The sequence below is a fragment of the Nocardioides sp. TRM66260-LWL genome (genome assembly GCF_020075545.1).
Classification (GTDB): Bacteria; Actinomycetota; Actinomycetes; order Propionibacteriales; family Nocardioidaceae; genus Nocardioides.
On sequence record NZ_JAIQZK010000011.1, the window covers coordinates 1 to 55,641 of the forward strand.

General features: G+C 74.0%; 57 protein-coding genes, 2 tRNA genes, 1 other RNA gene and 1 pseudogene (1 of these 61 only partly in view). 37 read left to right on the top strand and 24 right to left on the bottom strand.

The genetic code is table 11. The features are described from left to right. The 6 genes and pseudogenes from K8Z61_RS17535 to K8Z61_RS19500 form a co-directional block, all read left to right on the top strand. The coding region (locus K8Z61_RS17535) for a replication-relaxation family protein (RefSeq protein ID WP_224131463.1) at positions 1-825 on the top strand (825 nt) is incomplete at its 5' end. Next, entirely contained in the window at positions 822-1,856 is a 1,035-nt protein-coding gene (locus K8Z61_RS17540) for a site-specific DNA-methyltransferase (protein ID WP_224131465.1), read from the top strand. The genes K8Z61_RS17535 and K8Z61_RS17540, both read left to right, overlap by 4 nt. Further along, on the top strand, positions 1,853-2,563 hold the full coding sequence (locus tag K8Z61_RS17545) for an antirestriction protein ArdA (RefSeq protein ID WP_224131467.1): 711 nt from the start codon (positions 1,853-1,855) through the stop codon (positions 2,561-2,563). The genes K8Z61_RS17540 and K8Z61_RS17545 overlap by 4 nt, the downstream gene beginning before the upstream one ends. 154 nt (positions 2,564-2,717) lie before the next feature. Then, positions 2,718-3,011 carry a hypothetical protein gene (locus K8Z61_RS17550; protein ID WP_224131469.1) on the top strand — a complete coding sequence of 98 codons (294 nt, stop codon included), beginning with the start codon at positions 2,718-2,720 and terminating at the stop codon, positions 3,009-3,011. Between the two features lie 154 nt (positions 3,012-3,165). Next, on the top strand, positions 3,166-3,621 hold the full coding sequence (locus K8Z61_RS17555) for a helix-turn-helix domain-containing protein (RefSeq protein WP_224131471.1): 456 nt from the start codon (positions 3,166-3,168) through the stop codon (positions 3,619-3,621). A gap of 25 nt (positions 3,622-3,646) precedes the next feature. Beyond that, a pseudogene (locus tag K8Z61_RS19500) lies at positions 3,647-4,702 on the top strand (recombinase family protein); the annotation flags it as partial. 336 nt (positions 4,703-5,038) lie between these two features. Here the strand turns inward: K8Z61_RS19500 and K8Z61_RS17565 are convergent. Together K8Z61_RS17565 and K8Z61_RS17570 are read right to left on the bottom strand one after the other, a co-directional pair. Continuing rightward, complete coding sequence (locus K8Z61_RS17565) at positions 5,039-5,224, bottom strand: hypothetical protein (protein ID WP_224131475.1); 186 nt, start codon at positions 5,222-5,224, stop codon at positions 5,039-5,041. A gap of 157 nt (positions 5,225-5,381) precedes the next feature. Beyond that, positions 5,382-5,470: transfer RNA gene (locus K8Z61_RS17570), tRNA-Ser, on the bottom strand. A 114-nt stretch (positions 5,471-5,584) separates the two neighbouring features. Here K8Z61_RS17570 and ffs point away from each other — a divergent pair. The 7 genes from ffs (at position 5,585) to K8Z61_RS17605 (ending at position 12,329) form a co-directional block, all read left to right on the top strand. Next, positions 5,585-5,675: signal recognition particle sRNA small type (ffs, locus tag K8Z61_RS17575), an RNA gene on the top strand. Positions 5,676-5,754: 79 nt separating this feature from the next. Beyond that, positions 5,755-8,172, top strand: a complete 2,418-nt coding sequence (locus K8Z61_RS17580; RefSeq protein ID WP_224131476.1) for a DNA polymerase III subunit gamma and tau — start codon at positions 5,755-5,757, stop codon at positions 8,170-8,172. 70 nt (positions 8,173-8,242) lie between these two features. Continuing rightward, the gene (locus tag K8Z61_RS17585) at positions 8,243-8,680 is read left to right on the top strand and encodes a YbaB/EbfC family nucleoid-associated protein (RefSeq protein WP_224131477.1); all 438 of its coding nucleotides are present in this window, start codon (positions 8,243-8,245) and stop codon (positions 8,678-8,680) included. 9 nt (positions 8,681-8,689) lie between these two features. After that, positions 8,690-9,286 carry a recombination mediator RecR gene (recR, locus tag K8Z61_RS17590; protein ID WP_224131479.1) on the top strand — a complete coding sequence of 199 codons (597 nt, stop codon included), beginning with the start codon at positions 8,690-8,692 and terminating at the stop codon, positions 9,284-9,286. Then, positions 9,283-9,906: a DUF5063 domain-containing protein gene (locus K8Z61_RS17595; protein ID WP_224131481.1), complete on the top strand. Its 624-nt coding sequence runs from the start codon at positions 9,283-9,285 to the stop codon at positions 9,904-9,906. The genes recR and K8Z61_RS17595 overlap by 4 nt, the downstream gene beginning before the upstream one ends. Positions 9,907-10,006: 100 nt before the next feature. Continuing rightward, positions 10,007-11,284 carry an aspartate kinase gene (locus K8Z61_RS17600; protein ID WP_224131483.1) on the top strand — a complete coding sequence of 426 codons (1,278 nt, stop codon included), beginning with the start codon at positions 10,007-10,009 and terminating at the stop codon, positions 11,282-11,284. A 52-nt stretch (positions 11,285-11,336) separates the two neighbouring features. After that, positions 11,337-12,329 carry an aspartate-semialdehyde dehydrogenase gene (locus tag K8Z61_RS17605; RefSeq protein WP_374227995.1) on the top strand — a complete coding sequence of 331 codons (993 nt, stop codon included), beginning with the start codon at positions 11,337-11,339 and terminating at the stop codon, positions 12,327-12,329. 69 nt (positions 12,330-12,398) lie between these two features. On the opposite strand, the gene K8Z61_RS17610 is transcribed toward K8Z61_RS17605, so the two are convergent. Then, positions 12,399-13,292, bottom strand: coding sequence for a hypothetical protein (locus K8Z61_RS17610; RefSeq protein ID WP_224131485.1), 894 nt, complete (start codon positions 13,290-13,292; stop codon positions 12,399-12,401). 169 nt (positions 13,293-13,461) lie between these two features. Here K8Z61_RS17610 and K8Z61_RS17615 point away from each other — a divergent pair, with 169 nt between their 5' ends. Both K8Z61_RS17615 and K8Z61_RS17620 read left to right on the top strand, forming a co-directional pair. Beyond that, a complete protein-coding gene (locus K8Z61_RS17615; RefSeq protein ID WP_224131488.1) occupies positions 13,462-13,716 on the top strand; it encodes a hypothetical protein in 255 nt (84 codons plus the stop codon). A gap of 4 nt (positions 13,717-13,720) precedes the next feature. After that, positions 13,721-15,469 carry a DUF4012 domain-containing protein gene (locus tag K8Z61_RS17620; protein WP_224131490.1) on the top strand — a complete coding sequence of 583 codons (1,749 nt, stop codon included), beginning with the start codon at positions 13,721-13,723 and terminating at the stop codon, positions 15,467-15,469. An 82-nt stretch (positions 15,470-15,551) separates the two neighbouring features. Here the strand turns inward: K8Z61_RS17620 and K8Z61_RS17625 are convergent. Both K8Z61_RS17625 and K8Z61_RS17630 read right to left on the bottom strand, forming a co-directional pair. Then, positions 15,552-15,625: transfer RNA gene (locus tag K8Z61_RS17625), tRNA-Pro, on the bottom strand. A 51-nt stretch (positions 15,626-15,676) separates the two neighbouring features. Continuing rightward, the gene (locus K8Z61_RS17630) at positions 15,677-16,636 is read right to left on the bottom strand and encodes a metallophosphoesterase (protein WP_224131492.1); all 960 of its coding nucleotides are present in this window, start codon (positions 16,634-16,636) and stop codon (positions 15,677-15,679) included. 26 nt (positions 16,637-16,662) lie between these two features. On the opposite strand from K8Z61_RS17630, the gene K8Z61_RS17635 reads away from it, so the two are divergent. Further along, entirely contained in the window at positions 16,663-17,121 is a 459-nt protein-coding gene (locus K8Z61_RS17635; RefSeq protein ID WP_224131494.1) for a GatB/YqeY domain-containing protein, read from the top strand. 17 nt (positions 17,122-17,138) lie between these two features. Here K8Z61_RS17635 and K8Z61_RS17640 read toward each other — a convergent pair whose 3' ends face one another. Beyond that, entirely contained in the window at positions 17,139-19,574 is a 2,436-nt protein-coding gene (locus K8Z61_RS17640) for a penicillin-binding protein (protein ID WP_224131496.1), read from the bottom strand. Between the two features lie 256 nt (positions 19,575-19,830). On the opposite strand from K8Z61_RS17640, the gene K8Z61_RS17645 reads away from it, so the two are divergent. Continuing rightward, a complete protein-coding gene (locus tag K8Z61_RS17645; protein ID WP_224131498.1) occupies positions 19,831-20,133 on the top strand; it encodes a WhiB family transcriptional regulator in 303 nt (100 codons plus the stop codon). Between the two features lie 100 nt (positions 20,134-20,233). On the opposite strand, the gene K8Z61_RS17650 is transcribed toward K8Z61_RS17645, so the two are convergent. Together K8Z61_RS17650 and K8Z61_RS17655 are read right to left on the bottom strand one after the other, a co-directional pair. Further along, positions 20,234-21,469: an ArsA-related P-loop ATPase gene (locus K8Z61_RS17650; protein WP_224131500.1), complete on the bottom strand. Its 1,236-nt coding sequence runs from the start codon at positions 21,467-21,469 to the stop codon at positions 20,234-20,236. Positions 21,470-21,479: 10 nt separating this feature from the next. Further along, positions 21,480-22,529, bottom strand: a complete 1,050-nt coding sequence (locus K8Z61_RS17655) for an ArsA-related P-loop ATPase (RefSeq protein WP_224131502.1) — start codon at positions 22,527-22,529, stop codon at positions 21,480-21,482. Positions 22,530-22,605: 76 nt separating this feature from the next. Between K8Z61_RS17655 and K8Z61_RS17660 the strand changes: the two genes are divergently transcribed. The 5 genes from K8Z61_RS17660 to K8Z61_RS17680 are packed head-to-tail and all read left to right on the top strand — an operon-like array spanning position 22,606 to position 25,813. Further along, positions 22,606-23,469 carry a hypothetical protein gene (locus K8Z61_RS17660; RefSeq protein WP_224131504.1) on the top strand — a complete coding sequence of 288 codons (864 nt, stop codon included), beginning with the start codon at positions 22,606-22,608 and terminating at the stop codon, positions 23,467-23,469. Positions 23,470-23,479: 10 nt separating this feature from the next. Then, complete coding sequence (locus tag K8Z61_RS17665; protein WP_224131505.1) at positions 23,480-23,638, top strand: DUF4177 domain-containing protein; 159 nt, start codon at positions 23,480-23,482, stop codon at positions 23,636-23,638. Between the two features lie 3 nt (positions 23,639-23,641). Then, complete coding sequence (locus K8Z61_RS17670; RefSeq protein ID WP_224131507.1) at positions 23,642-24,106, top strand: RidA family protein; 465 nt, start codon at positions 23,642-23,644, stop codon at positions 24,104-24,106. A 1-nt stretch (position 24,107) separates the two neighbouring features. Then, entirely contained in the window at positions 24,108-24,998 is an 891-nt protein-coding gene (locus K8Z61_RS17675; RefSeq protein ID WP_224131509.1) for an NUDIX hydrolase, read from the top strand. Next, positions 24,995-25,813: an MBL fold metallo-hydrolase gene (locus tag K8Z61_RS17680; RefSeq protein WP_224131511.1), complete on the top strand. Its 819-nt coding sequence runs from the start codon at positions 24,995-24,997 to the stop codon at positions 25,811-25,813. Before K8Z61_RS17675 ends, K8Z61_RS17680 begins: the two co-directional genes overlap by 4 nt. A gap of 106 nt (positions 25,814-25,919) precedes the next feature. Here the strand turns inward: K8Z61_RS17680 and K8Z61_RS17685 are convergent, their stop codons facing one another. The 3 genes from K8Z61_RS17685 to K8Z61_RS17695 all read right to left on the bottom strand — a co-directional run bounded on the left by K8Z61_RS17685 (position 25,920) and on the right by K8Z61_RS17695 (position 28,677). Beyond that, entirely contained in the window at positions 25,920-27,323 is a 1,404-nt protein-coding gene (locus tag K8Z61_RS17685; protein ID WP_224131513.1) for a hypothetical protein, read from the bottom strand. Further along, a complete protein-coding gene (locus K8Z61_RS17690) occupies positions 27,320-27,856 on the bottom strand; it encodes a SigE family RNA polymerase sigma factor (protein WP_224131515.1) in 537 nt (178 codons plus the stop codon). The genes K8Z61_RS17685 and K8Z61_RS17690 overlap by 4 nt, the downstream gene beginning before the upstream one ends. Positions 27,857-27,999: 143 nt before the next feature. Further along, positions 28,000-28,677, bottom strand: coding sequence for a Crp/Fnr family transcriptional regulator (locus K8Z61_RS17695; protein ID WP_224131517.1), 678 nt, complete (start codon positions 28,675-28,677; stop codon positions 28,000-28,002). A gap of 267 nt (positions 28,678-28,944) precedes the next feature. Here K8Z61_RS17695 and nth point away from each other — a divergent pair, with 267 nt between their 5' ends. The 4 genes from nth (at position 28,945) to K8Z61_RS17715 (ending at position 32,235) form a co-directional block, all read left to right on the top strand. Then, a complete protein-coding gene (gene nth / locus K8Z61_RS17700; RefSeq protein WP_224131571.1) occupies positions 28,945-29,601 on the top strand; it encodes an endonuclease III in 657 nt (218 codons plus the stop codon). Further along, positions 29,598-30,254 (top strand): TlpA disulfide reductase family protein, encoded by a 657-nt coding sequence (locus K8Z61_RS19455; protein WP_224131519.1) that lies wholly within the window; start codon positions 29,598-29,600, stop codon positions 30,252-30,254. Before nth ends, K8Z61_RS19455 begins: the two co-directional genes overlap by 4 nt. Beyond that, a complete protein-coding gene (locus tag K8Z61_RS17710) occupies positions 30,251-30,973 on the top strand; it encodes a CoA pyrophosphatase (protein ID WP_224131521.1) in 723 nt (240 codons plus the stop codon). Before K8Z61_RS19455 ends, K8Z61_RS17710 begins: the two co-directional genes overlap by 4 nt. An 86-nt stretch (positions 30,974-31,059) precedes the next feature. Then, complete coding sequence (locus K8Z61_RS17715) at positions 31,060-32,235, top strand: MarP family serine protease (RefSeq protein ID WP_224131523.1); 1,176 nt, start codon at positions 31,060-31,062, stop codon at positions 32,233-32,235. Between the two features lie 78 nt (positions 32,236-32,313). On the opposite strand, the gene K8Z61_RS17720 is transcribed toward K8Z61_RS17715, so the two are convergent. From K8Z61_RS17720 to K8Z61_RS17770, 11 genes are all read right to left on the bottom strand, one after another. After that, positions 32,314-32,823, bottom strand: a complete 510-nt coding sequence (locus tag K8Z61_RS17720; RefSeq protein ID WP_224131525.1) for a phage holin family protein — start codon at positions 32,821-32,823, stop codon at positions 32,314-32,316. Positions 32,824-32,897: 74 nt separating this feature from the next. Further along, a complete protein-coding gene (gene nhaA / locus K8Z61_RS17725) occupies positions 32,898-34,265 on the bottom strand; it encodes a Na+/H+ antiporter NhaA (protein ID WP_308116797.1) in 1,368 nt (455 codons plus the stop codon). A gap of 70 nt (positions 34,266-34,335) precedes the next feature. Beyond that, entirely contained in the window at positions 34,336-34,632 is a 297-nt protein-coding gene (locus K8Z61_RS17730) for a DUF1905 domain-containing protein (RefSeq protein WP_224131527.1), read from the bottom strand. A gap of 117 nt (positions 34,633-34,749) precedes the next feature. Continuing rightward, positions 34,750-36,750 carry an acetate--CoA ligase gene (gene acs, locus K8Z61_RS17735; protein WP_224131530.1) on the bottom strand — a complete coding sequence of 667 codons (2,001 nt, stop codon included), beginning with the start codon at positions 36,748-36,750 and terminating at the stop codon, positions 34,750-34,752. Positions 36,751-36,941: 191 nt separating this feature from the next. Continuing rightward, complete coding sequence (locus tag K8Z61_RS17740) at positions 36,942-38,567, bottom strand: cation acetate symporter (protein WP_224131532.1); 1,626 nt, start codon at positions 38,565-38,567, stop codon at positions 36,942-36,944. After that, complete coding sequence (locus K8Z61_RS17745; protein WP_224131533.1) at positions 38,564-38,989, bottom strand: DUF485 domain-containing protein; 426 nt, start codon at positions 38,987-38,989, stop codon at positions 38,564-38,566. The genes K8Z61_RS17740 and K8Z61_RS17745 overlap by 4 nt, the downstream gene beginning before the upstream one ends. A 162-nt stretch (positions 38,990-39,151) precedes the next feature. Continuing rightward, positions 39,152-40,681, bottom strand: a complete 1,530-nt coding sequence (locus K8Z61_RS17750; protein ID WP_224131535.1) for a cation acetate symporter — start codon at positions 40,679-40,681, stop codon at positions 39,152-39,154. After that, positions 40,678-41,058 (bottom strand): hypothetical protein, encoded by a 381-nt coding sequence (locus tag K8Z61_RS17755; protein WP_224131537.1) that lies wholly within the window; start codon positions 41,056-41,058, stop codon positions 40,678-40,680. Before K8Z61_RS17755 ends, K8Z61_RS17750 begins: the two co-directional genes overlap by 4 nt. Before the next feature lie 7 nt (positions 41,059-41,065). Then, on the bottom strand, positions 41,066-41,869 hold the full coding sequence (locus K8Z61_RS17760) for a LytTR family DNA-binding domain-containing protein (protein ID WP_224131539.1): 804 nt from the start codon (positions 41,867-41,869) through the stop codon (positions 41,066-41,068). Next, on the bottom strand, positions 41,866-43,005 hold the full coding sequence (locus tag K8Z61_RS17765) for a histidine kinase (protein ID WP_224131541.1): 1,140 nt from the start codon (positions 43,003-43,005) through the stop codon (positions 41,866-41,868). Before K8Z61_RS17765 ends, K8Z61_RS17760 begins: the two co-directional genes overlap by 4 nt. Positions 43,006-43,084: 79 nt before the next feature. Further along, on the bottom strand, positions 43,085-44,032 hold the full coding sequence (locus K8Z61_RS17770; protein ID WP_224131543.1) for a class I SAM-dependent methyltransferase: 948 nt from the start codon (positions 44,030-44,032) through the stop codon (positions 43,085-43,087). 96 nt (positions 44,033-44,128) lie between these two features. Between K8Z61_RS17770 and K8Z61_RS17775 the strand changes: the two genes are divergently transcribed. Next, complete coding sequence (locus tag K8Z61_RS17775) at positions 44,129-44,845, top strand: oxidoreductase (RefSeq protein ID WP_224131545.1); 717 nt, start codon at positions 44,129-44,131, stop codon at positions 44,843-44,845. A 395-nt stretch (positions 44,846-45,240) separates the two neighbouring features. Here K8Z61_RS17775 and K8Z61_RS17780 read toward each other — a convergent pair whose 3' ends face one another. After that, positions 45,241-46,029, bottom strand: a complete 789-nt coding sequence (locus K8Z61_RS17780) for an HAD family phosphatase (RefSeq protein ID WP_224131546.1) — start codon at positions 46,027-46,029, stop codon at positions 45,241-45,243. 124 nt (positions 46,030-46,153) lie between these two features. On the opposite strand from K8Z61_RS17780, the gene ssd reads away from it, so the two are divergent. From ssd to K8Z61_RS17820, 8 genes are all read left to right on the top strand, one after another. Next, entirely contained in the window at positions 46,154-47,257 is a 1,104-nt protein-coding gene (gene ssd / locus K8Z61_RS17785) for a septum site-determining protein Ssd (RefSeq protein ID WP_224131548.1), read from the top strand. After that, positions 47,254-48,546 carry a TadA family conjugal transfer-associated ATPase gene (locus K8Z61_RS17790; RefSeq protein ID WP_224131550.1) on the top strand — a complete coding sequence of 431 codons (1,293 nt, stop codon included), beginning with the start codon at positions 47,254-47,256 and terminating at the stop codon, positions 48,544-48,546. Before ssd ends, K8Z61_RS17790 begins: the two co-directional genes overlap by 4 nt. After that, the gene (locus tag K8Z61_RS17795) at positions 48,543-49,379 is read left to right on the top strand and encodes a type II secretion system F family protein (protein WP_224131552.1); all 837 of its coding nucleotides are present in this window, start codon (positions 48,543-48,545) and stop codon (positions 49,377-49,379) included. The genes K8Z61_RS17790 and K8Z61_RS17795 overlap by 4 nt, the downstream gene beginning before the upstream one ends. Before the next feature lie 161 nt (positions 49,380-49,540). Then, on the top strand, positions 49,541-50,119 hold the full coding sequence (locus K8Z61_RS17800) for a type II secretion system F family protein (protein WP_224131554.1): 579 nt from the start codon (positions 49,541-49,543) through the stop codon (positions 50,117-50,119). Between the two features lie 111 nt (positions 50,120-50,230). Then, positions 50,231-50,437 carry a DUF4244 domain-containing protein gene (locus K8Z61_RS17805; protein ID WP_224131556.1) on the top strand — a complete coding sequence of 69 codons (207 nt, stop codon included), beginning with the start codon at positions 50,231-50,233 and terminating at the stop codon, positions 50,435-50,437. Positions 50,438-50,487: 50 nt separating this feature from the next. Further along, on the top strand, positions 50,488-50,832 hold the full coding sequence (locus K8Z61_RS17810; RefSeq protein ID WP_308116798.1) for a TadE family type IV pilus minor pilin: 345 nt from the start codon (positions 50,488-50,490) through the stop codon (positions 50,830-50,832). Continuing rightward, on the top strand, positions 50,819-51,148 hold the full coding sequence (locus K8Z61_RS17815; RefSeq protein ID WP_224131560.1) for an Rv3654c family TadE-like protein: 330 nt from the start codon (positions 50,819-50,821) through the stop codon (positions 51,146-51,148). The genes K8Z61_RS17810 and K8Z61_RS17815 overlap by 14 nt, the downstream gene beginning before the upstream one ends. 12 nt (positions 51,149-51,160) lie before the next feature. Next, the gene (locus K8Z61_RS17820) at positions 51,161-51,820 is read left to right on the top strand and encodes a hypothetical protein (protein WP_224131561.1); all 660 of its coding nucleotides are present in this window, start codon (positions 51,161-51,163) and stop codon (positions 51,818-51,820) included. Positions 51,821-51,823: 3 nt separating this feature from the next. On the opposite strand, the gene K8Z61_RS17825 is transcribed toward K8Z61_RS17820, so the two are convergent. Next, the gene (locus K8Z61_RS17825) at positions 51,824-54,157 is read right to left on the bottom strand and encodes a DEAD/DEAH box helicase (RefSeq protein ID WP_308116799.1); all 2,334 of its coding nucleotides are present in this window, start codon (positions 54,155-54,157) and stop codon (positions 51,824-51,826) included. 207 nt (positions 54,158-54,364) lie between these two features. On the opposite strand from K8Z61_RS17825, the gene K8Z61_RS17830 reads away from it, so the two are divergent. Together K8Z61_RS17830 and K8Z61_RS17835 are read left to right on the top strand one after the other, a co-directional pair. Further along, positions 54,365-54,700, top strand: coding sequence for an STAS domain-containing protein (locus tag K8Z61_RS17830; protein WP_224131564.1), 336 nt, complete (start codon positions 54,365-54,367; stop codon positions 54,698-54,700). 201 nt (positions 54,701-54,901) lie between these two features. Continuing rightward, positions 54,902-55,641, top strand: the start of a protein-coding gene (locus tag K8Z61_RS17835) for a sodium-translocating pyrophosphatase (RefSeq protein WP_224131565.1). The gene runs 1,525 nt beyond the window's last position; 740 of the gene's 2,265 nt are visible here — the first part of the coding sequence; the start codon lies at positions 54,902-54,904; its stop codon lies beyond the right edge, outside the window.

The window sequence follows — 55,641 nt, forward strand, 5'->3', positions numbered from 1 at the left end:
CCTATTACCGTCAGATCAACCCCGGTCAGCAGCAGCTGTCGGGAGAACTCGCCAGTCACTGAACCGGGGACGGTTCAGTCCGAGCGCGACTTCGAGGTGCTGCGGCTGGTCGCCGAGCACCGGTTCCTGACCACCCACCAGATCCAGCACTTCTGCTTCATCGACCACCAGAGCGCCGCCTCCGCCTCCCGAACCACCCGGCGTGTCCTGGCCCGGCTGCAGCGCGACGGACTGCTGCGCGCCCTCGATCGCCGGGTCGGTGGCGTTCGGGCCGGGAGCGAGGCCACCATCTGGCAGCTCGCCCCGGCAGGCCTGCGGCTCGTCCACGGCGACGGCAAGCGCCGACGCCCAGAACAGCTGTCCGATCGGTTCCTGACCCATCAGCTGGCAGTGGCGGATGTCCACGTACTGCTACAGCAACACGAACGAATCGAGCCCATCGAGGAGATCGCCGTCGAGGTCGAGCCTGCGTCGTGGCGCAAGTACCAAGGCCCCGGTGGTGAGCTGCGCTGGCTTCAGCCGGACTTGTACGCCGAGATCTCCACCGCCGACTTCACCGATCTGTACTTCATCGAGGTAGACCTCGGTACGGAGTCCATCCCGACGCTGGTGAAGAAGTGCCAGCAGTACGAGGAGTACCGCCGCGCAGGCGTGGAACAGAACAAGCGGGGCACCTTCCCGCTGGTGCTGTGGCTGTTCGTCGACCAAGGGCGCGTCGCGAAACTCCGGGCCTCCATCGAGCGCAGCCGCAGCCTGACCGCGGCGATGTACCGCTTCGCGACCCCGGAGACCCTCACACAAGTCCTGGCCGGAGGCGTCTCATGACCCGGGCGCCTCGAAACGAGATCCTGCTCGGCGATGCCCTCCAACGTCTGAAGTCGCTGCCGGGCGCCTCGGTCGACTCCATCGTTACCAGCCCGCCGTACTTCCGGCTGCGCAACTACGGCACCGAGGGACAGATCGGGCTGGAGGGTCACGTCGATGAGTGGGTCGATGGGCTTCGCGAACTCCTACGCGAGGCAGCCCGGGTGCTGATGCCGACCGGCACGGTGTGGCTGAACCTCGGAGACAGCTACAGCACCCACCAACGCGAAGGCGCACCGCGTAAGGGCCTGCTGTTCGGGCCGGAGCGGTTGGCCATGAGGTTGGTCGAGGACGGCTGGATCATCCGGAACAAGATCGTCTGGGCCAAGACCAACACCATCCCGAGCAGCGTGCGGGATCGGCTGGCGACCAAGCATGAGGTCATCTATCTGCTGGCCCGGTCGCCGAAGTACTTCTTCGACCTCGACGCCATCCGGGTGCCGCATGTCAGCAAGCCGACCAAGCCCCGGGCTATCCCGAAGCGTGAGGGGCGGCCGGAGTGGCTCGGCCCCAACAGTGACAGTGATCGGGGCCTCGATGCCCTGCACGCCGCCGGTGTCCAAGGGCACCCGCTCGGCAAGAACCCGGCCGACGTCTGGCAATTGGCCGTCAGCAGCTACCGAGGCGCGCACTTCGCCACCTACCCGGTCAAGCTCGCCGAGCGCATGGTCATGGCCGGGACACCGGAAGCCCGCTGCGTGCGGTGCCGGACGGCCTGGGAGCGACCGGTTCGCCGGCTCGGGGCCGTGGCGACCCGGCTGGCACTCCAAGCGATGTGCGAGTGCGACGCACCGAGTGAGCCGGGACTGGTCCTCGACCCATTCATGGGCTCGGGGACGACGGCTATCGCGGCGGAGAACCTCGGCCGCGACTGGCTCGGCATCGAGCTGAACCCCGACTACATCGCCCTGGCAGAAGAACGCATCCAATCCGAGCGCCACCGTCGACCCCGGCGCTCATCCGAATCAAGTGAACGAAAGGAGGTGGCATGAGTGAGAAGCACCCAAACCAACCACAACAACCAGAAGAACCCGAGCTGCGGCGAGACCTGCCCGGGACAGACAACCCGCACGAGCCCTGGGCCCGTCAGGAGGAAGTCGGCGACATCTACAGCGCTGAGATCACCGACGAGGGACGGATCGAGCGTGCCGACAAGCTCACGCTCCGGCCGATGGTCTGGATCGGGTGCCTGGCGGCGTACAACAACGGCGAACTGCACGGCGACTGGGTCGATGCGGCCGTCGAGGGCGAAGACCTCGTCCGGAGTGCGCAGGAGATCCTCTCCCGCAGCCCCGAGCCGGACGCCGAGGAATGGGCCATCTTCGACGACGACGAGTTCGGCAGCTACCGGGTCGAGCAGTACGACTCGCTGGAGCACGTCGCCCGGGTGGCACGCGGCATCCGTGAGCACGGGCACGCCTTCGCAGCCTGGGCCGAACTCCACGACGGCGACGAGGCCATGCTGGACGGCTTCGAGGACGCCTACCTGGGTGAGTACGAGTCGCAGGAGGCCTGGGGACGGGAGGTGCTCGATGACCTCAACCTGGACGGATTCCTGCAGATGGGTGCCATCCCGGAAGCCATCCGGCCCTACCTACACATCGACTACGAAGGCTGGGCGCGCGACGCCGAACTCAGCGGCGACGTCTACACCGAGCAGGCACCAGGAGGAGGCATCTACGTGTTCTCCACGCTCTGACCACCGACCCAAGCGAGGCCTTCGTCGGGGGCCTGCGACCGCACACGTGAAGGCATCCCGCTTTCGCCGGTCGCACCACCCCGAGGAAGTGGCCGAACGGCTCCCCGAGTGGGAGCGGTTCGGGAGAACCCCCTCAGGAAGGAGAAGGCAGGTCATGAAGACACTCGCCGTCCGATTGGACGACGAACTGCACGCCCGCATCGGCATGCTGTCGAAGCTCAGCGGCTCGACGGTCACGGACACCATCCGCACCGCCATCGAGAAGCACCTCGAGGTTCTGGCCAGTGATCCCGCGATCACGGCCAAGGCCCAGGAACTGACCGCAGAGATCGACCGCGAGGCCGAGGCCCAGCGTGAGGCCCTCAAGGCCCTGTTCGGTTCGTCCAACAAGGAAGCGCCCAAGACCGCTACCACAACCCGTGGCAGCAGTCGCAGCGCAAAGGGGTGAGGCACTCGCGCGAGTGCTGATCCTCCCGGTGGGGACCGGCTCGAGACGTCGTCTCGCCGGTCCCCACCAATTCAACAGACAAAGAAGTCGAAAACCGATTCCCGCATTCCCAATTATGAGAATAGGTCTTCACAATCGTGAAATTGTCCGTATAATGGAATATGGAAAGAGGAAGAAATGCAATATGACTTCACAAAGCAAACACCGACCAAATGAAATGACACTCGGCGCGGTTCTCAAACAGGCTCGCATCGAGCGGGGTCTGACCATCGCGAAGCTCAGCCAGGAGGCGGGCATCGCGGTCGGTCAGGTCCACAAGCTGGAGAACGACCAGGTCAAGAAGGTCAACCCGGCGCACCTCGTGGCCCTCACTGGCCCGCTCGGAATGCCGATGTACCGGCTCTTCCGACTGGCGGGATATCCCGCCGAACAGGTGCCGCTCCTGGAGCCCGAACTCGTCCGCAGACTAGCCGAGCTATCACCACATTCGCTCAACCAGATCACGATGATGCTGGACGAGTGGCTTGCCGAGCACGGCCAAGACCTTGTGCCGAAGGTGCTGGAACCCGTACCAGTCGAAGAATCTGACGAATCGGCCACCACGGCATAGCTGACACGAAAGGAGGAATGAAACCATGAACACGCAACCTGCCGCGACCACGCGACCACCATCTGCCACCTCGGCGACACCCGGCACCCGGGTCGTGCTCTACCTGCGCGTCTCGTCCAAGAGCCAGGTCGAGACCGACTACGACCCCGAAGGACTCTCGGTACCGGCGCAGCGGTCGATCTGTGAGAGCAAGGCTGCCCGCGAGGGTCTGACCATCGTGGACGAGTACGTCGAACTCGGTAAGTCGGGCACCAACGTGCAGGGACGTCCCGCCTTCCAGGACATGATGAAGCGGATTAGCAGTCAGCGCGATGTCGACTACGTGATGGTCTACCAACTGAGCCGGCTGAACCGGAACCGCATCGACGACGCCCTCGTGATGCTGCAGATGGACGCCGCTGGCGTGCAGCTGATCTCCGCCACTGAGAACATCGATGACTCCCCGGCCGGACAGATGACCCGGGGCATCCTGGCTGCAATCAACCAGTACCGCTCTGCATCCGAGGGACAAGATATCGCCCGCAAACTGGCGCACAAGGCCAAGCTCGGCGGCACCATCGGCCGTGCGCCACTCGGCTACCTCAACACCAAGGAGGACTTCGAAGGTCGCATGGTCAGCGCCGTGACTCTCGACCCCGCCCGTGCTGACCTCATCCGGCAAGGCTTCGAGTTGTACGCCACCGGCGACTACTCACTGGAGAAGCTCGCCCAGACTATGACCGACCGCGGCTTGACGACCCGCTCGACGCGTCGGCACCCCGGTGCCCGCACCGTCTCGGTGAACAAGTGGCACACCATGCTAGCCGATCCGTACTACATGGGATTGGTGCGCTACAAGGCCGAGCTGTACCCCGGACGTCACGAGGCGATCGTCAGCCCAGAACTGTTTGCCGTCGTACAGGAGATCCTCAAGGAGCGCTCCGCGCCGACCCGACGCGACCGGACGCACTTCCACTACCTCAAGAAGCTGCTCTACTGCGAGCGTTGCGAGCAAGCCGGACGACGCAACCCGCTCGTCTTCACCATGGCGAACGCCAAGGGCAACGAGTACGCCTACTTCTTCTGCATGGGCCGCCGTGGCGGCGAGTGCGATCTGCCGTACCTGCCCGCCGAACTGGTCGAGGACTACGTCGTGCGGCACTACGGCACCCTGCACCTGCCCGAAGACTTCGTGACCTGCATCGTGGACAACGTCCACGCAGCCGTGGCGGACGAGCAGTCGACGCTGCGGGAACTCCATGCTGCGCTCAAGAAGAAGCTGGTAGACATCGAGAAGCGCGAGGAACGACTCATCGACCTCGCCGAAGAAGGCCTCCCGCAGCACAAGATCCGCGAGCGCCTGAACAAGATCAACGAGGACCGGGCTCGGCTCGAGGCCGACCTCAGCCAGAGCGACGCCGCCCTGGCTGTCGGCGCATCACTGCTTGAGGACGCGATCCGACTCGCCGCCGACGTGCGACTGCTCTACGCCGACGCCGAGGACACTGCACGCGCTGCCCTCAACGACGCCGTCTTCAAGCGGTTGTTCGTGGACGAGGGCGGTGTACGCGGCGCTGAGCTCCGCGACCCGTTCAAGGAGATCACCGAGGCGGCAGACCTCCACGGGAAGCCCGTAAGCGTCTTGGAGAAGGTCCTAACGAACAGCACCCCGGGTCGCGCTGGTCAGAAGACCACGCGCGCCCGGGGCGCTACTCATACCCTGAGCCACCTAGTCGCTTCCCTGGGTGTCAAGGACCTCCAGGTTTCGACTAAGCGTCTTATGGCGGAGGTAGGGGGATTCGAACCCCCGAGGGCTGTTAACCCAACCCGCTTTCCAAGCGAGCGCCATAGGCCACTAGGCGATACCTCCGCCGAGGAGGGTACCGGTGGGCTCGGACCCCACGAAATCCGCTGGACGGGGCCGTGGCCGGGGACGCCGCGCACCGGCTTGGTCGTCGCGTGCCGCGACGCCTAGACTCCCCGCAACCCCCCGCGTGGCGGCATCCCACCGAACTCCCCCAGGGCCGGAAGGCAGCAAGGGTAGGCAGGCTCTGTCGGGTACGCGGGGGGCCTCTGCGTCCAGGGGGCTCCGCCCGGGCGGGCCGTCGACCTCCTCCGGGCGGGAATGTCCCCGCGCGTCGTTAGGGTGCTGACGTGGAGTCACCGCTGGCGCTGTACCGCCGCTACCGTCCCGAGACCTTCCGCGAGGTCATCGGGCAGGAGCACGTGACCGACCCCCTGCGCGCGGCCCTCGCGAACAACCGGGTCAACCACGCCTACCTCTTCTCCGGCCCGCGCGGCTGCGGCAAGACCACCAGCGCGCGCATCCTCGCCCGCGCCCTCAACTGCGAGCGAGCGCCGATCGCCGACCCCTGCGGCGAGTGCGACTCCTGCCGCGACCTCGCCCGGGGCGGCCCGGGCTCGATCGACGTGATCGAGATCGACGCGGCGTCGCACGGCGGCGTCGACGACGCGCGCGACCTGCGCGAGAAGGCGTTCTTCGCGCCGGTGCGCAGCCGCTACAAGGTCTACATCATCGACGAGGCCCACATGGTCACGACGCAGGGCTTCAACGCCCTGCTCAAGCTGGTCGAGGAGCCTCCGCCGCACCTGCGGTTCATCTTCGCCACCACCGAGCCCGACAAGGTGCTGCCGACGATCCGCTCGCGCACCCACCACTACCCGTTCCGGCTGATCCCGCCGCGCCTGCTGTCGGCCTACCTCTCCGAGCTGTGCGAGCGCGAGGGCGTCCCGATCGAGCCGGCCGCCCTGCCGCTCGTCGTGCGGGCGGGCGCCGGCTCCGCGCGCGACACCCTGTCGGTGCTCGACCAGCTCCTGGGCGGCGCCGGGCCCGAGGGCGTCACGCACGCGCTGGCCACCGGGCTCCTCGGCTACACGCCCGACTCCCTGCTCGACGAGGTCGTCGACGCCTTCGCCGCCGGCGACGGGAGCGCGGTTTTCGGGGTGGTCGACAAGGTCATCGAGACCGGCCAGGACCCCCGGCGGTTCACCGAGGACCTCCTGCGCCGACTGCGCGACCTCGTGATCGTCGCGGCCGTCCCCGACGCGCCCGCGACCGGCCTGATCGACGTCTCCGAGGACCAGGGCGAGCGGCTGGTCGCGCAGACCGCGCGCTTCGGCGCCAGCGAGCTGACCCGCGCCGCCGACCTCGTCGCCGCCGGGCTCACCGAGATGCGGGGCGCGACCGCGCCGCGGCTGCTGCTCGAGCTGATCTGCGCCCGCATCCTGCTGCCCGGGGCCGACCACACCTCCGACGGCCTCATGGCGCGCCTCGACCGGCTCGAGAAGCGCCTGTCGGTCGTCGGCACGCCCTCGCCTGCCGTCCGCCCCACGGTCGCGTCCCCCTCGCCGGCTCCGGCGGTCCCGCCCGCCGCGCCCGAGACCACGCCCACCACCCCTCCGGTCCAGGACCGCGCCGAGCCGCGTCCCCCGGTCGCGGAGTCGCCGGCCTCGGCGCCGGGCGAGCCGCCCGCCGAGGCCACCCGGGTGCCCGAGCCGACGCCGGCTCGTCGTCCGCTCACCTCGACCCCGCCCACCGTGCTCACCTCGACCCCGCCCGAGCTGCAGGAGCCGACGGTCGGTGCCGACGAGCAGCGGCCCGAGCCGGAGCCGCCCGCCCCGGCGGGCCCCGACAGCCCCGCGAGCGCGGCGCCCGCGCCGGCGGCTCCGGCTGCCCCGGCGGCCCCGGCGGCCCCGGCTGCCCCGGCGGCCCCGGCGGCCCCGGCGGCCCCGGCGGCCCCGGCGGCCCCGGCGGCCGCCGAGCCTCCCGTGGCCACCACGCCGTCGGGCAGCGCGCTGAGCCTGGTCGAGGTGCGACGGCTCTGGCCGGACATCGTCGAGGTCACCAAGGCGCGTCGACGCATGACCTGGATCCACCTCACCCAGAACGCCCAGGTGGTCGCGGTCGACGCCACGACCCTGACCCTCGGCTTCGCCAACGCTGGCGCCCGCGAGTCCTTCGAGCGGGGCGGCAGCGTCGAGATCGTCCGGCAGGCGGCCATCGACGTCGTCGGGGTGGCCTGGCGGATCGAGACCATCGTCGACCCCGGCGCGACGCCCGACGGCCCGGTCGTCACCCGTCCGGCCGCTCCGGCTCCTGCCGCTGCGCCGCCGGCCGCACCGCCGGCTCCGGCCGCCCCGGCAGCGCCGGCCGGTCCTGCCTTCGGCGAGTCCCGCGCCCCCGGCCCCGAGGCACCCGGCCCGGCGTCCGGCCCGGCGTCCGGTCCGCCCGCCGATCGGCTCACCGACGCCCGGCCGCCGGCCTGGCTCGACGAGGAGCCCGACGACGCCCCGCCACCGCCGCCCGACCCCGGCGGACGCCCGGGCAACGCCGCCCTGGCCGCGGCTCGCGAGGCCATCGCGACCACCCGTCCGTCCGACGCCGGCACCGCCGCCCAGGCGGCCCAGGCGGCTCGCGCGGGCGACCTCGCCGCCGCCGACGCCGAGGCCCATCCGGACGATCCCGACGCCGACTCCGACGAGCTCGGCGGCGCGGCGCTGCTCGAGCGCGAGCTCGGCGCCCGGATCATCGAGGAGATCCCCCACCAGTGATCCGGCAGGCTGGTCCCGACCATCCGCGCGCCGTCCGCGTCCGCCGCCCGTCCCGACCCGAGGTGACCCCATGAGCCAGAACCCCTTCGACGCCCTCGGCGGCGGCCTCGACCTCGGCGGCCTGCTGCAGCAGGCGCAGGCGATGCAGGAGCAGCTCGCCGCCGCCCAGCAGCGGCTCGCGGACGCCGAGGTCAGCGGCCGCGCCGGCGGCGAGGCCGTCACGGTCACCGTCAACGGCGTCGGCGAGCTGCGCCGGGTCGTCGTCGCGCCCGGCACGGTCGACGGCGCGGACGCCGACTCCCTCGCCGAGTTCGGCGACCTGGTCGTCGCCGCCTACCGCGACGCCAAGGCGCAGGCCGACGCGCTCGCCGAGAGCTCCCTGGACCCCCTGGCCGGGGGCGCGCTCGACGCGCTGGGCGGACTCGGCGCACTGGGCGGGCTCGGCGGTCCCGGCGGCGGAGCCGGCTCGGACGAGGGCGGCACGCCGCCCCGCAAGCTCGGCTTCTGAGGCGCACGCGTGTACGAGGGCGTCGTCCAGGACCTCATCGACGAGCTCGGCCGACTGCCGGGCGTGGGGCCGAAGAGCGCGCAGCGGATCGCCTTCCACCTGCTGCAGGCCGACCCGGCCGACGTGCAGCGGCTGTCCGACGTGCTGGTCGAGGTCAAGCGCCGGGTGCGGTTCTGCACCATCTGCTTCAACGTCTCCGAGGACGACCAGTGCCGCATCTGCCGCGACCCGCGGCGCGACCCCACTGTGCTGTGCGTCGTCGAGGAGTACAAGGACGTCGTCGCGATCGAGCGCACCCGCGAGTACCGCGGTCGCTACCACGTGCTCGGCGGCGCGATCAGCCCGATCGACGGCATCGGGCCCGACCAGCTGCACATCCGCGAGCTGATGCCGCGGCTGGCCGACGGCACCGTCACCGAGGTCATCCTCGCCACCGACCCGAACCTCGAGGGTGAGGCCACCGCGACCTTCCTGACCCGCATGCTGAGGTCCATGGAGATCACCGTGTCCCGTCTCGCGAGCGGTCTGCCCGTGGGCGGAGACCTCGAGTACGCCGACGAGGTCACCCTCGGTCGTGCGTTCGCCGGCCGCAGGAGCGCAGAATGAGCAGCGTGACCACCCAGAGCACCGACGCCTCCGAGGGCGAGGTCGTCTCCGTCGTCGGCCCGCTCGACGCCGAGACCGAGGACTTCGCCCAGCAGATCGCCGACCAGGTGGAGTCGTTCCTGCTGGCCCTGCGCGCGATCTCCCAGGAGTCGGACGCCGGCAGCAGCATCTCCCTGCTGCTCCTCGAGATCAGCCAGGTGCTCCTGGCCGGGGCCCGGCTGGGCGCCCAGCGCGACTTCACCCCCGACACCCGCTACCAGCCGGACGTCGGCCCGGAGCCCGACCTCGACGCCATGCGACTGCGGCTGGCCGACCTGCTGGCGCCGATCGACTCCTACGTCTTCGTCTTCGACCCCTACCTGCCCGAGGTGGTCGGCAGCCGGCTCTCCGACGACCTCGCCAGCATCGCCACCGATCTCGACACCGGCCTGCGGCACTTCCGTCGCGGCGACGTCGAGGAGGCGCTGTGGTGGTGGCAGTTCTCCTACGTCTCCTCCTGGGGCAACCTCGCGGGCGCGGCGCTCAACGCGCTGATCTCCGTCGTGGCGCACGACCGGCTCGACGTCGAGACCTTCGACGCCGACCAGGTCGCGGTGGCCGAGGAGGTCCTGGCCGACTGAGATGCGCGCGGCCCGGCGGGCGCCGCGCGGATAGACTCCCCGGGTCATCCGCGGCGTCCGGTCTGGACCCGCGCGCCGGTCCGGAACGGGGGAGCCCACCGTGGGCATCGTGGTGCAGAAGTACGGCGGCTCGTCGCTGTCCGACGCCGCCGCCATCAAGCGGGTCGCACGCCGCATCGTCCAGGCCAGGAAGGCCGGGAACGACGTGGTGGTCGTGGTCTCCGCGATGGGCGACGCCACCGACGACCTCATCGACCTCGCGCAGCAGGTGAGCCCGCGGCCGCCCGCGCGCGAGATGGACATGCTGCTGACCGCCGGCGAGCGGATCTCGATGGCCGTGGTCTCCATGGCCATCAACGACCTCGGCTACTCCGCCCGCAGCTTCACCGGCTCGCAGGCGGGCGTCATCACCGACGCCGTGCACGGCAAGGCCAAGATCATCGACGTGACGCCCGGCCGCATCGTCGAGGCCATCGGCCAGGGCCACATCGTCATCGTGGCGGGCTTCCAGGGCGTCTCGGGCGACACCAAGGAGATCACCACGCTGGGACGGGGCGGCTCCGACACCACCGCGGTCGCGCTGGCCGCGGCCCTCCAAGCCGACGTCTGCGAGATCTACACCGACGTCGACGGCGTCTTCTCCGCCGATCCGCGCATCGTCAAGGCCGCCCGCAAGCTCGACCGCGTCTCCTACGAGGAGATGCTCGAGATGGCGGCGTCCGGCGCGAAGATCCTGCACCTGCGCTGCGTCGAGTACGCGCGCCGCTACGACATCCCGATCCACGTCCGCAGCTCGTTCAGCCAGCTCGAGGGCACCTGGGTCGCCGACCCGAGCCAGAACCCGGAGGAAGCCACCATGGAGAACGCGATCATCGCGGGCGTCGCGCACGACCGCTCGGAGGCCAAGATCACCGTCGTCGGGGTGCCCGACAAGGTCGGCGAGGCCGCGCGCATCTTCGAGACGCTCGCGGGCGTCGAGGTGAACATCGACATGGTCGTGCAGAACATCTCGGCCGCCGCCACCGGGCTCACCGACATCTCCTTCACGCTGCCCCGCACCGATGCGCAGGCCGCCATGGCGGCGCTCGCGCGGCTGCAGGAGGAGATCGGCTACGACAAGGTGCTCTACGACGACCAGGTCGGCAAGGTCTCGCTCATCGGCGCCGGTATGCGCTCGCACCCGGGCATCACGGCCACCTTCTTCTCCGCGCTCGCCGCGGCCGGCGTCAACATCGGCATGATCTCGACCTCCGAGATCCGCATCTCGGTGATCGTCGACGACAGCCAGGTGGAGGCCGCTGTCCAGGCCGCCCACACCGCGTTCGACCTCGACGCCGACGAGGTCGAGGCCGTCGTCTACGGCGGGACGGGTCGCTGACGTGGGCGTGAAGATCGGCATCGTCGGCGCCACAGGACAAGTGGGCGTCGCCATGCGGCAGATCCTCGAGCAGCGGGACTTCCCCGCCGACGAGATCCGCTTCCTCGCCTCGCCCCGGTCGGCGGGCACCACGCTGCGCTACGCCGGACGCGACGTCGTCGTCGAGGACGCGACCACCGCCGACCCGGCCGGGCTCGACATCGCCCTGTTCTCCGCCGGCGCCACGACGTCCCGGGCCCTCGTGCCGGCCTTCGCCGCCGCCGGCGTCGTGGTGGTCGACAACTCCTCGGCCTTCCGCAAGGACCCCGACATCCCGCTGGTGGTCTCCGAGGTCAACCCCGGCGACATCGAGCTGGCCTTCACGGGCGAGAAGCAGAACGTCATCGCCAACCCGAACTGCACCACGATGGCCGCGATGCCGGTGCTCAAGCCGCTCCACGACGAGGCCGGGCTGGTCCGGCTGATCGCCTCGACCTACCAGGCCGTCTCGGGCTCCGGCGTGGCCGGCGTCAGCGAGCTCTCCGGGCAGATCGCCGCCGCGGGCGACCAGGCGTCCGGGCTGGCCTACGACGGCGCGGCCGTCGCCTTCCCCGAGCCCGGCGTCTACCGCCGCACCATCGCCTACAACGTGCTGCCGTTCGCCGGCAGCCTGGTCGACGACGGCTCGGAGGAGACCGACGAGGAGCAGAAGCTGCGGAACGAGTCGCGCAAGATCCTCGGCCTGCCCGACCTCCGGGTCTCGGGCATCTGCGTGCGGGTGCCCGTCTACACCGGCCACTCGCTGGCGATCAACGCCGAGTTCTCCTCGGCGCTGACGGTCGCGCGGGCCAAGGAGCTGCTGGCCGACGCGCCGGGCGTCCAGCTCACCGACATCCCGACGCCGCTGCAGGCCGCCGGGCAGGACCCGTCCTACGTCGGCCGCATCCGGCAGGACCCCGGCGTCGACGGCGACCGCGGCCTCGCGCTGTTCGTCAGCAACGACAATCTGCGCAAGGGCGCCGCGCTCAACACCGTCCAGATCGCGGAGCTGCTCGCCGCCCGCTGAGCGACCCCACGACGGCGAGGGCCGGCGTCCCGCACGGGACGCCGGCCCTCGCCGCGTGCGGTCGCCTCGTCAGGATTCCTCGAAGGCGGTGGACGCGAGCTGGGCGCCGAGGAACGCGAGCGCTCCCAGGATCGGCTGGACGACGACCATCCACGGCGAGGTCAGCGATCCGGCGAGGAACAGCAGGCTGACGACGCACACCAGCGCGACGCCGAGCACCGCCGTGCCGCCGGGCTCGGGGGCGCGGAGCAGGTCGAGCGCGAGCCGGCCGAGGAGTGCGCCGACGACGACGATCAGCACGAGCAGCAGGGTGCCCGCGGCGCCCCCGCAGGTCTCGGTGCCACGGACCGCGCCGCAGCCGCGGAGCGCGCCGACGGTGAGCCCGGTGAGCAGGAGCCCGACCAGCGCGCCGACGGCGGCTGCGGCGGCGCGCGGCGGCACCGAGGCGATGGGCGCGGTGCGCGCGGCCCGGGCCGGGCGCGTCGGGCGGGGCTCTCGGGGTGCGCGGGGCGGCTTCGGCGCCTTGGCGGGCGCGGCCGAGCGGGTCGAGCGGGGCTCCCGCGGCGGCTTCGCCGCCTTGGTGGGCCTGGTGGCCCGCTGGCGACGGGGCGCGCGCTCGGCGGGCTCGGGGGCGGAGTAGAACCGGTCGAAGGGGTCGTCGGTCGGCGTCGGATCGCTCCACGACGAGACCTCGGGCGTCGTCTGCTCGGCCGCGGGGGCGTCGAGCACGTCGTCCCAGGTCTGCATCTCGACGGCGTCCGGCTGCGGCGCCCGCTCCGTCGGGACGACGGGCTCGATCGGCCGGGTCGGCTCGGGCTGCCCGGCCTGGTCGGGCTGGTCGGGCTGCCCGGCCTGGTCGGGCTGGTCGGGCTGCCCGGCCTGCTCGGGCCGGTCGGCGCGGCGCCGACGCCACGGCAGGGACGGAGGTGCGATCGATGGGGTCTCGCGCTCGTCGTCGGCCATGCCGCCAGTGTCTCAGAGACCCGCGTCACGCCCGACGACCGGCGTCACGCGCCGTTCACCGACCGGTCTATACCGATCCCGCGGATTCGTCCTCGGACGCGACAGCGCAGGTCAGCGGCCTTTACCGTAGGTCCGCGTCCCTCCCTGCCTCCGCTCCCAAGGAACGATCATGAAGAAGACCTTCGCCGTGGTGGGCGGCCTGATCGCCGTCGCCGCCGTCCTGCTGCTCGTCGGGCCCGCCAACGCCGCCGGCCCGGCCGACCCGTACAACACCGCGCTCGTGCAGACCCTGTCGAACCAGGTCAGCACGCTGCAGAACCAGGTCACGGGACTGAGCACCCAGATCACCAACCTGACGAACCAGATCGCGCAGCTGCAGACCGCGTTCGCGCAGCTGCTCGCGCTGCTGTCCGGTCGCCCCTGATCGCTTGACCTCACGCCTCCGCCCCGGCGGCCCTCGTGGCCGCCGGGGCGTCGTCCGTCGCGCCCTGCTCGGGGGCCTCGCGACGGTGCTCCTGGTCGTCGCCTGGACGGCGTGGACCGCATGGCACGCGCGCCACGAGCTGGCGCAGGCGCGCGCCGAGATCGCGTCCCTCGACGACCGCGACGGGCTCACCCCTGCGCGGGTCGACGAGGTGGCGCAGCGCGTCCAGCAGCACCTCGCGTCCGCGGACGGCGACCTCGGCCAGCCGCAGTGGGCGCTGATCGCCGCCCTGCCGGTGGTCGGCGACGACGTCGGCGTGCTGCGCGACGCGGTGTCGGCCGGTAGCGACCTCGCCACGGCGGCCGTCGACCGGCTCTCGATCGCACGCGCCGCCCTCGATCGCCTCCAGGTGCGCGGCGGCGGGCTCGACCTCGACGCCCTGGCACGGCTCCAGGAGGTCCTCGCGCGGGTCCAGCCGGACGTCCGCGCCGCCGCCGATCGGCTCGACGCCCTCGACACGACGGGCGTCTCGTCCCGCGTGGCCGAGCCGGTGGAGAGCCTGCGGACGCGGGTGGACGAGCTGCAGGGCTCCGTCGACGGCGGACGCACGGCGGTCGACGTGCTCGCCGACCTGCTGGCCGGACGCCGGTCCTACGCCCTGGTGTTCCAGAACAGCGCCGAGCTGCGCTCGACGGGCGGCCTCCCCGGCGCGTGGACGCAGCTGAGGGTCGACGACGGCCGCGTGCGGGTCGGCCGGCAGGGGGCGGGGCAGGACGTCGTCGCGACCGCTCCCGTCGCGCCGGTCGACGCGAGCTTCGAGCAGGCGTTCACCGACGGCGTCGCCCAGGACTTCCGCAACACCAACCTCGTCCCCGACTACCCGACCGCGGCGTCGCTCCAGCGGCGGCTGCTCGCGCGCGTGGCCCGCCTGGACGTCGACGGTGTGGTGGCGATCGATCCCGTCGCCGTCTCGCTGCTCATGCGCGCCACCGGGCCGATCACGGTCGACGGCCGGCGCCTCGACGCCGACACGGTGGTGCCCTTCCTGCTCAGCGAGGTCTACGCCCTCTACCCCGACCCCGACCGCCAGGACGAGGTGTTCGCCGAGGTCGTCCGGGTCGTGTTCGAGAAGGTCACCTCCGGCGGCCTCGACCCGCTGCAGCTGATGCGCCAGGCGCGGCAGGCGATCGACCAGCGCCGACTGCTGGTCTGGTCGGCGGACGAGCGGACGCAGCGCCTGATCGCCCCGACGCCGGTCTCCGGCGCGCTGCCCCGCGGTCAGGCGGTCGGCGTGTACCTCTCCGACGACACGCGGGCCAAGATGAGCTACTACCTCGACGTATCGACGCTCGCGCGCACCGACGGCTGCACGGCGGCCGGCGCGCAGCGCTACGACGTCACGCTCACCCTGCGGTCCACGGCGCCTGCCGACGCCGCCGCCACCCTCCCCGCCTATGTGCTCGGCACCCCGTACGGGCCGAAGGGATCGCAGGCGGTGCAGGTCGTGCTCGTCGGGCCGAGGGGCGGCCGGATCGACACCCCGACCCTGCTGGGACGTCCGCTGCCGTTCCGCCGGGCGCGGATGCTCGACCGGCCAGCGCTGATCCTGGGCCTGCCGCTGGGCCCGGGGGACGCGCTCCTCGTCGACGCCACGATGACCGGCCCCGCCGGTGGGCGGGGCCCGACGGACTACGCCGTGACCCCGACCGTGCGGTACGCCTCGACGCTGCACACGCTGCCACCGGCCTGCTGAGATCGGGCGACCCGGTCGGGAGATGCACGAGGCCCGGATCCGCTCAGCGGATCCGGGCCTCACGTCTGCCCAGGGGCAGGAGTCGGGCTGACAGGATTTGAACCTGCGGCCTCTTCGTCCCGAACGAAGCGCGCTACCAAGCTGCGCCACAGCCCGATGTGGGCCGGAGCCCACAAGACGGGGAGCATAGCGGAGGCGTGCGGGCCGTCACGAATCGCGGTGTGCGGCCCGGACGCGGGGGTCGCGGGCGGTGAACGTCAGCAGCGTGGCCTCGGGTCGGCATGCCACGCGCACCCGCACGTACGGGCTGGTGCCGAGGCCGGCTGAGACGTGCAGCCAGGACGAGCCGGGGTCGCCGGGCCGGGACGCGGCCGGGTGGCGGTGCAGGCCCTTGACCCGCGCGGGCTCGAGGTCGCAGTTGGTGGCGAGCGCGCGTCCGCCCGGCAGGCACACCTGTCCGCCGTGGGTGTGGCCGGCCAGGATCGCGTCGTAGCCGTCGCGGGCGAACGCGTCGAGCACCCGCAGGTAGGGCGCGTGGGTGACGCCGAGCCGGACGTCCGCGTCGGCGTCGGCCGGCCCGCCCAGCTCGTCGTAGCGGTCGTAGGAGAGGTGCGGGTCGTCGACGCCGCCGAAGGCCAGGCGCGACTCGCCGACGGCGAGGGCCCCGCGCCGGTTGGTGAGGTCGAGCCAGCCGCGTCCGCGCATCGACGCCGCCAGCTCGCGCCAGGGCAGCTGCGGGCTGTGGGTCTGCCGGCGGCCGTCGTCGGGCAGCAGGTAGCGGAACGGGTTGCGCATCGTGGGGGAGAAGTAGTCGTTGGAGCCGAGCACGAAGACGCCCGGCACGTCGAGCAGCGGGCCGAGCGCGTCGAGCAGCGCCGGCACGGCGTCGGGGTGCGCGAGGTTGTCGCCGGTGTCGACGACGAGGTCGGGCTCCAGCGCGGCGAGTCCGGCGATCCAGGCGCGCTTGCGCTGCTGCGTGGGCACGAGGTGCAGGTCGGAGACGTGCAGCACGCTCAGCGGCCGCTGCCCCGGCGGCAGCACCGGCAGGGCGACGCGGCGCAGCGTGTAGGCGCGGGCCTCGGCGAGCCCGTAGCCGAGCAGGCCCACCCCGCCGAGCGCCCCGGCTCCGACCAGGCGGGTGGCGAGGCGCAGCGGAGTGGGAGGCACCGGCCCAGGCTGCCACAATCGGCCCCATGAGCGACCTCAAGGACCGTCTGCGCGCCGACCTCACCACCGCCATGAAGGCCCGCGACGAGCTGCGCTCCTCCACGCTCCGGATGGTGCTCACCGCGCTCACCAACGCCGAGGTCTCCGGCAAGGAGGCCCGCGAGCTGAGCGACGACGAGGTCGTGGGCGTGCTCGCCTCGGAGGCCAAGAAGCGCCGCGAGGCCGCGACCGCCTTCGACGACGGCGGGCGTCCCGAGATGGCCGCCAAGGAGCGCGCCGAGGCCGACGTGCTGGCCGACTACCTGCCGGCCCCGCTCACCGAGGACGAGGTGCACGACCTGGTCGCCGCCGCCATCGCGCAGGTCGGCGCCGCCGGCGAGGGCATGAAGGCGATGGGACGGGTGATGGGCGTCGTCACGCCGCAGGTGAAGGGTCGGGCCGACGGCGCGTTCGTCGCCGCGGAGGTGCGCCGCCAGCTCGCCTGAGCCGCCGGCCCCTACCCCTACGGCTTCTTGGGTCCGCCGCCGGGCTTGCCCGGCTTGCTCGGCTTCCCACCGCCCGGGCCCTGGTTCGTGGCCTGGCCGCCGCCCTGCGTCGTCTGGCCGGCGCCGGCGCCGGCGTTGCCGCCCGAGCCGCCCGAGCCGCCGGACGGACGGGTCGGCTGCGGCCGCGGGCCGCTGGAGGAGAACAGCGTGATCGGCGCCGAGTTCGACACCGACGAGCCCGCGCCCGGGTAGGTGAACGCCGCGGTGCCGGCCGGGTAGCCGGTGTAGCGCGCGCCGCCGTCGGTGACGGTGAACCCGGCGTCCTCGAGCAGCCGGCGGGCCTCCTCGAGGCTCTTGCCGCCGACGGCCGGCACCCTCGCGACCACGCCCTTGACCTCGTTGGCCGACGGCACGGAGAAGTTCACGTCGGGCAGGCGGTCCTGGATGGCGCGCATGGCGTCGGCCCAGATCGGTCCGGCGACGGTGGAGCCGAACGCCGAGGCGATGCCCTTGCCGCCGATGATCTGGCCGTTCAGGGTGATCTGCGTGCCCTGGCGGTTGGCGCCGGCGACCATGGCGGCCGTCGCCAGGCTCGGGGTGTAGCCCATGAACCACACCGCCTTGTTGCCCGAGATCGTGCCGGTCTTGCCCGCCGAGGGCTTGTCGAGCGCGAGCTTGTTGCCGAAGCCGCCCGGCTCCATGACGCCGCGGAGCACCGAGTTGACCGCGTCGGCGGTCGACTGCGGCATCACCTGGTCGCAGGACTTGCCGTAGGTCTTGAGCCGGTTGCCGTTCGCGTCGGAGATCGAGGTGACCGGACGCGCGTCGCAGTGCAGGCCGCGGGCGCCGAACGTCGCGTACGCCTCGGCCATCTCCAGCGGGCTGGTGTCGTTGACGCCGAGGGTGAAGGTCGGCACCATCCAGCGCGACGCGGGGTCGAGCTGGGTGATGCCCATCTTCTTGGCCAGCGTGTACGGCTCGCACAGCCCGGTGCGCTTCTCGAGCTCGATGTAGAAGGTGTTCACCGACTTCTGGGTGCCGGTGTAGAGGTTGTAGGTGCCGGCGCCGGTGGAGTTCTGCACCGTGTAGTTCTGCCGGGACGGGTAGCGCCGGCCGTCGCAGATGCGGAAGTCGCCCTGGTAGAAGGTGCGCGTCTGCGGGCCGGGGATCGTCGTGGTCAGCGGGATGCCCTGGTTGATCGCCGAGGCCAGCACGAACGCCTTGAACGTCGATCCCGCCTGGAAGCCGTTGGCGTCGCCGTACTTCTTCGGCACGACGTAGTTGAGGAAGGTCTGGCCCTTGCCGACGTCGTTGCCCATCGGCCGCGACTGCGCCAGCGCCCGCACCTGGCCGCTGCCGGGCTCGACCATGGCGACCCCGCCGATGGCGTTGTCGGTGGGGTTGACGTGCGCGGCGACGGCCTTGTCGGCCGCCTGCTGGAAGCGCTGGTCGAGCGTGGTGCGGATGGTGAGGCCGCCGGAGTACAGCAGCCGCTTGCGGTCCTTGGCGGTGCGGCCCAGCGCGCGGTCGTCCATCAGGTAGTTGACGACGTAGTCGCAGAAGAAGGGCGCTGCGGAGAAGACGCAGCCGTTGTTCGACGGCTGCACCTTCAGGCCCAGCGGCTGCTTCTTGGTGCGCGCCACCATCTCGGGGCTGACGGCCTTGAGCTGCGCCATCCGGTCGAGGACGACGTCGCGCCGCGCCTTCGCGCGCTTCGGGTTGTTGGTGGGGTCGTAGCCGCTGGGGTTCTTCACCAGGCCGGCCAGCAGCGCGCTCTGCCGCAGGCTGAGGTCGCGCGCGTTGACGTCGAAGTAGTGCTTCGCGGCGGCCTGGATGCCGTAGGCGCCGTCGCCGAAGTAGGCGATGTTGAGGTAGCGCTCGAGGATCCAGTCCTTGCTGTGCCGCTGCTCCAGTGCGATCGCGTACCGCAGCTCGCGGAGCTTGCGGGCGTAGGTGTTGGCGGTGGCCTCGGCCTGCTCCTTGCGGGTGCGGGCCTGGTTGACCAGGGTCTGCTTCACCAGCTGCTGGGTGATCGACGAGCCGCCCTGCACCGTGCCGGAGTTGGCGCTGTTGGTGACGAACGCCCGCAGCGTGCCGCGCAGGTCGAGGGCGCCGTGCTGGTAGAAGCGGTAGTCCTCGATCGCCACGATCGCCTTGACCATCGTCCGCGACACCTGGCGCAGGGGCACCTCGACGCGGTTCTGGTCGTAGAGGGTCGCGATGGTGTTGCCCGAGCGGTCGACGATGGTCGTGCGCTGGGCCAGCTGCCGGGTCTCGAGCGACGCCGGGAGCTGGTCGATCGCGTCGGAGGCGTTGCGGGCGCCGATGCCCAGGACCCCGGCGAACGGGATGACGATGCCGGCGACCACCACCCCCATCACCGCCGCGACCACGGCCATGACGCCGAGGTGGGCGAGGACGCGGCGGGCGGGCTGCGGTTCCTGGGCGGACATGCCGCCAGGGTACGTGAGCGGCGGGCGCGCACCCGCGTCCGCGCGCGCCTCCCATGCGCATGTGACGGGCCGATGACGACCGCGTCACGAGCGCGTTGACCCAGGGGGGTGCGTAGTCCGGACTAGTCACAACGGGCCATGTCCTTTGGGCCTTTGTGGTCTGCCCCGGCGGGTATCGCGTTCCTTAACTTTTACTCAGCAACAGGGATCGGCGTCATGGGGACTCCGTGCCTCCCTGTTCGGAAGGTGGGACGACATGTGGGTTGAGGACTGGACGCCGCGGGCCGCGTGCCGCACGGCATCGCCCGACCAGCTGTTCGTGCGGGGAGCCGAGCAGAACAAGGCCAAGCAGCTCTGCGCCGGCTGCCCGGTGCGCACCGAGTGCCTGGCTGAGGCCCTGGACAACCAGATCGAGTGGGGCGTGTGGGGCGGCATGACCGAGCGCGAGCGCCGGGCCCTGCTGCGTCGCAAGCCCAACGCCTCGTGGCGGGCCGTGCTCGAGGCCGCCCGCGAGGAGAGCGCCCGCCCGACGGCCCGTCCGGTCGTCGCCCAGCGCTGAACCCGCGCTGATCCCGGGCTGATCCCGGGCTGATCCCGCCCGGCTGACGTCGCCGCCGCCGACCCTGCTCCGGTCGGCGGCGGGACGCCCGCTCGGGACCTCAGGCGTCGTCGGAGGGGACGACGCCGGCGAGCAGGTCGCCCACCCGGCGCAGCCCGTCGAGATCGTGGACGTCGCTGGCCAGCGCCGGCACGACGGCGGTCGCGACACCGGGGTGCGCCGCGGCGAACCGCTCGCGCAGCAGCGCCTCCCGCACGGTCATCCGCACCTGGTCGGCGTGCAGCCGCAGCAGTCCGGCCGTGAGCTCGGTCGTGGGCGTCGTCGGGTCGCTCGCCCGCAGTCGTCCGGCGGTGGCCATCGCCTCGTCCGCCGAGAGCCGTCCCGGCGGCTCCGGGCTGGCCCGGTTGACCACCAGGCCGGCCAGCGGCATCGCGTCGCCGGTGAGGCGCTCGACGAAGTACGCCGCCTCGCGCAGCGCGTCCGGCTCGGGCGCGGCGACGACGAGGAACGCCGTGCCGGGCGCCTGCAGCAGGGCGTAGGTCTGCTGCGCGCGGGCGCGGAAGCCGCCGAACACGGTGTCGAGGGCGGCGACGAAGGTCTGCAGGTCGGTGAGGATCTGCGCGCCGAGCACGCGGGTCAGGGTGCTCGTGACCAGGCCGAGGCCAGCGCTCATCAGCCGCGCCGGGCCGCGGGCCGGGGCGAGCATGAGGCGGATGAACCGACCGTCGAGGAAGCTGGAGAGCCGCTCGGGGGCGTCGAGGAAGTCCAGGGCCGAGCGGGACGGCGGGGTGTCGACCACGATGAGGTCGTAGGTGCCGTCGGCCTGCGCGGCGGCGTGGATCTGCCCGAGCTTCTCCATCGCCATGTACTCCTGGGTGCCCGCGAACGACGTCGACAGCGCGACGTAGAATGGGTTGCCTAGGATCTGCTGGGCCTTCTCGGGGCTCGCCTGGCTGAGCACCACCTCGTCGAAGGTGCTCTTCATGTCGAGCATCATCGCGTCGAGCCCGCCGTCGCCCGCGACGCCCGCGACCGGTCGCGGGGTGTTGTCGAGCTGCTCGATGCCCATCGACTGCGCGAGCCGACGGGCGGGGTCGATGGTCAGGACGACGACCTTGCGTCCGCGCTCGGCGGCGCGCAGCGCGAGGGCGGCGGACGTCGTCGTCTTGCCGACGCCGCCGGAGCCGCAGCACACGACGATGCCGGTGGCGGGGTCGTCGATGAGGGCGTCGACGTCGAGCACCGGCGCGGTCGAGCGCCGCGCGGCGAGCGGTCCGACGCGCGGGCGTCCGCGGCCGGAGCCGCCGGTGGCGGGAGCGGGGGTCTGGGGGCTCATCAGCGGCTCCTCACGCCATGCCCTGCTCGCGCAGGGCGGCGGCGAGCTCGTAGAGCCCGCCCAGGTCGACCCCGCCGGCGAGGCGGGGCAGCTCGTAGACGGGCACGCCGAAGCCGGCGACCAGGGCGCGCTGCGCCTCCTCCAGCGCGCGTCGCTCGGCGTGGTCGTGGGCGGTGCGCAGCAGGCCGTCGACGAGCGGGCCGCCGTCCTCGCCCTCGAGCGCCACGCCGCCGCGCCGCAGGTCGGCGGTGATCGCGGCGCGGTCGAGGGCGTGCGCGCGGGCGCGCTCGAGATCGGCGTCGCCGATGTCGCGCGGACGCACCGCGTTGACCACGACGCCGCCGACCGGCAGGCCCTCGCGGCGCAGCTCCTCGATGCCGTCGTGCGTCTCCTGCACCGGCATCTCCTCCAGCACGGTGACCAGGTGGATCGCGGTGCGCTTGCTGCGGAAGAGCCGCATCATCGTGTCGGACTGGCTCTTCACCGGGCCGACCTTCGCCAGCCCCGCGAGTTCGTCGCTGACGCCCATGAACTGGCTGATCCGCCCGGTCGGCGGCGCGTCGAGCACGACGGCGTCGTAGGTGAGCGCGCCCTTGTTGCGGGCGTTGCGCTCGACGGCCTCGAAGACCTTGCCGGTGAGGAGCACGTCGCGGACGCCGGGGGCGATGGTGGTGGCGAACTCGATGACCCCGAAGCGGTCGAGCGCGCGTCCGGCCCGGCCGAGCTTGTAGTACATGGCGAGGTACTCCAGCAGCGCCGACTCGGGGTCGATGTGCAGCGCGTGCACGAGGCCGGGGGTGCGGTCCGCGCTCTCGCGCAGGCCCTGCGCGATGCGGCGCTCGGCGTAGGGGAGCGGGTCGACGTCGAACATCCGGGCGATGCCCTGCCGGCCCTCGACCTCGCAGAGCAGGACGTTGCGGCCGTGGGAGGCGAGGGAGAGCGCGAGGCTCGCGGCGACCGTCGACTTGCCGGTGCCGCCCTTGCCGGTGACGACGTGCAGGCGGACGCCGGGCCAGTCGGGGGTGGGGCGTCCGGGGGCGCCGGGCTCTTCGGGGGGCACGAGTGCAGAGCGTAGAGCGCGCGGCCTGAGGTCGATCGACGATTGGGGTGGTCGCCGCCCGGGCATCAGGCTCCGCGTGACCCCTCGCGCCGCCCTCCCGTCAGCGGACGTCCGTGGCGCCCCGCGCGACCTGCCCGATCGGCGGGGCCCGCGCAGCCGGCCTGTCGCGGTGGTCGTGGTCGGCCATGCCGTCGCGCTGGCCGTGCTGGTCGGCTGGGCGGCCACGCTCGACGACGAGCGGCTCGACGACGCCGCGGTCGCGACGATCGGGATCCTCGCCCTGGTTCTCGGCGGGCTGGGCGTCCTGCTGCAGGGGCTGCCGACCGCGCTCGAGCAGCGGCGCGCCGGCGCCCTCCTGGCCGTGATGCGAGGCCGGTGGGCCTCCTCCGCGCCTCCGGTGCGTCGCCGGGTCAGCGGGCTGCCGCGCGGGGTCCCGGCGCTGCTGTGGGTCGTGGCGGTGGTGCTGCCGGCCCTCGCCCTCGGGGTGGGCGCCGGGCCCGGGCCGGTGTCCGCCCTGCAGGTCGCCGGGCTCGCGGCCGGCGCCGACGTGGTCGGGATGCTGCTCGGGATCGGCGGGCACTGGCTGGCGACCGTCCCGCTGCTGATGCTGCTGCCGACCGCGCGGCGCCTCCCGACGGCGTCGCTCGACGTCCACGGCGGGCTGCGCCGCGGGCTCGGCCTCGTCGTCCTGCCGGTCGTGCCGCTCGCCGTCGCGACGGTGGTGGCCCTGGGGTCCCCGGAGGCGAGCCGCCCCGGACAGGCGGTCGGCCCGCTCGTCGGGGTGCTGCTCGGCACCGGGCCGGGCGGCGACACGGCGGCCGCGTGGGCCGCCCGTGCGTGCCTGCTGACGGTGGTGCTCGGCGCCCTGGTCACGCTGCGGGCGGCGCGTCGGCTGCCCCGGCCCTCCGCGCGCGCCGACGCCGGATCAGCGGGCCAGTAGGGTGCCGAGCATGACCAAGTGGGAGTACCTCACCGCGCCGATCCTCACGCACGCGGCCAAGCAGATCCTCGACAACTTCGGCTCCGACGGGTGGGAGCTGGTGCAGATCGCGCCCGGCATGAGCCCCGAGAACCTGGTCGGCTACTTCAAGCGCCCGATCGAGGGCTGAGCCGTGCCGACCCCCGAGGAGCGCCTGGCCGAGCTCGGCCTCGCCGTTCCGGAGGTGGCCGCCCCCGTGGCCGCCTATGTGCCGGCGGTGCGCTCCGGCTCCCACGTCTTCACCTCCGGCCAGCTGCCGATGCGCGGCGGGGAGCTGATGGCGGTCGGCAAGGTCGGCGGCGAGGTGACGGCCGAGGAGGCCTACGCCTGCGCCCAGCAGTGCGTCCTCAACGCCATCGCCGCGGTGCGCGCCGAGGTCGGCGAGCTCGCGCGGGTGCGCCGGGTGGTCAAGGTCGTCGCGTTCATCGCCTCGACGCCCGACTTCACCGGCCAGCCGGGCGTCGCCAACGGCGCGTCCGAGCTGCTCGGGAAGGTCTTCGGCGAGGCCGGCGTGCACGCGCGCTCGGCCGTCGGCGTGCCGGTGCTCCCGCTGGACGCGCCGGTCGAGGTGGAGCTGATCGTCGAGATCGACGACTGACGTGCGCATCCCGCTGCCGCCCGTCCCGCTGCCCGACCCGGTTGCCGCGCTCGCGCGCGAGTTCGCCGACGGGCTGCGCGAGCCGGTGGAGCCGCGCGACGCCGCCACGGTCGTCCTGCTGCGGCCCGGCGCCGACGGGGAGCCCGTCACCTACCTGCTGCGGCGACACGTGACGATGGACTTCGCCGGCGGCATGGCGGTCTTCCCCGGCGGCGGGGTCGACCGGCGCGACTTCGACGCCGAGGTCGGCTGGGCCGGCCCGTCGCCTGCGGCCTGGGCCGAGAGGCTCGGCTGCTCCGAGGAGCTCGCCCGCGCGCTCGTGTGCGCGGCGGTGCGCGAGACCTTCGAGGAGTCGGGGGTGCTGCTGGCGGGGCCCTCGCCCGACGCGGTGGTGGCCGACACGACGGGCGAGGAGTGGGAGGCCGACCGGGTGGCGCTCGAGGGTCGCGCGCTGTCGCTGACCGCGCTGCTCGTCCGCCGCGGCCTGGTGCTGCGCACCGATCTGCTGGGCGTCTGGGACGCCTGGCTGACGCCGGAGTTCGAGCCGCGGCGCTACCGCACGTGGTTCTTCGTCGCCCGGCTGCCCGAGGGCCAGGTGACGCGCGACGTCTCGAGCGAGTCGACGTCCGTGGTGTGGATGCCGGCCGCGGAGGCCGCCTCCGCCGCCGAGGCGGGGTCGCTGGCCCTCATGCCGCCGACCTACCTGACCTGCCTCGAGATCGGCGCGTTCGGCTCCGTCGACGCCGTGCTGACCGAGGCCGGCGTGCGTCGGGCCGCGATGTTCTGCCCCTCGATCGAGCCGCTCGGCGAGGGCTGGACGCTCTCCATGCCCGATCGGATGCGCGCGCTGGTCGCGGAGCGGCGCTCCTCGATCGTGGAGCCCCCGGCGTGAGCGTCCCGTCCGGCTCCTGGGCCGGCGGCCGGTTCGGCGAGCGGGCGCGGTGCGTGCTCGCGCCGAACGCCGACGTGATGACCCTCGACGGCACCAACACGTGGGTGCTGCGCGAGCCGGGCGCGCGACGCAGCGTCGTCGTCGACCCCGGGCCCGCGATCGACGCCCACCTGGACGCGATCGTCGAGGCCGCCGACGGCGAGGTCGGCGTCGTCCTGCTCACCCACCACCACCACGACCACGCCGAGGCCGCTCGCGCGTTCGCCGAGCGGATGGGCTGCGGCGTCCGGGCCCTCGATCCCGCGCTGACGCTGGGCGGCGAGGGCCTGCGTGACGGCGACGTCGTCGAGCTCGACGGCCTGGAGGTGCGCGTCGTCGCGACCCCCGGCCATACCGCCGACTCGCTGTCGTTCTGGGTGCCGGCCGACGGCGCCGTCCTCACCGGCGACACCGTGCTCGGCCGCGGCACCACCGTCGTCGCGCACCCCGACGGGCAGCTCGGGGCCTACCTCGACTCCCTCGACCGGCTGCACGCCCTGGCGTCCGAGCACGAGCTCGCCGCGATCTGGCCGGGCCACGGGCCGGTGATCCCCGACGCCCTCGGCGTGCTCGACCACTACCGCGCCCACCGCCGCGACCGGCTCGGCCAGGTGGAGGCGGCGCTGGCGTCGCTCGCGTCCTCTACGCCCGAGGGGCTGGCGGCCGACGACCTGCCGCGGCGCGTGGTCGAGATCGTCTACGCCGACGTCGATCCCGTGCTCTGGGGTGCCGCCGAGCTGTCCGTGCGGGCCCAGCTGGCGTACCTGGGGCGGTAGGGCCGGCCCGCGCAGGTTTCCCCGGATATCCGGGGAAACCGGACGTTGTCAGGGGAAGTTTCGCCTGACAACGTCCAGATTCCCCTGACCAGTTCGAGTCCCGCGGTCACCCGAGACGTCGTCGGCGCCGTCGGACGACCAGCGTGCCGAGCACCAGCCCGAGGCCGGCGGGGGCGAGCGTCGCGAGCCAGGCCGGCGGGGCCGACCATGCTCCGCCACCGGGCCACTCGGGCACCGGATGGTCGACCGTAGGCCGGTCCGGTGAGATCAGGTTGGTGGCGACGCTCATGAAGCCGGTGAAGGGAAAGCTCGCGACCCGGTCGATCATGGCGACGACGCGCGACGAGCTCGGCCGTGCGGGATCGATCAGCCGGATCCGACCGGTGCTCCGCCCGCGGTCGTCGAACTCGACCGTCTGGACCAGCGCCTGCCCGCCGACCCAGCCGAGCGGGGCGACGTCCCAGGAGGTGCCGTTCGGGAGACCCAGCGGGAGCTCCCGATCGCGGTCGCGGCTCATGAGCGTCAGCTCGCGGGCGTCGAACTGAGGCCGCACGATCGTGCCGTCGGCGGCCGCGGGGCTCCCCGACGAGACCCCGTCGCCGATCGGGCGCGCGGCCGGTCGCCGGGGCAGCGGCCGGTGGAACGGATCCAGTCGCAGCACCTCGCGGCCCGCCACGACGACCACGCCCAGGTCCTCGATCGACACCGTGGCCTCGTCCGACGGCACCACCACCGCGTCGAGGTCGTCCCGTCCGAGCACCCCGATGCCACCGGCGACAGCGACGGTCGGGCCCATGCCGCTGCGCGTCCACGCGTCGAACCGCTGCCCCAGCCAGCCGACGCGGCGGCCGTCCGGCGACCAGGCGAGCGCCCTCACGGCCACGCCGAGCGCGCCGCCCGCGTCGATCCGGTGCGAGCGCACGCGGCCGGTGCGCAGATCGAGCACGCGGACGCCGCCGACCGTGGGAGTGTCCGGACCGGGAGCGCCCCGGAACGACAGCCAGGCGTAGGCGAGCCGCTCGCCGTCCGGGCTGAGCGCGAGGCCGGCCTGCTGCAGCGTGCCCGGCCCCCACGCCGATCCGACGAACCCCGGCGGCTCGACGAGCCGGTACCGTCCGTCGGCCGCGCCCACCAGCACGATCCGGCCGCTGCCGAAGTCCGCGAGCCAGGCGGCCGCGGCGACGCCGACGTCCAGGTGGTCCGTCACCTCCCAGCCCGGACCGCTCGCGCCGGCAGGACCGTCGACTACCGAGGACGGCGGACCCACCAGGCGCGACGGGAGGCCGGGCGTCGGATCCAGCGCGCCTCCACCGTCGGCCACCTCGGGCGGCACCGGCGGGCGTAGGACGTCGACGAGTCCGACGGTGCCCGCGAGGAGCGCGACCACGGCGACGGCGGCGAGGACACGGTCCCGCAGCCGCGCGCGACGGGCCCGGCGCCACGTGGTCGGGTCGAGGGCGGGGGGCGGCATGCCCTCGGCCAGGCGCTCGAGGTCCTCGCTCAGACTCATCGGACCTCCTCCGTCAGCCGTGCGTCGGACCGAGGATCGAGGTGGGGTGCGGTCGCGCGCAGCCGGGCGGCCGCCTCGCGCGCCGTCGACTTCACGGTGCCGGGCCGGATGCCGAGCACGTCCGCGACCTGAGCCTCGGTGAGGTCCTCGACGTAGCGGAGCACGAGCACGCTGCGCTGGCGCGGGGTGAGGCGGCGCATCGCGTCGAGCAGGTCGGCACGCAGCTCGACGTCGTCGGCCGACGCCGGGCGATCGTGCCAGGGCTCCAACGGCTGCTCGCGAACGTGGCGCCGTGCGCGCCACCACGAGACGTTCTGGGTGTAGAGGATGCGTCGGACGTACGCCTCGGGTCGTCCCTCGATGCGCTCCCAGCGGCGAGCCGCCTGGACGAGCGCCTGCTGCAGGAGGTCCTCGGCGAGGTGGACGTCGCCGGTCAGCAGGAACGCGGTGCGTCCGAGCGCCGTCGAGCGGGCGCGGACGAACTCCTCGAACGCTCGTCGCTCGGCGGGCTCGGGGACCGCAGGGTCGGCCATCCGACCACCTCCTCGACTCCCATGACGTCCGGACGGGGGCGTCCGGGGGTCATCTGGTCAGGGAGAACTGGACGTTGTCAGGGGAAACTTCGCCTGACAACGTCCGGTCTCCCCGGATATCCGGGGAAGCCTGCGCGTGCGCGTCAGCGAGCGCGCCGCGACAGCCGCTCGACGTCGAGCAGCACCACGCTGCGCGGCTCGAGCCGCAGCCAGCCGCGGGAGGCGAAGTCGGCCAGCGCCTTGTTGACCGTCTCGCGGGAGGCGCCGACGAGCTGGGCGAGCTCCTCCTGGGTGAGGTCGTGGTGCACGTGGACGCCGTCGTCGGCCGTGCGGCCGAAACGGTCGGCGAGGTCGAGCAGCGCCTTGGCGACGCGGCCGGGGACGTCGGAGAACACCAGGTCGGCGACGACGTCGTTGGCCTTGCGCAGGCGGCCGGCCAGCTGCGCGAGCAGGCCGCGGGCGACGACGGGGCGGCCCTCGAGCCAGCGCAGGAGGTCCTCGTGCGACAGCGAGGCGAAGGTGGTGTCGGTGACCGCGGTGACGGTGGCCGAGCGCGGGCCGGGGTCGAAGAGCGAGAGCTCGCCGAACATCTGGCCCGGGCCGAGGATGGCCAGGAGGTTCTCGCGACCGTCGACGGACGTGCGGCCGAGCTTCACCTTGCCGTCGAGCACGATGTAGAGCTTGTCGCCGGAGTCGCCCTCGTGGAAGAGCACCTCGCCGCGGCGCAGCCGGCTCTCGCTCATCGAGGAGTGCAGCGCGGCGGCCGCCTCGTCGTCGAGCGCGCTGAACAGCGGGGCCTGACGCAGCACGTCGTTGTCCACCGTGGTGCCTCCATCTCAGAGTCGCGGCCGGATGACCGGGCGGGTGCCGGACGGGTCCGACCTGCCGGAGGCGATCCTAGCCAGTGGAATTGCTCACAGGCGCGCGCGGGGCGGCGCGTCCGCCGGTCGATGCGGCCGGACGCCCTGCGGACGGGGTCGTCGGCGCGACCGTCCGACCTGTCGGCGGCGGGCCGTACCCTGGACGCCGTGCCACCCGCCCCCGTCGTCGAGCCCCCTCCGACGGCGCTCGTGCGCCGGGCCCGCAAGATGCACCGGGTGCTGGCGGAGACCTATCCCGACGCCCACTGCGAGCTCGACTTCGCGAACCCCTTCGAGCTGCTCGTGGTCACGGTGCTCTCCGCGCAGACCACCGACAAGCGGGTCAACGCGGTGCGGCCCGCGCTGTTCGCCGCCTACCCCGACGCCCGGGCCATGGCGGAGGCCGACCGCGCGACGCTCGAGGGCATCGTCGGTCCGCTCGGGTTCTTCCGAGCCAAGACAGAGTCGCTGCTGAAGCTGTCCGCGGCCCTCGTCGAGGAGCACGACGGCGAGGTCCCGGCGCGGCTCGACGCGCTGGTCAGGCTGCCCGGCGTGGGTCGCAAGACGGCGAACGTCGTGCTCGGCAACGCCTTCGACGTCCCCGGCATCACCGTCGACACCCACTTCGGGCGGCTCGCGCGCCGCTTCGGCTGGACCGACGAGACCGACCCCGTCAAGGTCGAGCACGCCGTCGGCGCGCTGTTCCCCCGCAAGGACTGGGCGATGCTCAGCCACCGGCTGATCTGGCACGGACGCCGCCGCTGCCACGCCCAGCGGCCGGCCTGCGGGGCGTGCCCCGTCGCCCGCTGGTGCCCGGCCTTCGGCGAGGGCCCGACCGACCCGGCCGAGGCCGCGACGCTGGTGCGCACGGAGGGGCGGCGGTGACGCGCCGCGCGGCCCGCGCCGGCGCGTCCGTCGGCGGGCTGCTTCTCACGCTGGCCGCCTGCGCCCCCAGCCCGCCGTCCGCCGAGCCGACCGGCACCGGCGGCTCGGGCGCCCGCTCCGCCGCGATCGACGTCGACACCCCGGCGCTGCGCGCGGCGAAGAAGGCGGCCGGCATCGCCGACTGCCCGGCGCCGGGGCGCACCGGGTCGGACGCCGCCCTGGTCGCCGACGGCCTGCCCGACGCCACCCTGCCGTGCTTCGGCGGCGGCCGCGACGTGCGCCTGGCCGACCTGCGCGGCCCGCTCGTGCTCAACGTCTGGGCCTCCTACTGTGCGCCGTGCCGCACCGAGATGCCGCTGCTCGAGCAGTTCCATCGCCGCTACGGCGCGAAGGTCGGCCTGATCGGCGTGGACTTCCAGGACCCGCAGACCGGCTCGGCGATGCAGCTGGCCACCCGCAGCGAGGTCACCTACCCGCTGGTCGCCGATGTCGACGGGCTCTTCGCCAGCGCCGAGCGCGCGCGGGTCATCGGCCTGCCCACGACCATCCTGGTCGACGCCGACGGCCGGGTGGTGCGCACCGAGGCCGTCGAGATCACCTCGGTCGAGCAGCTCGCGGATCTCGTCCGGCGCTACCTGGGGGTCGACCTGTGAGCGTCCCGGTGCGTCCGGCCTGGCTCGAGACGGTCCGGCAGGGCGCCGCGAGCATCCGCGGCGAGCAGCTCACCCGGTTCCTGCCCCCGGCCGACGGCTCCGCCCGGCAGGGCGCGGTGCTCATGCTCTTCTCCGAGACCGACGACGGCGGTCCCGAGCTGCTGCTCACCGAGCGCTCGCACACCATGCGCTCCCACCCGGGCCAGGTGTCCTTCCCGGGCGGCAGCCTCGATCCGGGAGAGACGCCGGTGGAGGCCGCGCTGCGCGAGGCGCAGGAGGAGGTCGGCCTCGACCCCGCCGGCGTCGAGGTGATCGGACGCCTCCCGCAGCTGTGGCTGCCGCCCAGCAACTTCGCGGTCACCCCCGTGCTCGGCTGGTGGGACGCCGCCGCGCGCGACCCCGCCGTCGTCGACTCCGTCGGCATCCGCAGCCCCGACGAGGTGCACGCGCTGCACCGCGTCGGCCTGGAGGACCTCGTCGACCCCGAGCACCGCATCACCGTGCGACACCCGCGGGGCTTCCTCGGCCCGGGCTTCCTCATCGGCCCCGACCGCGACGTCATCCTGTGGGGCTTCACCGGCGGCATCATCAGCCGCTTCCTCGACCACCTCGGCTGGTCGAGACCGTGGGACGAGAGTCGCGTCCGCGACCTGCCGTCGTACATGCTGGCCGCCGATCCGCGTCCGGGCGCGGACGACGTGCCGGCCGAGGACATCTGACGGCTCGACGAGCCCCGCCGCACCGCCTGCCGACCCGACCGACCACGCCTGCCCGACCATCCCGACCGACCCGCCCAAGGACGCCCGTGAACCTCCTCGACTGGCTGCTGGTGCTGCTGGTGCTCGCCTACGCCGTCTCGGGGTACTGGCAGGGCTTCATCACCGGCGCGTTCGCCACGGTCGGCCTGCTCGCGGGCGGCGCGCTCGGGGTGTGGCTGGCGCCGATCGCGCTGGGCTCGGCGTCGCCGTCGCTCGCGGTCTCGCTGGGCGCGCTGTTCATCGTCATCCTCTGCGCCTCGCTCGGCCAGGCCGGTCTCCAGCTCGTCGGTGCGCGAGCCCGCTCGCGCCTCACCTGGCAGCCCGTCCGGGCCGTCGACGCCGTCGGCGGCGCCGCGCTGAGCGCCGCGGCCGTCCTGCTCGTCGCCTGGGCGCTCGGCGTCGCCGTCTCGGGCTCGCGGATCGCCGGGGTCACCCCGCTCGTGCGCGGCTCCGCGGTGCTCGGCGAGGTCGACTCCGTGCTGCCGCCGGACTCCGCACGCCTGCTGCGCTCGTTCAACGACGTCGTCGGCACCAGCTTCTTCCCCCGCTACCTCGAGCCCTTCGCCCCCGAGCGGATCGTCGAGGTCGCCCCGGGTGACCGCCGCATGCTCGGCCGCGCATCGGTCCAGCAGGCCGAGCGCAGCGTGCTGAAGGTGCGCGGCACCAACGCCTGCGGTCGCGGGGTCGAGGGCTCCGGGTTCGTCTACGCCCCCGACCGACTGATGACCAACGCGCACGTCGTCGCCGGCGTCACCGACCCCGACGTCATCATCGGCGACCGCACCGTGCCGGGTCGGGTCGTCTACTACGACCCCGAGGTCGACCTCGCCGTGATCGCCTTCGCCTCCGCCGGACGACGGCCGCTGCGCTTCGACACCTCCGCCGCGGCGCCCGACCCCGTCGTGATCCTCGGCTACCCGCAGGACGGCCCCTTCGACGCCCGCGCCGGACGCATCCGCGCGGAGCAGCGGTTGCGCTCGCCCGACATCTACGGCGACGGCACGGTCATCCGCGAGGTCTTCTCGCTGCGCGGCCTGGTGCGGCCGGGCAACTCCGGCGGCCCGATCCTCGGGTCGAACGGCACGGTGGCCGGCGTGGTGTTCGCGGCGTCGGTCACCGACCCCGAGACCGGCTACGCCCTGACCGCCGACCAGGCGATGACCTCGGCCCAGCGCGGACGCACCAGCACCCAGACGGTGTCGACCGGACGCTGCGCGAACTAGCGCCACCTAGTGCCACCTGGCGGCGCCGACTGGTAGCAACCAGCGCCGGACGTCAGCCGGCGGCTCTCGGGCAGCCGCTCAGGAGCGACGCTCGACCGCCTCGAGCCGCTTCGCGACGTCGGCCTCGACCCGGGCCCGGACCTGCTCGACGCTCTGGCCGGCCGGCAGGTGCTCCGAGGGCGACTTGAGCTCACGGCTGATCGCCGGGCCGATCAGCTGCGCCTGCTCGACGGCCTTGTCGGGGCCGCTGATCCGCTTGACGAAGCGCACGCCGAGCAGGCCCGCGACGGCGCCGCCGAGCAGGTAGACCCCGGTGACGATGAGGAACGCCCAGTGCAGCGCGAGGCCGTCGCCGTTCCAGTTGATGAAGTAGGCGATCGTCACCGACAGCATGATCAGCATCATCAGCAGCAGGAACGCGGCGAGCGCGAACAGGCCCGCGCCGATGCCGCCGTACTTGACCCCCGGGACGACCTGCAGCTTCGCGAGCTCGATCTCCTTCTGGACGATGAGCGTGAGGTCGTTGCGGATGTCGTTGACGATCCGCCCGAGCGTCGGGTCGGTGTCCTTGGCCTCGTCGAGGGGCATGGGGGGCTCCGTTCGCTGCGCGTGACCGACGGGATCGGGGATGATCGGGCCGGCGGGGGCTGGTGCGGGCGAGCCTAGCCAGCCGAGCGGGCCTGATACACGTCCGGTACCCCGTCGCCGTCGTCGTCCACCCCTTCGAGCTCGCACAGCCGGCGGTAGGTGCGGTTGCGGAGTCTCAGGACGACGGACGCCAGGCCCGCCGCGATCAGCGACCCGGTGAGCACCCCGACCTTCACGTGCTCGTCGCGCAGGCTGCCCGTGCCGAAGGCGAGCTCGCCGATCAGCAGCGAGACCGTGAACCCGATGCCGGCCAGCATCGCCATGCCGACGACGTCGATCCAGGAGAGCTCGTCGTCGAGGTCGGCGCGGGTGAAGGTGGCCAGCAGCCAGGTCGAGCCGGCGATGCCGACGGTCTTGCCCACGACCAGCCCGACGACGATGCCGAGCGCCACGGGGTCGCGCCAGGAGTCGACCAGCCCCGACCAGCCGCCAACCGTCACGCCGGCGGCGAAGAACGCGAACAGCGGCACGGCCACGCCCGCGGACAGCGGACGGACGACGTGCTCGAGGTGCTCGGCCAGGCCGGGCCGGTCGTCGGCGCGGTCGCGCCGCAGCACCGGGACGGTGAAGGCGAGCAGCACGCCCGCCACGGTGGCGTGCACGCCGCTGGCGTGGACCAGCCCCCAGGTGAGCAGCGCGAGCGGCACCAGCAGCCAGCCCCGGTAGATGCGCCGCTGCACGAGCACGCCGAAGGCGGCCAGCGGCACCAGCGCCGCCGCGAGCCAGAGCAGCTGGAGCTCGGCGGTGTAGAAGACCGCGATGATCGTGATCGCGAGCAGGTCGTCGACGACCGCGAGGGTGAGCAGGAACGTGCGCAGGCCGGACGGCAGGTGGGTGGAGATCACCGCGAGCACGGCCACCGCGAAGGCGATGTCGGTGGCGGTGGGGATCGCCCAGCCGCGCAGGTCGCCGTCGCCGGAGCCGAGGTCGAGGACGTTGACCAGGGTGAACAGCAGCGCCGGCACGACCATGCCGCCCACCGCGGCCGCGACCGGCAGCGCCGCGCGCCGGGCGTCCCGCAGGTCGCCGGCGACGAACTCGCGCTTCAGCTCCAGCCCGGCGACGAAGAAGAAGATCGCCAGCAGACCGTCGGCCGCCCACTGGCCGAGCGTGAGGTCCAGGTGCAGCGCGTGCGGCCCCACCGTCAGGTCGCGCAGTCGGGCGTAGGCGTCCGACCACGGGGTGTTCGCCCAGGTCAGCGCGACGACCGCGGCGACGATGAGCAGCACGCCCCCGGTGGTCTCGGCGCGCAGCACGTCGGCGATGCGCGAGGCCTCGCCCCAGCTGCCGCGGGCGAAGAGGCGTCCGGCGCCGCTGCCGTGGGGGCTGGACGGACCCGGCGGGCCTGACGAGGTGGGGGGCTGCGGGGCGGGAGAGGTCACGGGCGGCTCCGGGGTTCAGGGGTCGACGGCTGCATCGCCGACCAGACTTCCCGGCACACCGAGGACGACCCTACCGGCGCGGCAGCAGCTGCAGGCTCACCTCGACGTGGACGCCCACGGCCACGCCCTCGGCCCGCTGCACCGCGGCCCTGACCGGCAGCAGGTAGCGCCCGTCCTTCGGGAAGAGCGCCGTGACGAACGTCGTCGCCCCGATCGTCGCCTCCACCCGCACCTGACCCCAGTACTCCAGCCCGCGCGCGGCCTCCTTGAGGTCCTCGCTGTCCTCGATCGGCATCGGCACGAAGAGGTAGGGCGCCGGCCCCCGCCACTCGAGCGCGGTGCCGGCGAACGTGAAGCGGTCGTCCATGGGTGACGTCCTGGTGCGGGGACATGTCAGGGGAAGCTGGACGTTGTCAGGGGAAACTTCGCCTGACAACGTCCAGTTTCCCCGGATATCCGGGGAATCCTGCGTGACCCCGACTCCTCAGTCCTCGCCCTTGCCGGCACCGAGCCCAGAGGAGATCAGGTTCATCACCGACGCGTCCGCCAGCGTGGTCACGTCGCCGACCTCGCGGTTCTCGGCGACGTCGCGCAGCAGGCGGCGCATGATCTTGCCCGAGCGGGTCTTGGGCAGCTCGGGGACGACCATCACCTGACGCGGGGTGGCGATCGGGCCGATCTCCTTGCGGACGTGCTGGCGCAGCTCGGCGACGATGTCGGCGCCGCCGTCGCCCGCGGTCTCGCGCAGGATGACGAAGGCGCACACGGCCTGGCCGGTGTCCTCGTCCTTGGCGCCCACGACGGCCGCCTCGGCGACCTTCGGGTGCGAGACCAGCGCCGACTCGATCTCCGTGGTCGAGAGCCGGTGGCCCGAGACGTTCATGACGTCGTCGACCCGGCCGAGCACCCACAGGTCGCCGTCGTCGTCCCTCTTCGCGCCGTCCCCGGCGAAGTAGTAGCCCTGCTCCTTGAAGCGCGACCAGTAGGTGTCGACGAACCGCTGGTCGTCGCCCCAGATCGTGCGCAGCATCGAGGGCCACGGGCGGGTGAGCACGAGCAGCCCGCCCGAGCCGTTCGGCACCGGACGTCCCTCGTCGTCGACGACGTCGGCGCCGACGCCCGGGATCGCGGTCATCGCCGAGCCGGGCTTGCCGGCCGTGACGCCGGGCAGCGGGCTGATCATGATCGCGCCGGTCTCGGTCTGCCACCAGGTGTCGACGACCGGCGTCCGGTCGCCGCCGATGACGCTGCGGTACCAGACGTAGGCCTCGGGGTTGATCGGCTCGCCGACCGAGCCGAGCAGGCGGAGGCTGGAGAGGTCGCGGGCGTCGGGGATCTCCCGGCCCTGCTTCATGAAGGAGCGGATCGCGGTGGGGGCGGTGTAGAAGATCGAGACCTCGTGCTGCTCGATGATGTCCCACCAGCGGCCGCGCTCGGGGGAGTCGGGGGTGCCCTCGTAGAGCACCTGCGTGACGCCGTTGGCGAGGGGGCCGTAGACGATGTAGGAGTGGCCGGTGACCCAGCCGATGTCGGCGGTGCACCAGTAGACGTCGGTCTCGGGCTTGAGGTCGAAGACCGCCCAGTGGGTGTAGCTCGCGCCGACGAGGTAGCCGCCGGTGGTGTGCAGGATGCCCTTGGGCTTGCCGGTGGTGCCGGAGGTGTACATGACGTAGAGCGGGTGCTCGGCGTCGAAGGCCTGCGGGACGTGCTCGGTGGACGACTCGCCGACGACCTCGTGCCACCAGACGTCGACGCCGCCGTCCGCCTTCGCGTTCCACGCGACGTCCTGCCCCGTGCGGCGCACGACGAGCACGTGCTCGACCGGGCCCTCGTCACCGAGCTTGACCAGCGCCTCGTCGACCGCGGGCTTGAGCGCGGACGCCGCGCCGCGGCGGTAGCCGCCGTCGGCGGTGATGACCAGCTTCGCGCCGCAGTCCTCGATGCGCGAGGCCAGCGCGTCGGCCGAGAAGCCGCCGAACACGACGGTGTGCGGCGCGCCGATGCGGGCGCAGGCGAGCATCGCCACGATCGCCTCGGGGATCATCGGCAGGTAGATCGCGACCCGGTCGCCGGCCTCGACGCCGAGCTCCTCGAGCGCGTTGGCGGCCTGCGAGACCTCGTCCTTGAGCTGGGCGTAGGTGAGGTCGCGGGTGTCGCCGAGCGGCTCGCCGACGAAGTGGAGGGCGACCTTGTCGCCGCGGCCGGCCTCGACGTGCCGGTCGACGCAGTTGTACGCCGCGTTGAGCCGACCGCCCACGAACCACTTCGCGAACGGCGGGTTCGACCAGTCGAGCACCTGCTCGTAGGGCTGCGCCCAGCTGATCCGCTGCGCCTGCTCGGCCCAGAACGCCTCCGGGTCGGCCTCGGCGCGGGCGTACGCCTCCGCGGTGAGGTTGGCGTGCGCCGCCAGCTCGGCGGGCGGCTCGAAGCGACGCTCCTCGCGGGAGAGGTTGGCGAGGGTCTCCTGGGTGGGCTGGTCGGTCACGGTGCTCCTGGCTCCTTCACGGGACGATCAGGTCAAGCTGTGGCACGGGCCACAGTAGGTGTGGGGGGATCAGCGTCGCGAGGGGGGCGTTGCAGCGGCGTTGCCCCTGCCGGCCGTCCCGGCCCTCGACGCGCGTGCGAGCGGGGCCCGGACCGCCTGGTGGCGGCCCGGGCCCCGCTCCCGTCCGCGCCTCAGTGGGCGACGGCGCCCTCGGCGCCCGCGCCGGTGAGCGCGCGCACCTCGAGCTTGGTGAACGCCTCCTCGGCCGCGGGCTCGCGGGAGAGCAGCGAGCCGACGATGCCCAGCACGAAGGCCAGCGGGATCGAGACCAGGCCGGGGTTCTCCAGCGGGAACCAGGAGATGTCGATCGTCGCCGGCAGCAGGCTCTGGTTGACCCCGTTGACCACGCCCTTGCCCGACATCACCGGCGAGAAGACGACCAGGCCGATCGAGGAGATCAGGCCGCCGTAGATCGACCACACGGCGCCGCGGGTGTTGAACCGGCGCCAGAACATGTTGAGGACGATCGAGGGCAGGTTCGCCGACGCGGCGACCGCGAAGGCCAGCGCGACGAGGAAGGCGATGTTGAGCTTCTGCGCCGGGATGGCCAGCCCGATCGCGACCAGGCCGATGCCGAAGGCGGCGACGCGGGTGACGCGGATGGTCTCCCGCTCGGTGGCGCGGCCCTTCTTGATCACGCCGTCGTAGAGGTCGTGCGCCACGCTGGTCGACGAGGTGAGCGTCAGGCCGGCCACCACCGCGAGGATGGTCGCGAAGGCGACCGCCGAGATCAGGGCGAGCAGCACCGCGCCGCCCGTCGAGCCGGCTCCGCCGCCGACGGCCTCGGCCAGCAGCGGGGAGGCGAGGTTGCCCTTGCTCTTGGCCACCTCGGCGGCCTGGTCGCCGGTGAGCAGCGCGGCCGCGCCGAAGCCGAGGATCAGGGTGAAGAGGTAGAAGACGCCGATCAGGCCGATCGCCCACAGCACCGACTTCCGGGCGTCCCGCGAGGTCGGCACCGTGTAGAAGCGGGTGAGGATGTGCGGCAGGCCCGCGGTGCCCAGCACGAGGGCGAGCCCGAGGCTGAGGAAGTCGAGCTTGCTGGTCGTCGTCGCCCCGTACTTCAGGCCGGGCTCCAGGAACGCCGGGCCCTTGCCGGACGTCGTGGCGGCCTGGCCGAGCAGGTCGGAGATGTTGAAGTGGAACTTCGCGAGCACCAGCACCACGATCAGCGCCGAGCCGGTCATGAGCAGCACGGCCTTGACGATCTGCACCCACGTGGTGCCCTTCATGCCGCCGACGGTGACGTAGAAGATCATCAGCAGCCCGACGCCGAGGATGACGAGGTTCTTCACCGCCCCGCTCTGCACCCCGAGCAGCAGCGCGACGAGGCTGCCCGCGCCGACCATCTGGGCGAGCAGGTAGAAGATCGAGACGACGACGGTCGAGGTCGCCGCGGCGGTGCGCACCGGCCGCTGGCGCATCCGGTAGGCCAGCTGGTCGGCCATCGTGAAGCGGCCGGAGTTGCGGAGCATCTCCGCGACCAGCAGCAGCGCCACCAGCCAGGCCACGAGGAAGCCGATCGAGTAGAGGAAGCCGTCGTAGCCGTAGAGCGCGATCAGCCCGGAGATGCCGAGGAAGGAGGCGGCCGACATGTAGTCGCCGCCGATCGCCAGGCCGTTCTGGAAGCCGGAGAAGGAGCGGCCGCCGGCGTAGAAGTCCGCGGCGCCGCTCGTGGTGCGGCTGGCGCGCAGGGTGATCGCGACCGTCAGCGCGACGACCGAGAGGAACAGGACGGTGGTGAGCACCTGGTGGTTCATCGCGGGGCACCCCCGTCCTCGGTCGTGCGGTCGGTGGTGCGGGCGGTCGCGGCCGCATAGCGCTCGTCGAGCTCGCGGGCCAGCGGGTCGAGCCGGGCGGTGGAGTAGCGGCTGTAGACGTAGGCGATCGCGAAGGTCGTCACGAACTGGAGGAGGCCGAAGACCAGGGCGACGTTGACGTTGCCGACGACCTTCGTGCCCATCAGGCCGCCGGCCCAGTTGGAGAGCACGACGTAGAGCAGGTACCAGCCCAGGAACGCCACCGTGGCGGGCAGCACGAACGAGCGGTACCGGTGGCGCAGCTCGGCGAACTCGGGGGTCGCGGCGAGCCGGTCGTAGACGTCGGGGGCGGCGCTGCCGGGCGCGCTGGACGACGCGGCGGGCTCGGCGAGCGCGGCGTCGGATCCGGGTGGTGGGGTCACGGGGTCCTCCTCGGGGTGTGTGATCGCGATCACGCTAGGAGTGAGCCAGGTCACCCCGGCAGGGGTGCGGACGGGCCGTGCGACCGGCGGGGACGCCGTGCGCCGAGCGGTCGTCGGGACGCGCCGAGCGGTCGGGACGCCCCGTCGCGCGCCGCTGCGGGGTCAGGGCCGGACGACGGCCTCGGGCGCGTGCAGCCGCACGAGGAACCGTCCGGCGTGCGCGGGCACGGAGTCGGCGGTGGCCCGACTGACCAGCACCATCGTGGCCAGGGCCAGCGGCACCGACCAGGCGGCGGGCTGCTCGAGCAGCAGGCGCACCCAGCCGCCGGCCGCTCGCCCGCCGACGTCGGTGCCCAGCGCCAGGACGGCGGACACGAACGAGCCCAGGCCGCCGACGCCCAGGCCGGCCAGCGCCCCGGCCGGCGTGAGCCCGCGCCACCAGATGCCGAGCAGCAGCAGCGGGCAGAACGTCGAGGCCGCCACGGCGAAGGCCAGGCCGACGGTGCGGGCCACCCCGACGTCCGGACCCACCAGCGCCGTCGCGCACGGCACCCCGACCGCGACGACCGCGGAGAGCCGGAAGGCGCGGACGCCGTCGAGCCGCCCGCGACCGACGACGTCCTGGGTGAGCACGCCCGCGACCGCCACCGAGAGGCCCGAGGAGGTGGAGAGGAACGCGGCGAACGCCCCGGCCACGACCAGGCCGGTCAGGAGCTCGCCGCCGGTGCCGCCGAGCATGAGCCGCGGCAGCTCGAGCACGACCGTGTCGGCGCCGCTCCCGCCGCGGGCGAGATCGCCGGCGTACACCCGGCCGAGCGCGCCGTAGACCGGCGGCACCAGGTAGAACGCCGAGAGCAGGAGGAGCACGGTGAGCGTCGTGCGGCGCGCCGCCCGGCCGTCGGGGTTGGTGTAGAAGCGCACGACGACGTGCGGCAGGCCCATGGTGCCGAGGAAGGTCGCGACGATCACCGAGTACGTCACGTAGAGGCCCTGGCCGTCGCCCTCCGCGAGCGGCCGCGACCACGAGACGAGGTCCGGCAGGTCGCCGGCGATCGGCCCGCCGGTCGGCCGGCCGTCGCCGAGCCACACGACGGCGAGCACCGCCGCGGGCACCAGCAGCGCGGTCAGCTTCAGCCAGTACTGGAAGGCCTGGACGAAGGTGATCGAGCGCATCCCGCCGGCCGTGACGTTGACCAGCACGATCGAGCCGACGACCAGCGGCCCGACCCAGGTGGGGGCGCCCACGGCGGCGGCGAGCGTCAGCCCGGCGCCCTGGAACTGCGGCAGGAGGTAGAGCCAGCCGATCACGACGACGAGCAGGACGCAGGCGCCCCGCACGCGCCGGGAGCCGAGCCGGGCCTCGGCGAAGTCGGGCAGCGTGTAGGCCCCCGAGCGACGCAGGGGCGCGGCCACCAGGGTCAGCAGCACCAGGAAGCCGGCCGTCCAGCCGATCGGGTACCAGAGCATGTCCGCCCCCGACACCAGCAGCAGGCCGGCGACCCCGAGGAACGAGGCGGCCGAGAGGTACTCGCCGCCGATCGCCGAGGCGTTCAGCCGCGGGTGCACCGTGCGCGAGGCGACGAGGAAGTCGCTGGTCGTGCGCGAGAGGCGCAGGCCGTAGGCGCCGATGCCGAGGGTCGCCACGGTGACCAGGACGATCGCGACGACGCCCGGTGCCGCCTCCGCGCTCACGGCCGCGGCTCCCCGCGGCCCTCGCACAGGTCGGCGAACGCGTCCTCCGCACGCTCGGCGCGGCGCACGTGCCGCCAGCCGAGGAGCACCAGCAGCGGGTACGCGGCCACGCCGAGCAGCAGCCAGGCCAGCGGGACGCCGAGCAGACGGTGGTCGGCCAGGCCCGGCCAGCGCCAGAACAGCGCCGGCAGGGCGCCGAGGACGAGCGCGAGCGTCCCGAGGGTGCGGGCGGCCAGCGCCAGCTGGTCGCGCAGCAGGGCGCGGACGTAGAGCGCGTCGAGGTCGTCGTCGCGCGGGTCGGAGCCCGCGGGCCGGGCGAGCGGCGTCCGGCGTCGCGGCGGACCCGTGACGCGCACGCGCGGGGTCGGCTCGCTCATCGGCGGCTCACGTGCGCACCCGCAGCAGCAGGTCGCGCAGCTCGCGGGCGTGCCGGCGGCTCACCGCCAGGTCGACCGGCGTCCCGCCCTGGGGCGCGCGCACGCGGACGGTGCAGCGGCCCGCGTCGGTGCGCACCTCCTCGACGTGCGCCAGGGAGACCAGCGACGAGCGGTGGATGCGCACGAAGCCCGCCTCGGCCCACTCCTCGGCGAGCTGGGCGAGCGGGATGCGCACCAGGTAGGAGTCCGTCCCCGCGTGCAGGCGTGCGTAGTCGCCCTGCGCCTCGACGTGGCTGATCCGCGAGCGCGGCACGAAGCGCATGACGCCCCCGCGCTCGACGGGGACCTCCACGTCGGTCGGCGGCCCGGCCGCCGCGGCCCCGGTGGGTCCGGTGCCTCCGGCGGCCGGCGCCCGCTCCGCCGACCCGGAGACGCTGCCGCCGGCGGCGCTCGCGGCTCGACGGACCGCCTCGGCCAGCCGCTCCTCGCGCACCGGCTTGAGCACGTAGTCGACCGCCTGCAGGTCGAAGGCCTCCAGCGCGTGCTGCTCGTGGGCGGTGACGAACACGATGGCCGGCGGACGCTGGAAGCGGCGCAGCACGGACGCCAGCTCGAGGCCGTCGAGCCCCGGCATGGAGACGTCGAGCAGCACCACGTCGACGTCGTGCCGGCGCAGCACGAGCAGCGCGTCGGTGGCCGAGGCGCTGACGTGCACCGTGCCGATCCGCTCGTCGCGGCGCAGCAGCCAGGCCAGCTCGTCGCGGGCCGGGACCTCGTCGTCGACCACCAGCGCGCGCAGCCCGTCGCTCATGCGTGCACCCCCGGGGCGAACTTCGGGACCGTGACGATCACCTTGGTGCCGGCGCCGGGCGCGGTCTCGACGACCAGGCCGTAGTCGTCGCCGTAGACGGCGCGGAGCCGGCCGTCGACGTTGCCGAGCCCGACGGAACGGTGGCCCTCGGCGTCGTCCTCGCCCTCGGAGCGGTGCGCGGCCTCGCCGGCGAGGGCGCGCCGCACGCGGTCGGGGTCCTCGCCGACGCCGTCGTCCTCGACCTCGATCAGGCAGTCGGGCCCGCGGTCGCGCGCGACGATGCGGATGTGGCCGCCGCCCTCCGCTGACTCCAGGCCGTGGCGCACCGCGTTCTCGACCAGCGGCTGCAGGCACAGGAAGGGCACCGCGACCGGCAGCACCTCCGGCGCGATGCTCAGCGTGACGCGAAGCCGGTCGCCGAACCGCGCCTGCTCCAGCAGCAGGTAGCGCTCGACCGAGCGCAGCTCCTCGGCCAGGGTCGTGAACTCGCCGTGGCGGCGGAAGGAGTAGCGGGTGAAGTCCGCGAACTCCAGCAGCAGCTCGCGGGCGCGGTCGGGATCGGTGCGGACGAAGCTGGCGATGGCGCCCAGCGAGTTGTAGACGAAGTGGGGGCTGATCTGCGCCCGCAGCGCCCGGACCTCCGCGGCCATCAGCCGGGTGCGGCTGGCGTCGAGCTCGGCGAGGTCGAGCTGTCCGGAGACCCAGCCCGCGACCTCCTCGGCCGCCCGCGCCCGTCCGGCCGTCGGCGTCGGGGCGTAGGCCTGCAGCGTGCCGACGAGCCGCTCGTCGACGACCAGCGGCACCACCGCCCCGGCGCGCACGGGGCAGCCGGACGCGGCGCACGGGAGCTCCGCGCGCGCGACGACGCGGGTCGCGCCGTCGCGCAGGGCCTCCGTCGCCAGCGCCATCGCCTGCTCGGCGTGGTGGCCGCCGGCGCCGTCCCAGGCGAGCACCTCGACCGCGTCGGTGAGGACCAGCGCCGGGGTGCCGAGCAGGGTGCGCAGGTGCTTCGCCGCGCGCTCGGCGCTGGTGCGGCCCAGGCCCGCCCGCAGCGCGGGCGCCGCCAGCGAGGCCTGGTGGAGGGTGCGGTAGGTGGCGCGGTCGGCCTCGGAGCCGAGCCGGGTGCGTCGCCACATGACCGGCATCACATCACGCCGCGCGGGGCGTGCGCGCGGAGTCCGGACGACGCGTCGCCGAGCGGCCGGTCGGCGTCGGTCAGCGGAAGTCGATGAGCAGCATCGCGGTGTCGTCATCGAGGTCGGTGACGATCCGCGGGGCGCGCATCAGCTCGTCCGGCACGGCCGGGTGGCTGCCGGTGCTGATGATCGCGTGCAGGCCGGAGTCGGAGATCGACGCGGTCAGCCGGGTGCCGCCTGCGGTGCCGGTGTCGTCGGCCTCCGCCGTCGCCTCGACCGGCGCGGGCGCCGGTGCGGGCCGGAGCGTCGTCCGCCACGCCGTGACGACGTAGGGGAGCTCCATGCCGTACATGCCGCGGCCGTAGTCGTCGTACAGCTCGCCGACCTGCGCGAGCAGCGCCGTGCGGGCGGCCTCGTCGAGCGCGATCACGTCGGGCTGCGAGCGGGCGAGATCGAGCAGCGTGGCCCGGTCGACGGTCTGCCAGCACCGCTGGACGGTCTCCTCGGGCTCCTCGAGGCGGTCGGACCCCAGCATCTCGGCGACCTCGGGCGCGGGCTCGCCGCCGCCCAGCAGGCGGCCGAGGCGGCGCACCCACGGGATGCGCTCGTCGCGCCGGCTCTCCAGGACGACGACCCGACCGCCGGGCCGCAGCACGCGCGCGGCCTCGGCCAGCGCGGGCCCGGGGTCGATCCAGCCGAGGCTCTGGCCGAGCACCACCGCGTCGACGCTGCGGTCCGGCAGCGGCAGGCGCTCGGCGCACGCCACCGTCGTGCGGACGCTCGGCAGCTCGCGGACGAGCACCGCGAGCATCGCGGGGTCGGGGTCGACGGCGTGCACGCGGTGGCCGGCCGCGACCAGCTCGGCGGTCAGGCGGCCGGTGCCGGCGCCGATCTCGAGCACGGTCAGCGGCTGCTCGCCCAGACCCCACGCGACCACCTCGGCGGGGTAGCCCGGACGTCCGCGGTGGTAGGCGTCGGCGACGGCTCCGTAGGGCGTCGCCGGGGCGGTGTCGGGCGTCGCGTCCATGCCGCCCCACGGTAGTGCGTCGAGCCGTCCGCGGCCGGCAGCCGCGGCGTGGGCGGCCCGGGTGTCGCGCGCCGACGCCGCGTAGCCTTCCGGTCCGTGAGCGACCCGTTGTCCTGGCTGCTGGAGCTCGAGGGCGTCCCGAGCGCGTTCGCGGCGGTGCGCGACGGCATCGACGTGCTGCTCCGCGATCGCGGCCTGCGGGCCACCTCGCCGGAGACGACGGCGGCGTCCCTGCTGCTCGGCGCGCACGCCAGCGCCGTGCTCGAGGGCTCGCAGTCGCAGCTGGAGGAGGTGCGCGACGGCGGGGGCGACCCCCTCGCGCTCGACTCCGTGCGGCTCTCGACGGCGCTGCTGGGCGTCTCGCCGCTGCTCACCCGCGCCCCCCTCCAGGCCCTGGCCCGGCTGCACGCCCTCGCCGCCGTCGGGGCGGTGCCCGACGACGAGCTCGGCCGTCCCGTCTCGCCCGAGGCGGCGGCGCGGCTGCGGGCCCTGGCGGGCGTCCTGACCGCCCCGACCGGCGCGCCGGCGCTCGTCGTGGCGGCCGTCGTGCACGCCGAGCTCGCCACGCTCGCGCCGTTCGCCAGCCACAACGGCCTCGTCGCCCGCGCCGCCGAGCGACTGGTGCTGGTGAACCGCGGCCTCGACGCCAAGTCGCTGACCGTGCCCGAGGCCGGCCACCTCGCGCTGCGCCCGCAGTACGAGTCGAACCTGCGCGGCTACCGCGAGGGCGGACCCTCCGGCGTGCACGCGTGGATGCTGTACGCCGCCGAGGCCTTCGCCGCCGGCGCCGAGGCCTCGCCGGTGCGGCGCTGAGCGCAGGTTTCCCCGGATATCCGGGGAAACCGGACGTTGTCAGGGGAAGTTTCCCCTGACAACGTCCAGATTCCCCTGACCAGTCGCGCCCGTGGCGCGGATCCGTGGGCCGACCGAGCCCCGGACATGCAGGTGGCGCCCCGGCTCACGAAGTCCTGGGCGCCACCGCTGACACGTGGATCGCCGGCTACCAAGCGTGCACCTCTCGAACTGCCGCCCCGGGCGTCTCCCGGGCGATTCGGCTCCCAGACATTGGGTGGAATGCCGCGTGGGTACCCGATCCGCGTGTACGTCTCTGGAGTTGTGACGTCCTTTGTACGCCGATGTGACGCGCGCCACAAGAGGCTGGATCGTCCCTGCTGCCGGGAGGCCGTAGCGGGAGCCGGACGACGTGCTCAGGCCGGCTCGGGGCGTCGACGCCGGGCGCTGGCCCAGACCAGGCCGCCGACCGCCACCGCACCGCCCACGGCCAGCGCGGCCAGGGTCGGACGTGCGGGGGAGATGCGCGAGCGCAGCGCTACGGGCTTGGCGAAGGTGAGCACGGGCCAGCCCCGCGCGACCGCCGCACGCCGCAGGTCGCGGTCGGGATTGACCGCGTGCGGGTGGCCGACGGCGGCGAGCAGCGGCACGTCGGTGATGGAGTCGGAGTAGGCGTAGCACTCGGCGAGGTCCCAGCCGCGCTCGGCGGCCAGCCGACGGGCGGCCGCGGCCTTCTCCTCGCCGTAGGCGTAGTAGGCGATGCCGCCGGTGTAGCGCCCGTCGACCTCCTCGAGCCGGGTGGCGACGACGGTGTCGGCACCGAGGAGGCGTCCGATCGGCTCGACGACCTCGGTGCCCGACGTCGAGACGATGACGACCTCCCGCCCGGCCGCGTGGTGCTCCTCGATGAGGGTCACGGCCTCGTCGTAGACCAGCGGGTCGACGACGGTGTGCAGCGTCTCGGCGACGATCTCGCGGACGGTGGCGACGTCCCATCCTGCGACCAGCTGCGACATGAACTGCCGCATCTTCTCCATCTGGTCGTGGTCGGCGCCGCCGACCAGGTAGACGAAGTGAGCGTAGGCCGAGCGGAGCACCGCCCGACGCGAGATCAGCCCGCCGGCCTGGAAGGGCCGGCTGAACGCGAGCGCGCTGGACCGGGCGATGATCGTCTTGTCGAGATCGAAGAAGGCCGCGGCCGGCATGCCGTCATCGTAGGCACTCGGGCCGCGGGCCACTCCCCGTCCACAGGCGTGGCGTTCGACGCGCTCGTCCCCAGATCGCCGCGCGCCCCTGTCGGCGAGCGCCGCGGACGACGAGCGTGGCCCCATGACCACCGCTCCCGCCGCGCTCTCGGGCAGCCCCTCGGGCACGCCGCTGCTGCTCACCCACGATCCCGCGCTCACCGACGACGTCGTCCGCCTCGCCGCGGCGGCCGGGGTGCGGGTCCACGTCAGCGCCTCGCTCCCCGAGGCCGTGCGACTGTGGAGCCGCGCGACGCTGGTCCTCGTCGGCGGCGACCTCGCCGGCGAGCTCGTGCCGTTGGGCCTCCGGCGACGCGAGTCCGTGCACGTGCTGTGCCACGACGGCGTCCCCGAGCACCTGTTCCGATCCGCGGTCGAGATCGGCGCGCAGAGCGTCTCCGACCTCCCACGGTGCTCCGCGTGGCTCGCCGAGGTGCTCGGCGACCTGGACGAGCGCGGCGCACCGCCCGCGCGGGTCGTGGGCGTGGTCGCGGGCAGCGGCGGCGCAGGTGCGACCACGCTCGCCGCGGCGCTCGCCCAGCGCGCCGCCGGCCTGGGCCCGACGCTCGCGGTCGACCTCGATCCGCTGGGTCCCGGGCTCGACCGCGTCCTCGGCCTGGAGGAGCGCGACGGCGTCCGATGGGCCGATCTCGCCCGCACCAGCGGCCGTCTCGCCGGTCGCTCCCTGCGTGACGCCGTGCCGCGACGGGGTGATCTCGGCGTGCTCACCTGGGCCGCCGGCGCTGCCGAGCCGATCGCGGCCTCGCCGGCCCGCGAGGTGCTCGCCGCCGCCGTGCGTGGTCATCGGCACGTCGTCCTCGACCTGCCGCGTGCCGTGGCCGGCGGCGCCGACGGCGCGCCCGACCCGGTGGTCGAGGCCCAGGCCCGGTGCGACGTCGTCCTCGTGGTGACGATCCCGACCCTCACCGGCATCGCCGCGGCGGCCCGCTGGTGCCACACGGCCGCCGAGCCGGAGCGGCTCCGCCTGGTCGTCCGGGGCGACGACGCCGCCGCGGAGGCCTGCGTCCGCGCGGTCGGGGTGCCGCTGGCGGTGGCGATGGCGCCGCAGCGCGGCCTCGCGGAGGCGATCGACCTGGGTCACGGGCCGGTCCGGAACCCGCGGGGTCCGCTCGGTCGCGCCGCCGCCCGCCTGGTCGAGCGGGTCGCGATGCTCGGGGCCGTCGCATGAGGGCCGCCCCCGGCTCCCCGGCCTCCCCGGCCTCCCCGGCCTCCCCGGTGGGCCCGGTGCGCCAGGTGGGCCCAGTCGACCCGGCCCCCGACCACGACCTGGCGGCGGACGTCGAGCGGGTGCGCGAGGCACTGGCCCGCGTCCCCGGGCCGCTCACCCCGCATCGGGTGGCCGAGGCGCTCCGATCGAGCGGTCGCCCGGTGGGCGACGCCTCGGTGCTGGCGGTGCACGCCCTCCTGGTCCGCGACTCCGTCGGCGCCGGTCCCCTCGAGCCGCTGCTGCGCCTGCCCGACGTCACCGACGTGCTGGTCAACGGCGTCGAGGGCGTCTACGTCGACCGAGGCGCGGGTCTGGAGCGCCTCGACCTCGCCTTCCCCGACGAGGCCGCCGTCCGACGCCTCGCCCAGCGGCTGGCCGCGACCGCGGGCCGCCGCCTCGACGACGCCAGCCCGCACGTCGACGCGCGCCTGCCCGACGGCACCCGCCTGCACGCGGTGCTCGCGCCGCTGGCCCGCCCCGGCACCCTGATCTCCCTGCGCGTGCCGGCACGACGCGCGCTCGACCTCGAGGCGCTCGTCTCCCTGCGAGCGCTGTCGACGGACCTCGCCGACCTGCTCCGTGCCGTGGTGGCTCGGCGCCTGGCCTTCCTGGTCACCGGCGGCACCGGCACCGGCAAGACCACGATGCTCGCCACCCTGCTCGGGCTGGTGCCTCCCGCGGAGCGGCTCGTCCTGGTGGAGGACTCCGCCGAGCTCGCCCCGGCGCACCCGCACGTCGTCGGGCTGGAGTCGCGGCCGGCCAACGTCGAGGGCGCCGGCGCGGTCGAGCTGCGCGTGCTGGTGCGCCAGGCGCTCCGGATGCGTCCCGACCGCCTGGTCGTCGGCGAGGTGCGTGGCGGCGAGGTGGTCGAGCTGCTGGCCGCGCTCAACACCGGCCACGAGGGCGGCTGCGGCACGGTGCACGCCAACTCCGCTGCGGACGTCCCGGCCCGCATCGAGGCGCTCGCGGCGGCGGCGGGCCTCGACCGCGCCGCGGCGCACAGCCAGCTCGCCTCCGGCATCGACGTCGTGCTCCACCTCGCCCGCGACGCCGCGGGACGCCGTCACCTCGCCGAGGTGGCGGTGCCCGAACGCGACCCCGACGGCCTCGTACGCCTCGTCACCGCCGTCCGCTGCGAGCCGGGCGCGGAGGGCCTCCGGGCCGACGTCGGCCCCGGGGCCGACCGCCTCGCCCGGCTCCTGCGTCGTCCGCTGACCCTGCCGACCCGTCCTGCGCCGGGGCTCCCGTGAGCGCTGCCGTCCCGGTCGTCCCCGCCCTCGTGGCCGCTCTGCTCGCCGGCGGCGTCCTCGCGCTCGGCCCGTCGAGGCCGCTCGCGACGGCCACGATCGCGCGAGGCCGTCCGCTCGCCGCCAGCGTCCCTGCCCCCGCCCGGCGCGCGATCCTCCCCGCGGCCTGCGTCGTGCTCGTCGCGGTCGCGGCCGCCCAGGGGTCGGCCGTCCGCGGGCTGCTGCTCCTCGGAGCCGCCGGCGTGATCGTGCGGGGGGCCACCTCGCTGCTCGCGGCGCGAGGCCGACGGGCACGGCTGGCCGCACGGCAGGCGCAGGTGCGCGATGCCTGCGAGGCGCTGGCCGCCGAGCTCGCCTCCGGACGCCCGTCCGCGCTCGCGCTGGAGGCGATCGCCGTCCGCTGGCCGATGCTCGCCCCCGTCGCCCGGGCCTGCGACCTCGGGGGCGATGTCCCGGAGGCGTGGCGCGAGGTCGCGCTCACGCCGGGTCTCGGCGCGCTCCGGGCGGTCGCCGCCGCCTGGGAGGTGTCCTGGCGCAGCGGCGCCGCTCTCGCGCCGGCGATCGACGCGGTCGCCCAGCGACTGCGCGCGGACGCCGCGACGTCCGCCCTCGTCGCCGGCGAGCTCGCCTCCGCCCGTGCGACGGCCCGCCTGGTCGCCCTGCTGCCGGTGGCGGCGTGGGGCATCGGGTCGGGCAGCGGCGCCCGTCCGCTCTCGTTCCTGCTCGGCAGCACCGCGGGCCTGCTGTGCCTGGTCGCCGGCCTCGCCTGCGCCGGGATCGGACTCCGCTGGCTGGAGTCGATCGCCGCCGACGCCGAGCACCGGGGCGTGGCATGAGCGGCGCCGGGCCCGCGACGGCCGGTGCGCTCCTCGTGGCCGCCGTGCTGCTCGCCTCACCACGCCGAGCGACCCCCCTCCCGTCGCCGAGCGCTCGGACCGCCCGACCCGTCGATCCGGAGCCCGACCGGGGCTCGCGCGGCCCGGCCTGGGGGCCGATCGTGGTCGGCCTCGGATCCGGCGCGCTGGCGCTGCTGGTGGTCGGCGGCCCGCTCGGAGCGGTGCTCGCGGTGATCGTCGGGGTCGTGGTGGGCGGTCGCCGCGCGCGCAGGCCCAGCGCTGCGCAGCGCCGTGCCCTCGCGGTCGAGGCCGCCGAGGTGCCCCAGGTCGTCGCGCTCGTCGGCACGGCGGTCGACGCCGGGCTCGCGCCACCCTCGGCGGTCGAGGTCGCCGTCCGGGCGCTCCCCGGTCCGGCCGCCGCACGGCTGGAGTCCGCGCTCGCCCGCGCCGCGCTCGGTGCCGATCCGGCCCTGGTGTGGGGTCCGCTCGAGTCCGACCCGGTGTGGTCGCCGCTCGCGCGGGCGCTCTCCCGGGCGGCGGAGTCCGGCGCCTCGGTGCAGCTGGTCCTGGCCCGCCTCGCCGACGACCTCGATCGGGACGCCCGCGCCTCTGCCGAGCAGCACGCCCGCACCGTCGGGGTCCGTGCGGCCGTGCCGCTCGGCGTGTGCCTCCTGCCGGCGTTCCTGCTGCTCGGGATCGTCCCGTTGGTCGCCGGCCTGCTCGGCACGGTGACCCGATGACCCGCCGTCCCCGAGCGCCTCCGTGGGCTCCGTCGTCCAGCCCAGCCACCCGCTCGAACATCCGTCGATTCCGTCCCACCCACACCTCTCGGAGATCCCATGTCCCACCCCATGTCTGACCCCACGTCCCCCGTTCGTCGCCGTCCGTCCCGCAGCCGCCGGGGCGACGCCGGCATCACCACGGCCGAGTACGCCGTCGGCACGGCTGCCGGCGCCGGCCTCGCCGGCCTGCTCTACACGCTGCTCACCGGCGGCCTCGGCGAGCGGCTGATCACCAGCCTGTTCGATCACGTCCTGTCCCTCCTGGGGGTCGGATGACCGGTGGCCGTCGGCGTCGCCCCTCCCTTCCGCGCGGTGAGCGCGGTGCCGTGACCGCGGAGACCGTCATGGTGCTCCCCCTGCTGGTCCTGCTCACCGCGGCGCTGTGCTGGCTGCTCGCCGTGGGGGCCGCGCAGGTGCGGGCCGTCGACGCCGCACGGGAGACCGCGCGCCTGGCCGCGCGGGGCGACACCGACGCCGTCGCGATCGACGCCGGTCGCCGGGTCGCTCCCTCCGATGCCCAGGTGGTGCTGTCGCGCGGCGGCGACGACGTCACCGCCCGCGTCACCGGTGCCGTGCCCCTGCCAGGAGGCCTCCTCGACCGCCTGCTCCCGCCGGCGCGCGTGCAGGCCGAGGCCACCGCCGTGGTCGAGACCGCCGGTGCGACGCCGTGACGACGCCGGGGCGGCGACCGTGCTGGTCGTCGCCCTGGCCGGCGTGCTGCTGGTCGTGGGGCTCGCGCTCGGGGAGGCCGCGTCGCTGATGGTCGATCACCGGCGCGCGCAGGCCGCCGCCGACCTGGCCGCCCTGGCGGGGGCGTCGTCGGGGGAGTGCGCCGAGGCGTCCCGCGTCGCCGACCGGAACGGAGCCCGGCTCCGCGCCTGCCGCCACGACGGCCCCGACGTCCTCGTCGAGGTCGAGGTCGGCGGCGGCGGGTGGCTGGCGCGCGCCGTCGACCTCCTTGCCCGCGCCCGGGCGGGACCGCGGTGAGCCGTCCGGTCGGTGCCCGTGTGGGGGATCGGCTCGGTCCTCGTCGCCGCGCTGGCCGCCCTGCACCTGCGACGTCCGGCGACGGTCCTGCCGGACCACTCGGTCGACGCCTCCGAGGTGAGCCGCTGGGCCCAGGAGCTGCAGCGACGCGGTCGCGTCGAGATCGGGCGCAGCCGACGCGGGATCGGGAAGGTCTGCGTCCGGGTGCTGCCGGGGTCGGCCATCCTCGCGGGCATCGCGGCGGTCGGCCTCGCCGACGCCTCGACGTTCGGTCTGGTCCTGGCGCTGGCGATGCTCGCCGTCCTCGCGGTGATGGCGGTGTGCCTCTGGCCGCACGTCGACTTCGCCACGGGGAAGGGGCCCGGCCTGCTGGTGGAGCCCACCGGCGTGACCGTCGGACGGCGGCATCCGGTCGTGCTGAGCTGGGACGAGCTCGTCGGGGTCGAGGTCCTCGGCGGTGAGCGCCGCTCCGTGACGTCGTCCGTGGTGCTCGAGATCGCACCGTCCCGTCTCACGACCGCGGGGCGCTCCGGGCACCTGACGCGCCTCACCGACGTGATCACGGCACGCTTCCAACGCCCGGCCGTCGTGATCCCCTCGACGATCGATGCGTCGGCCCAAGACGTCGGAGCATGGCTGACCCGGGAGCGGGCCGCGCGGAGACGCCGCTGACCGTCAGCCGGTGACGTCGGGCCGCGGCGCCCCGGCCAGCAGCACGTCGAGCAGCCGGGCCGCACCGGCCTTGTCGAGCGGGTTGTTCTGGTTGCCGCACTTGGGCGACTGCACGCACGAGGGGCAGCCGGACTCGCACTCGCACGAGCCGATGGCCTCGCGGGTCGCGCGCAGCCAGGCCTCCGCGGTGCGGTAGCCGCGCTCGGCGAACCCGGCGCCGCCCGGATGGCCGTCGTGGACGAAGACGGTGAGCGTGCCGGTGTCGGGGTGCAGCACGGTGGAGACGCCGCCGATGTCCCAGCGGTCGCAGGTGGCGAAGAGGGGGAGCAGGCCGATCGAGCAGTGCTCGGCGGCGTGCGCCGCGCCGGCGAGCTCGTCCGGCTCCAGCGCGTCGAGGCCCGCCTCCGCCAGCACCGCCTCCGGCACCTGCCACCACACGCCGGTGGTGCGCAGGGTGCGCACCGGCAGGTCGAGCGGCTCCTCGGCGACGACGTCGCCGCTGCGGGCGTCGCGCACGAGGTAGCCGACCACCTGGGTGGAGACGTCGACCTCCCCGACCGAGAGGCGGCACGGGCCCCACCACCGGTGCTCGCGCTCCTCGACGATGCGGATGTCGGTGACCGACCGGGCCGAGGTGGTGTGGTCGACCTCCTCGCGCCGCAGCACCGCGACGTGGTCGTCGAGGTCGAGGTGCTCCACCACCCAGGTCTCGCCCCGGTGCACGTAGACCGCGCCGTCGTGCACGCTCGCGTCGGCGCTGCCGCCGTCGACCGTGCCGACGACGCGTCCGGTGCCGGCCTCGACCAGCTGGACGGGACGTCCGCCGGCCGAGCGGAGGTCGGCGAGGTCGGCGGCGAAGCCGCTGTGGGTCCAGAACCACCCGCGCGGACGCCGTCGCAGCAGCCCGAGCGCGACGAGCTCCGCGACGACGTCGGGGGCGGTGGCGCCGAACAGCGGCAGGTCGTCGGGGGTCAGCGGCGCCTCCTGGGCGGCCGCGCACAGGTGCGGGCCGAGCACGTGCGGGTTGCCGGGGTCGAACACCGTGGCCTCGACCGGTCGCGCCAGCAGCGCCTCGGGGTGACGCACGAGGTAGGTGTCGAGCGGATCGTCCCGGGCGACGAGCACGGCGGTCGCGGCCGAGCCGTCGCGTCCGGCACGACCGACGCGCTGCCACAGCGCGGCCCGGGTGCCGGGGAACCCGGCCAGCAGCACGGCGTCCAGGCCGTGGACGTCGATGCCGAGCTCGAGGGCGCTGGTGGCGGCCAGCGCCCTCAGGCGGCCGGTGCGCAGGGCCTCCTCGATCTCGCGCCGCTCCTCGGGCAGGTAGCCGCCGCGGTACGCGCTGACCCGGCGTCCGAGCCCGGGCTCGACCTCCTCGAGCAGGCCGGCGACGGTGCCGGCCACCTGCTCGGCCTGGCGCCGGGAGCGCACGAAGGCCAGGCAGCGCGAGCCGGCGGAGACGGCGTCGGCGACCAGGTCGGAGGTCTCGGCCGCGGCCGAGCGACGCACGGGGGCGCCGTTCACGCCGGTGCGCTCGGTGAGCGGGGGCTCCCAGAGCCCGAGCGTGAGCGGGCCTCGGGGCGAGGCGTCGTCGACCACCGCCTCGACCGGCAGGCCGGTGAGCAGCGACGCGGTGCGGGCCGGCTCGGCGATCGTGGCCGAGGCGAGCACGAAGGTCGGCTGCGCCCCGTGCAGGGCGCACACCCGGCGCAGGCGCCGCAGCACGTGCGCCACGTGCGCCCCGAACACGCCCCGGTAGTGGTGCGCCTCGTCGACGACCACGTAGCGCAGCGCGCCGAGGAAGCGACCCCACCGCTCGTGCTGCGGCAGCACCGAGCGGTGCAGCATGTCGGGGTTGGTGAGCACGTACTCGCCGTGCTCGCGCGCCCAGTCGCGCTGGTCGCGTCCGGAGTCGCCGTCGCAGGTGGTCAGCCGCACGTCGAGGCCGAGCGCCTGCAGTCCCGTGAGCTGGTCGTGGGCCAGCGCCTTCGTCGGCGCGAGATAGAGCACGGACGCGCCCCGCTGGCCGCGGGCGCCCCGGGCCTCGCGGATCGCCGTGAGCGCGGGCAGCTGGTAGGCCAGCGACTTGCCGGACGCCGTGCCGGTGGCGACGACCACGTGGCGTCCGGCGCGAGCGGCGTCGGCCGCCGTCCGCTGGTGCTCCCACAGCGAGCCGATGCCGCGGCCGGCGAACGCGGCGGTGACGTCGGCGGCCACCCAGTCAGGCCACGTGGCGCGACGCCCCTCGCGCGCGGGCACCTGCTCCACATGGGTGAGCCGCTCCTCGCGGTGCCGCGCCAGCGAGGCGAGCAGGTCGGGCGGAGAGGACGGCGGCACGGCACCGAGTCTGGCAAGGGGCACCGACATCGCGGCGACCAGGAGGGCTGCTGAGGACCGGTCTGAGGGCGCGTGCTGCCGAGCGGCGCCGCACATGGTTTGATGTCACCTGGCCTCGTCCCGGATCAGTCGGCACGCGTCGGGGCCGCGGGCGGTCCGAGCCCTGGGAGCGCGGACGTCGCCGGTGCCGGCGAACGAGGAGGAGCCGTGGACCTCACCTTGACGACGCGCGACGTCGATGGGAAGACCATCGTGTCGGTCGGAGGCGAGATCGACGTCTACACGGCCCCCAAGCTGCGCGACAAGATCACCGAGCTGGTCGCGGCCGGCTCCTACGACCTGGTCATCGACATGGAGGCCGTCGAGTTCCTCGACTCCACCGGTCTCGGCGTGCTGGTCGGCGGCCTGAAGAAGGTCCGGGCCCACCAGGGCTCCCTCCACCTGGTGTGCACCCAGGACCGCCTGCTGAAGATCTTCCGCATCACCGGCCTCGCGAAGGTCTTCGTCATCCACGCGTCCGCCGACGCGGCCCTCGCCGGCTGAGCCGGACCCTCCCCCTCCCGTCCGCCAAGGGAGTCGGTTGACCGCGCCTTCGATGTGACGCGCGTCACATCGACGTGCCTATGCGAGTGCGGGCGTGCGTAGACTCCGGCGCATCCATGAGACCTGGATCACATTCTGGGTCGGGCCCGCCCGACGCCTCGGCGACCCAGGCCTCCCGCACGCAGCGCAGGAGGAGGACGCATGACGGGCATCGAACCCGCGGTCGTGGAGGTGTCGGGGGGCGATCTGGCCCTCGTCGTGGTGGTGGCGGCGATCGCCGTCGCCGCCCTGGGGATGGCGGTGGTCTTCCGCCGCGAGGTGCTGGCCGCCGGTGAGGGCACCGAGCGGATGCGCACCATCGCCCAGGCGGTGCAGGAGGGCGCCGACGCCTACCTGCAGCGCCAGTTCCGCACGCTGGCGGTCTTCGCCGGCGTCGCGTTCTTCGCGCTGCTGGTGCTGCCGGCCGACGACCTGACGGTCCGGGTCTTCCGCTCGGTCTTCTTCCTCGTCGGCGCCGGCTTCTCCGCGGCGGTGGGCTACCTCGGCATGTCCCTGGCGGTGCGCGCCAACCTGCGCGTGGCGGCCGCGGCCAACGAGCGCGGCCGCGATGTCGCGATGACGATCGGCCTGCGCACCGGCGCGACGGTCGGCATGCTCACCGTCGGCCTGGGGCTGCTGGGTGCGAGCGTCGTCGTGCTGGCCTTCCAGGACGAGGCGCCGAAGGTGCTCGAGGGCTTCGGCTTCGGCGCCGCGCTGCTGGCGATGTTCATGCGCGTGGGCGGCGGCATCTTCACCAAGGCCGCCGACGTCGGCGCCGACCTCGTCGGCAAGGTCGAGCAGAACATCCCCGAGGACGACCCGCGCAACGCCGCGACCATCGCCGACAACGTCGGCGACAACGTGGGCGACTGCGCCGGCATGGCCGCCGACCTGTTCGAGTC

What these genes read in the sequence shown, in the direction of transcription:
- K8Z61_RS17540 (WP_224131465.1), top strand. Translation starts at nt 822, where the DNA reads ATGACCCGGGCGCCTCGAAACGAGATCCTGCTCGGCGATGCCCTCCAA.
- K8Z61_RS17545 (WP_224131467.1), top strand. Translation starts at nt 1,853, where the DNA reads ATGAGTGAGAAGCACCCAAACCAACCACAACAACCAGAAGAACCCGAG.
- K8Z61_RS17550 (WP_224131469.1), top strand. Translation starts at nt 2,718, where the DNA reads ATGAAGACACTCGCCGTCCGATTGGACGACGAACTGCACGCCCGCATC.
- K8Z61_RS17555 (WP_224131471.1), top strand. Translation starts at nt 3,166, where the DNA reads ATGGAATATGGAAAGAGGAAGAAATGCAATATGACTTCACAAAGCAAA.
- K8Z61_RS17585 (WP_224131477.1), top strand. Translation starts at nt 8,243, where the DNA reads ATGAGCCAGAACCCCTTCGACGCCCTCGGCGGCGGCCTCGACCTCGGC.
- K8Z61_RS17595 (WP_224131481.1), top strand. Translation starts at nt 9,283, where the DNA reads ATGAGCAGCGTGACCACCCAGAGCACCGACGCCTCCGAGGGCGAGGTC.
- K8Z61_RS17605 (WP_374227995.1), top strand. Translation starts at nt 11,337, where the DNA reads ATGCGGCAGATCCTCGAGCAGCGGGACTTCCCCGCCGACGAGATCCGC.
- K8Z61_RS17610 (WP_224131485.1), bottom strand. Translation starts at nt 13,292, where the DNA reads ATGGCCGACGACGAGCGCGAGACCCCATCGATCGCACCTCCGTCCCTG.
- K8Z61_RS17615 (WP_224131488.1), top strand. Translation starts at nt 13,462, where the DNA reads ATGAAGAAGACCTTCGCCGTGGTGGGCGGCCTGATCGCCGTCGCCGCC.
- K8Z61_RS17635 (WP_224131494.1), top strand. Translation starts at nt 16,663, where the DNA reads ATGAGCGACCTCAAGGACCGTCTGCGCGCCGACCTCACCACCGCCATG.
- K8Z61_RS17640 (WP_224131496.1), bottom strand. Translation starts at nt 19,574, where the DNA reads ATGTCCGCCCAGGAACCGCAGCCCGCCCGCCGCGTCCTCGCCCACCTC.
- K8Z61_RS17645 (WP_224131498.1), top strand. Translation starts at nt 19,831, where the DNA reads ATGTGGGTTGAGGACTGGACGCCGCGGGCCGCGTGCCGCACGGCATCG.
- K8Z61_RS17650 (WP_224131500.1), bottom strand. Translation starts at nt 21,469, where the DNA reads ATGAGCCCCCAGACCCCCGCTCCCGCCACCGGCGGCTCCGGCCGCGGA.
- K8Z61_RS17665 (WP_224131505.1), top strand. Translation starts at nt 23,480, where the DNA reads ATGACCAAGTGGGAGTACCTCACCGCGCCGATCCTCACGCACGCGGCC.
- K8Z61_RS17685 (WP_224131513.1), bottom strand. Translation starts at nt 27,323, where the DNA reads ATGAGTCTGAGCGAGGACCTCGAGCGCCTGGCCGAGGGCATGCCGCCC.
- K8Z61_RS17690 (WP_224131515.1), bottom strand. Translation starts at nt 27,856, where the DNA reads ATGGCCGACCCTGCGGTCCCCGAGCCCGCCGAGCGACGAGCGTTCGAG.
- nth (WP_224131571.1), top strand. Translation starts at nt 28,945, where the DNA reads ATGCACCGGGTGCTGGCGGAGACCTATCCCGACGCCCACTGCGAGCTC.
- K8Z61_RS17720 (WP_224131525.1), bottom strand. Translation starts at nt 32,823, where the DNA reads ATGCCCCTCGACGAGGCCAAGGACACCGACCCGACGCTCGGGCGGATC.
- K8Z61_RS17730 (WP_224131527.1), bottom strand. Translation starts at nt 34,632, where the DNA reads ATGGACGACCGCTTCACGTTCGCCGGCACCGCGCTCGAGTGGCGGGGG.
- K8Z61_RS17740 (WP_224131532.1), bottom strand. Translation starts at nt 38,567, where the DNA reads ATGAACCACCAGGTGCTCACCACCGTCCTGTTCCTCTCGGTCGTCGCG.
- K8Z61_RS17755 (WP_224131537.1), bottom strand. Translation starts at nt 41,058, where the DNA reads ATGAGCGAGCCGACCCCGCGCGTGCGCGTCACGGGTCCGCCGCGACGC.
- K8Z61_RS17760 (WP_224131539.1), bottom strand. Translation starts at nt 41,869, where the DNA reads ATGAGCGACGGGCTGCGCGCGCTGGTGGTCGACGACGAGGTCCCGGCC.
- K8Z61_RS17765 (WP_224131541.1), bottom strand. Translation starts at nt 43,005, where the DNA reads ATGTGGCGACGCACCCGGCTCGGCTCCGAGGCCGACCGCGCCACCTAC.
- K8Z61_RS17770 (WP_224131543.1), bottom strand. Translation starts at nt 44,032, where the DNA reads ATGGACGCGACGCCCGACACCGCCCCGGCGACGCCCTACGGAGCCGTC.
- K8Z61_RS17780 (WP_224131546.1), bottom strand. Translation starts at nt 46,029, where the DNA reads ATGCCGGCCGCGGCCTTCTTCGATCTCGACAAGACGATCATCGCCCGG.
- ssd (WP_224131548.1), top strand. Translation starts at nt 46,154, where the DNA reads ATGACCACCGCTCCCGCCGCGCTCTCGGGCAGCCCCTCGGGCACGCCG.
- K8Z61_RS17790 (WP_224131550.1), top strand. Translation starts at nt 47,254, where the DNA reads ATGAGGGCCGCCCCCGGCTCCCCGGCCTCCCCGGCCTCCCCGGCCTCC.
- K8Z61_RS17805 (WP_224131556.1), top strand. Translation starts at nt 50,231, where the DNA reads ATGTCTGACCCCACGTCCCCCGTTCGTCGCCGTCCGTCCCGCAGCCGC.